Annotated in this window: 38 protein-coding genes (1 of these 38 only partly in view); 16 read left to right on the top strand and 22 right to left on the bottom strand. The window is 61.0% G+C overall.

Annotated elements, in window-relative coordinates; all coding sequences use genetic code 11:
- Nucleotides 1–766, bottom strand: a 766-nt coding sequence (locus F3H98_RS22835) for a helix-turn-helix transcriptional regulator (RefSeq protein ID WP_188130524.1), incomplete at its 3' end; no start/stop codon positions are given.
- Between the two features lie 570 nt (nt 767–1,336).
- On the opposite strand from F3H98_RS22835, the gene F3H98_RS31230 reads away from it, so the two are divergent.
- The 5 genes from F3H98_RS31230 to F3H98_RS22810 all read left to right on the top strand — a co-directional run bounded on the left by F3H98_RS31230 (nt 1,337) and on the right by F3H98_RS22810 (nt 10,417).
- Nucleotides 1,337–3,136 carry a hypothetical protein gene (locus F3H98_RS31230; RefSeq protein ID WP_188130523.1) on the top strand — a complete coding sequence of 600 codons (1,800 nt, stop codon included), beginning with the start codon at nt 1,337–1,339 and terminating at the stop codon, nt 3,134–3,136.
- Nucleotides 3,137–3,226: 90 nt separating this feature from the next.
- On the top strand, nt 3,227–5,224 hold the full coding sequence (locus F3H98_RS22825) for a type I secretion protein (protein WP_149762634.1): 1,998 nt from the start codon (nt 3,227–3,229) through the stop codon (nt 5,222–5,224).
- A gap of 62 nt (nt 5,225–5,286) precedes the next feature.
- Nucleotides 5,287–7,371, top strand: a complete 2,085-nt coding sequence (locus F3H98_RS22820) for a type I secretion system permease/ATPase (protein ID WP_244621852.1) — start codon at nt 5,287–5,289, stop codon at nt 7,369–7,371.
- A gap of 12 nt (nt 7,372–7,383) precedes the next feature.
- Nucleotides 7,384–8,721, top strand: coding sequence for an HlyD family type I secretion periplasmic adaptor subunit (locus F3H98_RS22815; RefSeq protein WP_149762633.1), 1,338 nt, complete (start codon nt 7,384–7,386; stop codon nt 8,719–8,721).
- Between the two features lie 34 nt (nt 8,722–8,755).
- Nucleotides 8,756–10,417 carry a GNAT family N-acetyltransferase gene (locus tag F3H98_RS22810; protein WP_149762632.1) on the top strand — a complete coding sequence of 554 codons (1,662 nt, stop codon included), beginning with the start codon at nt 8,756–8,758 and terminating at the stop codon, nt 10,415–10,417.
- Nucleotides 10,418–10,464: 47 nt separating this feature from the next.
- Here the strand turns inward: F3H98_RS22810 and F3H98_RS22805 are convergent, their stop codons facing one another.
- From F3H98_RS22805 to F3H98_RS22795, 3 genes are all read right to left on the bottom strand, one after another.
- Nucleotides 10,465–11,454 carry an ABC transporter permease gene (locus tag F3H98_RS22805; RefSeq protein WP_149762631.1) on the bottom strand — a complete coding sequence of 330 codons (990 nt, stop codon included), beginning with the start codon at nt 11,452–11,454 and terminating at the stop codon, nt 10,465–10,467.
- The gene (locus F3H98_RS22800) at nt 11,451–13,010 is read right to left on the bottom strand and encodes a sugar ABC transporter ATP-binding protein (RefSeq protein WP_149762630.1); all 1,560 of its coding nucleotides are present in this window, start codon (nt 13,008–13,010) and stop codon (nt 11,451–11,453) included. The genes F3H98_RS22805 and F3H98_RS22800 overlap by 4 nt, the downstream gene beginning before the upstream one ends.
- 201 nt (nt 13,011–13,211) lie before the next feature.
- Nucleotides 13,212–14,168, bottom strand: coding sequence for a sugar-binding protein (locus F3H98_RS22795; RefSeq protein WP_149762629.1), 957 nt, complete (start codon nt 14,166–14,168; stop codon nt 13,212–13,214).
- A gap of 561 nt (nt 14,169–14,729) precedes the next feature.
- On the opposite strand from F3H98_RS22795, the gene F3H98_RS22790 reads away from it, so the two are divergent.
- From F3H98_RS22790 to F3H98_RS22755, 8 genes are all read left to right on the top strand, one after another.
- Nucleotides 14,730–15,626: a helix-turn-helix domain-containing protein gene (locus F3H98_RS22790; protein ID WP_244621851.1), complete on the top strand. Its 897-nt coding sequence runs from the start codon at nt 14,730–14,732 to the stop codon at nt 15,624–15,626.
- Between the two features lie 158 nt (nt 15,627–15,784).
- Entirely contained in the window at nt 15,785–17,962 is a 2,178-nt protein-coding gene (locus F3H98_RS22785) for a TonB-dependent siderophore receptor (protein ID WP_149762627.1), read from the top strand.
- Between the two features lie 69 nt (nt 17,963–18,031).
- Nucleotides 18,032–18,202 carry an ATP-binding cassette domain-containing protein gene (locus tag F3H98_RS31225; protein WP_188130522.1) on the top strand — a complete coding sequence of 57 codons (171 nt, stop codon included), beginning with the start codon at nt 18,032–18,034 and terminating at the stop codon, nt 18,200–18,202.
- Nucleotides 18,203–18,206: 4 nt separating this feature from the next.
- Nucleotides 18,207–19,088 (top strand): iron-siderophore ABC transporter substrate-binding protein, encoded by an 882-nt coding sequence (locus tag F3H98_RS22780; protein ID WP_149762626.1) that lies wholly within the window; start codon nt 18,207–18,209, stop codon nt 19,086–19,088.
- The gene (gene fhuB, locus F3H98_RS22775; RefSeq protein ID WP_149762625.1) at nt 19,081–21,060 is read left to right on the top strand and encodes a Fe(3+)-hydroxamate ABC transporter permease FhuB; all 1,980 of its coding nucleotides are present in this window, start codon (nt 19,081–19,083) and stop codon (nt 21,058–21,060) included. The genes F3H98_RS22780 and fhuB overlap by 8 nt, the downstream gene beginning before the upstream one ends.
- Entirely contained in the window at nt 21,053–22,156 is a 1,104-nt protein-coding gene (locus tag F3H98_RS22770) for a siderophore-interacting protein (RefSeq protein ID WP_149762624.1), read from the top strand. Before fhuB ends, F3H98_RS22770 begins: the two co-directional genes overlap by 8 nt.
- Before the next feature lie 207 nt (nt 22,157–22,363).
- Nucleotides 22,364–22,867 (top strand): hypothetical protein, encoded by a 504-nt coding sequence (locus F3H98_RS22765; RefSeq protein ID WP_149762623.1) that lies wholly within the window; start codon nt 22,364–22,366, stop codon nt 22,865–22,867.
- Between the two features lie 947 nt (nt 22,868–23,814).
- A complete protein-coding gene (locus F3H98_RS22755) occupies nt 23,815–24,444 on the top strand; it encodes a hypothetical protein (protein ID WP_149762621.1) in 630 nt (209 codons plus the stop codon).
- 204 nt (nt 24,445–24,648) lie between these two features.
- Here the strand turns inward: F3H98_RS22755 and F3H98_RS22750 are convergent, their stop codons facing one another.
- From F3H98_RS22750 to F3H98_RS22725, 6 genes are all read right to left on the bottom strand, one after another.
- Nucleotides 24,649–25,386, bottom strand: coding sequence for a 2-oxo acid dehydrogenase subunit E2 (locus F3H98_RS22750; RefSeq protein ID WP_149762620.1), 738 nt, complete (start codon nt 25,384–25,386; stop codon nt 24,649–24,651).
- A 10-nt stretch (nt 25,387–25,396) separates the two neighbouring features.
- Nucleotides 25,397–25,984, bottom strand: a complete 588-nt coding sequence (locus F3H98_RS22745; protein ID WP_149762643.1) for a protein-S-isoprenylcysteine O-methyltransferase — start codon at nt 25,982–25,984, stop codon at nt 25,397–25,399.
- A gap of 79 nt (nt 25,985–26,063) precedes the next feature.
- A complete protein-coding gene (locus F3H98_RS22740) occupies nt 26,064–26,666 on the bottom strand; it encodes a hypothetical protein (protein ID WP_149762619.1) in 603 nt (200 codons plus the stop codon).
- A 129-nt stretch (nt 26,667–26,795) separates the two neighbouring features.
- Nucleotides 26,796–26,930, bottom strand: coding sequence for an ABC transporter (locus tag F3H98_RS31885; RefSeq protein ID WP_149762618.1), 135 nt, complete (start codon nt 26,928–26,930; stop codon nt 26,796–26,798).
- A 262-nt stretch (nt 26,931–27,192) separates the two neighbouring features.
- Nucleotides 27,193–27,783: a L,D-transpeptidase gene (locus F3H98_RS22730; RefSeq protein ID WP_149762642.1), complete on the bottom strand. Its 591-nt coding sequence runs from the start codon at nt 27,781–27,783 to the stop codon at nt 27,193–27,195.
- Nucleotides 27,784–28,087: 304 nt separating this feature from the next.
- Nucleotides 28,088–28,504 (bottom strand): nuclear transport factor 2 family protein, encoded by a 417-nt coding sequence (locus F3H98_RS22725; protein ID WP_149762617.1) that lies wholly within the window; start codon nt 28,502–28,504, stop codon nt 28,088–28,090.
- Nucleotides 28,505–28,986: 482 nt separating this feature from the next.
- On the opposite strand from F3H98_RS22725, the gene F3H98_RS22720 reads away from it, so the two are divergent.
- Nucleotides 28,987–30,192: a M14 family metallopeptidase gene (locus F3H98_RS22720; protein WP_149762616.1), complete on the top strand. Its 1,206-nt coding sequence runs from the start codon at nt 28,987–28,989 to the stop codon at nt 30,190–30,192.
- 62 nt (nt 30,193–30,254) lie between these two features.
- Here the strand turns inward: F3H98_RS22720 and F3H98_RS22715 are convergent, their stop codons facing one another.
- The 6 genes from F3H98_RS22715 to F3H98_RS22690 form a co-directional block, all read right to left on the bottom strand.
- Nucleotides 30,255–31,328 carry a helix-turn-helix domain-containing protein gene (locus F3H98_RS22715; RefSeq protein ID WP_149762615.1) on the bottom strand — a complete coding sequence of 358 codons (1,074 nt, stop codon included), beginning with the start codon at nt 31,326–31,328 and terminating at the stop codon, nt 30,255–30,257.
- 158 nt (nt 31,329–31,486) lie between these two features.
- The gene (locus F3H98_RS22710) at nt 31,487–32,533 is read right to left on the bottom strand and encodes an AI-2E family transporter (protein ID WP_149762614.1); all 1,047 of its coding nucleotides are present in this window, start codon (nt 32,531–32,533) and stop codon (nt 31,487–31,489) included.
- A gap of 110 nt (nt 32,534–32,643) precedes the next feature.
- Nucleotides 32,644–34,479 carry an SLC13 family permease gene (locus F3H98_RS22705; RefSeq protein WP_149762613.1) on the bottom strand — a complete coding sequence of 612 codons (1,836 nt, stop codon included), beginning with the start codon at nt 34,477–34,479 and terminating at the stop codon, nt 32,644–32,646.
- A 116-nt stretch (nt 34,480–34,595) separates the two neighbouring features.
- Nucleotides 34,596–35,795 carry a M20/M25/M40 family metallo-hydrolase gene (locus F3H98_RS22700; protein WP_425294866.1) on the bottom strand — a complete coding sequence of 400 codons (1,200 nt, stop codon included), beginning with the start codon at nt 35,793–35,795 and terminating at the stop codon, nt 34,596–34,598.
- 54 nt (nt 35,796–35,849) lie between these two features.
- Nucleotides 35,850–37,400 carry an AbgT family transporter gene (locus F3H98_RS22695; RefSeq protein ID WP_149762611.1) on the bottom strand — a complete coding sequence of 517 codons (1,551 nt, stop codon included), beginning with the start codon at nt 37,398–37,400 and terminating at the stop codon, nt 35,850–35,852.
- A gap of 367 nt (nt 37,401–37,767) precedes the next feature.
- On the bottom strand, nt 37,768–38,637 hold the full coding sequence (locus F3H98_RS22690; protein WP_149762610.1) for a helix-turn-helix domain-containing protein: 870 nt from the start codon (nt 38,635–38,637) through the stop codon (nt 37,768–37,770).
- Nucleotides 38,638–38,765: 128 nt separating this feature from the next.
- On the opposite strand from F3H98_RS22690, the gene F3H98_RS22685 reads away from it, so the two are divergent.
- Entirely contained in the window at nt 38,766–39,710 is a 945-nt protein-coding gene (locus F3H98_RS22685; protein WP_149762609.1) for a phytanoyl-CoA dioxygenase family protein, read from the top strand.
- Between the two features lie 169 nt (nt 39,711–39,879).
- On the opposite strand, the gene F3H98_RS22680 is transcribed toward F3H98_RS22685, so the two are convergent.
- The 6 genes from F3H98_RS22680 to F3H98_RS22655 form a co-directional block, all read right to left on the bottom strand.
- Complete coding sequence (locus F3H98_RS22680; protein ID WP_149762608.1) at nt 39,880–40,569, bottom strand: D-lyxose/D-mannose family sugar isomerase; 690 nt, start codon at nt 40,567–40,569, stop codon at nt 39,880–39,882.
- Nucleotides 40,566–41,597, bottom strand: a complete 1,032-nt coding sequence (locus F3H98_RS22675; RefSeq protein WP_149762607.1) for an aldose epimerase family protein — start codon at nt 41,595–41,597, stop codon at nt 40,566–40,568. Before F3H98_RS22675 ends, F3H98_RS22680 begins: the two co-directional genes overlap by 4 nt.
- An 8-nt stretch (nt 41,598–41,605) precedes the next feature.
- Nucleotides 41,606–42,721 (bottom strand): ABC transporter ATP-binding protein, encoded by a 1,116-nt coding sequence (locus F3H98_RS22670; RefSeq protein WP_149762606.1) that lies wholly within the window; start codon nt 42,719–42,721, stop codon nt 41,606–41,608.
- Between the two features lie 2 nt (nt 42,722–42,723).
- The gene (locus F3H98_RS22665) at nt 42,724–43,605 is read right to left on the bottom strand and encodes a carbohydrate ABC transporter permease (RefSeq protein ID WP_149762605.1); all 882 of its coding nucleotides are present in this window, start codon (nt 43,603–43,605) and stop codon (nt 42,724–42,726) included.
- Complete coding sequence (locus F3H98_RS22660; RefSeq protein WP_149762604.1) at nt 43,602–44,483, bottom strand: carbohydrate ABC transporter permease; 882 nt, start codon at nt 44,481–44,483, stop codon at nt 43,602–43,604. The genes F3H98_RS22665 and F3H98_RS22660 overlap by 4 nt, the downstream gene beginning before the upstream one ends.
- A 118-nt stretch (nt 44,484–44,601) precedes the next feature.
- Nucleotides 44,602–45,855, bottom strand: coding sequence for an ABC transporter substrate-binding protein (locus F3H98_RS22655; protein ID WP_149762603.1), 1,254 nt, complete (start codon nt 45,853–45,855; stop codon nt 44,602–44,604).
- A 240-nt stretch (nt 45,856–46,095) separates the two neighbouring features.
- Here F3H98_RS22655 and F3H98_RS22650 point away from each other — a divergent pair, with 240 nt between their 5' ends.
- A protein-coding gene (locus F3H98_RS22650; protein WP_149762602.1) for a LacI family transcriptional regulator crosses the window boundary here: on the top strand, nt 46,096–46,283 show its beginning. It continues 862 nt past the right edge of the window; 188 of the gene's 1,050 nt are visible here — the first part of the coding sequence; the start codon lies at nt 46,096–46,098; its stop codon lies off the right edge, out of view.

Below are 46,283 nucleotides of genomic sequence, written 5' to 3'. Positions count from 1 at the left end.
ACGCCAGGTATGATGGCTGGGCCAAAACCCGCCCGAACGAGGGCGACGCTTTGCGCTGTGCATGGAAGAGAGCCGCAGCCTGCGTGCGGTTGTGGGTGCCGAGTTTGGTGTTGATGTTGTGGAGATGAATCTTCACCGTGAACTCCGACAGTCCCAGCGAAGCCGCGATAGCCTTGTTCTGCAGCCCATTGGCCACAAGGGCAAGCACCTGGAACTCGCGCTCGGTAAGCTCGCTCATCTGCTCATCCTGATTGGTGACGCTATAGTCGATGACGCGCTCGGAATGCTGAGGCTCGGGATGGGTGCGCGAGCGGTCGCCGTCGAACAACGCGAGAGGATAATATTCGCCGCCCACCAGGAGCAGGCGAAGCGCGGCGAGCCAGACGTCGAGCTTCAGTTGCATCGGCAGCACACCGCGAACACGTTCCGCAAAGAGTGCCTTCGGGGAATAGACGGTATCAGCGTCGTTCTGCAGGAGTGCCACGGGACCGTTCAGATTGAAAAGTTTCGATCTCAGCTGTCGCAGCTGAGGGAACAGCGCCGCGTCCAGCAAAACGAGGCATACGGCTTCTCGTTGAATGTGTTCCGGCACGCTTTGCTGCCAGATGCGCTCGACGGCGCAGGCGGGAAACTCTCTTTCAACGGCGTAGATCATGCACTCCGAGACGACGTGTGGCGGAGCAACAATCAGGATGATGCGCTTCTTGGACTGATCTGACTCAGCATCCTTTGCCAAGCCGACATGCGATTGGGTGACAGCGAGCATGGAAGCCCCCCTTTTGTCGTACCCCTCAGCGAAAGATCCCAAAAGCCCCGCGGTTGTTGTCTGCTTTTTGAAGGGGGGCGAGCCAGCCATGCCTGGATCGAAAGTACTATACACTGCCATCAGTTTTATTCAAATAGCACGGACGGACTACGCATTATCGTATTCCGGGAAATTCCTCAGTAACCAAGCTCACATACAAAATAAACTGCGTTTCCAGCACAATTACCACAGCATGGCGACCAGAAATACCCTTGGCACAAAGGAACTAGCCTGAATTTTTATCTATGATTTCGCCGCGGTCGCAAGCACACTGAACACGTCCCGAAGAATCGGGCCCACCTATACAACCGAGACTTTGCAGCGTCGACACACATTGTGTCGCCCGGCTGGTCGCGGTTGCCTGCAACACAGGAGGTGCCGATCGAGCAAGATGGAAATGCGACCCCCGCCTGACGGCGTCCCGGGTCGAAGCGAAGCAGTGATCCATCAACGCAACTCCGCACACAGCCGCAAAGCCGCATCAGAGAAGAATTCGGTTCGGCCGTGTCGGATCAACCCAAGGATACGACAATGAGTGACAGAACCAACGGTATTGGCGCATTCGGAATGGATTCTGGCCGCAAGTGGGATCCCGAAGCTGAAGCCGATGCGGATGCCGATGCGAAGGCCGACGCGAAGGCCGATGCAGACGCAGACGCTGATGCAGACGCTGATGCGGATGCCGACGCAGACGCGAAGTCCGACTCCGAGTCCGATGCGAAGAGTGAAGCCGATTCGGAAAGCGATTCGGATTCGTACAGCGACGCTGACTCCAAGAGCGATAGCGACTCGAAGAGTGACTCCAAGAGTGAGTCAAACAGCGAATCCAAGAGCGACAACAAGAACGTAAACATCAACGAGAACAAGGTTGATGTCGACGTTGATGTCGATCTCGACCTGAAGGGCCGTCTCGGCGACTACAAGGAAGACAACGATTTCGCTGACTTCGACGTCAACGGAGATGTTTCCGACGTGATCGTCAATCACGACGGCAAGGTCACCTACGACCCAGGCGATGACGTGACGTTCAAGGACGTCCTGAACGACTCGCTCAATGGCGAAGGAAACGACACCGGCATGGCGATCAATCAGATCGCCACGATGACCGACAATGACGTACTCCACAGTGCCAACCTCCAGAATACCGGCACGTTCCAACAGAACGGCGATGCCAACGCGGGCGATGCATCCGCTGGCGACGGCATTGATGCTGGCGGCGGCGGCGGCGGCGGCGGCGGTGAAGCCAAGGCCAATGGTGGCGACGGCGGCAACGGCGGCGACGCCAAGAACGAAGACCTCGAAGCCGGCGACGGCAAGGGCGGCCTCGCGCTGAGCGCCGCACTTGGTGGCGACGCCAAGAACGATTCCGATTCTGACGGCGGCGACGGCGACGGCGGCGACGCCAAGAACGATGCCGACGGCGGCGATGGCAATGGCGGCGGCGGCGGCCGCGGCGGCGACGGCTTCGGCCTTGGCCTGGGCGCTGGTCTGGGTCTCGGTGCAGCCAGTGCTGAAGCTGGCGATGCCAAGTCTGACGGCGGCGACGCGAAGGCCGACGGCGGCGACGCGAAGGCCGACAGCGGCGACAGCGGCAATGGCGGCGACGCCAAGTCCGAAGGCGGCGACGGCGGTGACGCGAAGTCCGAAGGCGGTGACGGCATTGATGGCTACATCCCGATCATTGCGTACGGTGAAGGCGGAGACGCCAAGTCCGAAGGTGGCGATGGCGGCGATGCTGACTCCGACGGCGGCAGGTCCGGTTCGACGGGCGACGCCGATTCCGACGGTGGTGACGCCGATTCCGACGGTGGTGACGCGAAGTCCGACGCTGGCGACGCCTATGGCGCAGGCATCGGTCTGGGTCTCGGCGTTGGTGTTGGCCTCGGAGCCGGCGGCGACGGCGGCAACGGCGGCAACGGGACCGGCGGAAACGCCTCGACTGGTCCGGCAACCGGTGGATCCGGGACCGGCGGCGCATCGGGATCGTGGGCATCTGGCGACGGCGGCAGCGCGCTGAGCGGCGCCTGGGCTGACGGTTACGGTGGCCACGCCATCGGAGTCGCTGCTGGCGGTGCTGGCGGTGCTGGCGGCAATGGCGGCATTGCCTCGACCGGCGCTGGCGGTGCTGGCGGTGAAGGCGGCATGTGGGGTTCGCAAAATGGCGATGACGGCTTCGTCACCGGCACGAGCGAAGCCTCCGCTGACGCGATCATCGATATCAGCGCATTCAACCAGCAGATCGTGATGGGCGCCAACCTGCAAGGCAATACCGTCGACACGACGGTTGTCGGTGGCGACTTCAACAACACGGTCACCGGTGAAGATGCGTAGTACCTACGCGTTCTGAAAGAAGACTGCGCGAAGCAATTCGCGCAGTCTTCACGCGCCCGATAATCAGTATTCCGATGGCGGAGGCCGACCATGTACATGGACAAGGTTACGCAGATCATTTCCCACTTTATCGGTGAATTCGAGGCAGTAACCGAACAGGCACGCCTGAAGAAGGCTTACGAGGAGTTTGCGGCCAGCCGAAAGGCGGCCGAACTGGAACAACCTCTTCCCGATGCCGACGTCGACGTTCAGGCTCCATACCCGCTGATCGACTACCAGCCCGACATCCCCTACATGCCAAAGCCCCCCGAACTCCATCGCATCAATGCGCCGTCGGATTTTGTCTTCAATCCACCGACATTGGATTTGGGTGGCGAATTGTCGGCAAATATCCAGGACGCCGTGCAGAACGTGCTGGGCGGCCGGATAGTGAACCACAGTCCATCGCTAAGCGAGATATTTGAACCGCCGCCGCCAGGCAGCATCGGCATTGTCGTCAAGCAGACCATCCGGCTCGACGACAACGACTATGTCAGTGCGGGCGGCCATGGCCTGGTCTTCAACCCAGGGCCGGCGGACCAGTCGATGCTCGGCGTCATGCAGGAAGCTGCGGCCGACCTTTCGCCGATCGACGATCTGACACTGGACAGCACAGACGGAGACATAGGCGAGTTCATCTTGACCGCCGCCGAACTGCTGGACGGCATGATCGATGTTGCGGGCGACGATGTTACGATCATCAAGGCGGATCAGATTGACGGCATCTACGTCAACGGCCAATCTGTCGAAGAAGCGCCCGACCTTGCCGACTACGCCGATTTTCTCAAGGACGAGGAAGAGACAGACGGCCCGCTTCCCGAACTGGAAGTCAACGCGCATTTCAATGCTGAAGGCGAACTCGAAATAGACGTGTCTGTCGAGCTGCAAGCCGGCGGCAACACCCTGGTGAACTCCGCCGTCGTGACCAACAGCTGGGCTACTTCGACGGTCCTTGCCGTGGCGGGTGATTCGGTCGAACTCAACGCAATTGTCCAGATCAACGCAGTCAGCGACGTCGATTCGCTCGGTCAAACGCTCAACGGGTGGGTACGCGATGAGCAGGGCGCCGAGGGGCTGTTCAACATTGCGATGTTCAAACACATCGCGCCCGAAGCCGCGCAGGCGGCAGCAGACGCAGTCGAGGATTTTCCCAAAAACTGGGTGGTCACCAAAATCGAGGGCGATCTGACAATTCTGAACTGGATCGAGCAGTACTCGTTCGTCAGCGACAACGATATCGCCGTGCTATCCTCATCGGGCGTCACCTCCAAGATTGGGACAGGCGAGAACACCGCCGTCAACGACGTGTCGCTGGAAGAGCTTGGCCGCCACTACGACCTGATCGTGGTGGGCGGCAGCCTCTACGACGCCAACCTGATCCAGCAGCTCAACGTGCTTCTGGACAACGACCTGATCGGAGCCGTCGACGGGTTTGAGACAAACGGCGAAGCATCGGTCGCCGCTGGAAACAATCTCCTCTGGAACCAGGCTGCTATCGCCGAGATAGACGGCGGCTCCGGACCGTTGGTGATGCCCTCGGAGTATCTTGCGGCGGCGCAAGGGCTGGCAGCAGGCGACGATACGGCACTGAAGGGGCTTCTTGGCGATTCCGCTTTTGCCGGCCTCGATTCACTGCGCGTGCTCTACATCTCCGGCGACATGCTGAACCTCAACTACGTGAAGCAGACGAACATCCTCGGCGACAGCGACCAGGTGGCGCTGGCGATGAATGAGCTGTTTCCCCATCCCGAGGCCGAGTGGACGCTGACGACCGGCAACAATGAACTGGTGAACTTTGCCGCGATTGTCGACGTCGATGCAACGGACAAGACCTATGTCGGCGGCGGTCAATACTCCGACGAGGTGCTGATCCAGGCAAACCTCATCGAGGACGACAGGGGTCTCGCGGCTCAGGATCCCGACCAGCTCGTCAATGAGGCGGTCGCTTTCCTCGACGATGGCTTGACGGACGAAGCCGGTGACGGCGATCCGCTGATTCAGCCGATGCCAGCCGCTGATCATGCACCGAGCGAGATTATGTTGGGCTAGCCGGGCGCTTGCCGCCGCCTCCGGGCGGCCTTCGGTACAATCGACGAACCTCAGGGGAAACCATGCTGCAGGAACGCGATCCATCCATCGACGATTTCAGAAACGAACTAGAAACGAAGACGGGCATACGCGACCCGGCCGCGCAGCCATCCAAACCCAGCCAGCCGGTGGACGAAGCAACCGCCGCAACTGTGAACCCGACCGCAGATCGCAGCGACAAGATACAAGAAACTGAAGCGCGGCTCGATCCACCGGCAACCCTTGAAATGAAGAAATCGTCAGCGCCAATTGGCATGGTCACAATCGATGCCGACACCGGCCCGGTTGTCGCAAGAAGCGGCCCGCCGAACACTCCAGCCCCGCCTGCGGATCGCGGCGGCGGTGGTGGGGGTGGTGGCGGCAATGGCCCGGTATTTCACAAGCGGCTGGGTCCGATCGATTTCGGTGCATCGCTGAAGACCGGACTGGCTGTCGTCAGGAAGAATTTGGCGATCGTGATGCTTTTCACGATCGCGACCAACGTCCTCGTACTGGCCATACCGGTCTATCTCTTCCAGATATCCGACCGCGTTCTCACCAGCCGCTCGACTGATACCCTGATCATGCTGACGGTGGTGATCATTGGGGCCGTCGTGCTTCAAGCGATGTTCGACGCAATCCGGCGCTTCATCCTGATGCGCACCGCGGTGGAGGTTGCCGCCCAGCTCGGCGCGCCAATCCTGAGCGCGGCCGCCAGGGCGTCGCTGCACAGCAACGGACGCGAATATCAAACGCTCGGCGATCTGCAGCAGCTGCGCTCGTTTCTGGTTTCCGGCACGCTACTCTCCTTTCTCGATGCACCCTTGGCGCCGCTGTTCCTGTTAGTCGTGCTGCTGATCCACTTCCACCTGGGCGCCATCGTCGTTTGCTCCGCATTTCTGCTGCTGGTCATCGCGTTGATGAACCAGCGCGCGACCGAAAAATCGTTCGGCGAAGCCAATACGCATCTGAGCAAGGCAAACCTCCACCTCGATTCGATGTCGCGCAACTCGCAGATCATCAACGCGCTGGCGATGATCCCCGAGGCGGTTCGAATCTGGGGCAAGGACACCGCAAACTCGCTCAGGGCACAGGTCATTGCCCAAGACCGGAACATCGCCTTCGCTTCGTTGTCGAAGATGGTTCGCATGCTGACGCAGGTCACCATGCTCGGCTGGGGCGCCCACTTGGCGATCGCGGGTGAACTGACCGGCGGTATGGTCATCGGCGCCTCGATTATCGCCGGCCGGGCTCTTGCCCCTATCGAAGGCGCGATCGAGGGATGGAACCAGTTTGTCCAGTCGCGTGCAGCCTACGGCCGGATCGCGGCGCTCCTGCAGGCCTCTCCACTTAATTTCGAGAGACTTAACCTGCCGAGGCCGGAAGGCAGGCTCGATGTCGAGCGGCTGCTGTTTGTGCCTCAGGGCACGAAGCGCGTTGTGCTCAATGGCATTGGCTTCACGCTGGAGCCGGGCGAATCACTCGCCATCATCGGCAATTCCGGCGCAGGCAAGACAACGCTGGGCAAGATGCTCGTCGGCTCGATCCTGCCAACGTCTGGCAATGTCCGCCTCGATCTCATGGACCTGCGCAACTGGGACCAGCGGCAATTCGGCGAGAACATCGGCTATCTGCCGCAGGATGTTCAACTGTTCCCCGCATCCATCAAGGCCAACATCGCCCGCATGCGCGACGATGCGACCGACGCTCAGATCTATGAGGCGGCGAGCCTGGCTGACGTGCATGAAATGATCGCAACGCTGCCGCACGGCTACGAAACATTTGTCGCCGCGGACGGCGCGCCGCTCTCGGGAGGCCAGAAGCAGCGCATCGCGCTGGCCCGCGCTTTCTTCGGCAATCCGCGCATGGTGGTGCTCGACGAGCCGAACTCCAACCTCGATGCGGCCGGCGACGTGGCGCTTGAACGCGCGCTTACGCACGCCAAGAAAAACAAGATCACGGTCGTCACGATCACCCAACGACCAGCGTTGCTGAAGCATGTCGACAAGATCCTGTTGTTGGTGAACGGCACGGTCGCGCTGTTCGGGGCACGGGAAGATGTTCTGAAGGCGCTCGCGCAGCGCGGCCTGTCCATCGAAGGCGGCGCGTTCGGTCATCAGATTACGTAAGCGAGGCAAGCAATGTCCGACATAGCAGCCGTCCATGACATCGAATGGTATTCGCAAGTGCCGCGATCGATCTGGCGGCAGACCGCGATCGGTCTCGCGCTGATTGCCATGACGTTCGGCGGATTTGGTGTTTGGGCGGCAACCGCGCCGTTGGCCGCCGCGGTGATCGCCCAGGGCAGCTTCGTCGCAACCGGTCAGAACAAGATCATCCAGCATCTGGAAGGTGGCGTTATCAAGGACCTGCTGGTCAACGAGGGCGATCGCGTCACCGCCGGGCAGCCGCTGGTCATGATGGATGAAACCGCGGCGCTTGCCAGGGAGCGGCAACTGTTCCTGCGTCAGATGCGGCTGGAAGCGATCGTCGCGCGGCTGACGGCGCAGCAGACCGGCGCATCCGCCGTGATCTATCCCCGGGCCGTCGACGAGAATCGCGATGATCCGGACCTTGCCCCGATCATCGAGAACCAGGAACTCAATTTCCATGCGACGCTGGCGAAGATGCGGAGCGAAATTGGCCTGCTCGAGCAGAACGTCCAAGCGATGAAACATCGCCGCGAAGGTTTTCAGCAGCAGCTCGACTCCGTGGAACGGCAGCGCGCGTTCCTGGAAGAGGAACTAAGCGGCAAGCAGGTGCTGTTCAAGCAGGGCCTCATGCGCAAGCCGGAGCTGAATGCGCTCCAGCGAGCCATTGCGGACGCGCAAGGGCAGGCCGGGCGCCTCATCTCGGAAGTCCAGGAATCGACATCGCAGGTCGCACGATTTGAGCAGCAGATCGGGCAGACGAAGGATGCCTACCGGCAGGCGGCGCTTGACGAGTTGCAGGGCATCGAGGCGGAACTCGATACCGTTCGTCAGCAATCCGAGGAAGCCAAGAATGTGCTGCAACGGGTGACCATCCACGCGCCAGTCAGCGGCACGATCGTGCGCATGTATTACCACACCGATGGCGGTGTCATCGAAAGCGGCAAGAGCATCATGGAGATTCTCCCCGCCGATGTGCCGCTGATGATCGAGGCGCAGATCTCGCGAACCGATATCGACGATGTTGACGTGGGTCAGAATGCAACTGTAAGACTGGTCGGCCTGAACCAGCGGATCACGCCGGTGCTTGACGGCGAAGTGTTTTACGTATCGGCGGACTCTCTGCCGGACGCATCGCCGACTGAACCAAGAGAAATCTACCTTGCGCGCATCAGCCTCCCGCTGTCGGAAATACAGCGCGTTCCGGGATTCGTCCCGACGCCTGGCATGCCCGCGGAAGTCATGGTGCAGACGGAGGAACGGACATTTCTTTCCTATCTGGTCAAGCCGATCACCGACACGATGGCTCGCGCGTTCAGCGAGCGCTGACCTTGGGCGGGGATTGCAAATCGAGGGGACTGACATGCATGTCGATGTGATTACCGATCTGGGAGACCTCGCCAAGCTGCGTGAGAACTGGGATGCGATTTATGCGCGCGATCCCGAAGCGCATTACTTTCTGTCGCATGGGTTCCTGTCGAGCTACTGCCGGCGTTTCAGCGGCGCCTGCCTCATTCTCGCGGCGCGTGTCGGCGATGCCGGCTCGCGCTACGTCGCGTTCTTTCCGCTCCGCCTGCGGCTTCGGATGAACAAGCACGACGCTGTCTTTCACAATGAGCTCAACATGGCAGGCAACTATGCGGCCGATTACACCGGAATGGTCGCCGAGCCCGAGTATGGCGACCGTGCGCTGATTGCTTTCTGCCGCAAGCTCAAGACATTGAACTGGCGCAGGTTGCATCTTGAGAACCTGCGCATGTCCGACGCGCGCATCAAGCTTATCGTCAAACATCTTTCCGATGACAGGATCGAACTACGGTCGCTGCGGCGCGTCAACGAGAGCGACAATATCGACAATGCCATTTGTCCGATCGTGACGCTCCCGACATCGTTCGACGCCTACCTGGACAATCAGGTGGGAACGAATACGCGCCAGAAGATCCGCCGCTTTCTACGCAAGGTCGACCGGGCAGATCAGTTCCGAATCCGGCACACCGACGCCACGACGCTAGCGGCTGACACCGACCGCCTTTTGGAACTGTGGCGAATAAGATGGCAGCCACGCAAGGGTGATCGGACGCTGGGCCTTGTCAGGAGCTTCCGCACCCTGATCATGGACGCGTTCAAGGACGGCGCACTCTATTTCCCATCGCTGTGGCATGGCGAGCGGATGCTGGGCGGCCTCATCATCCTGACGGACCCGGTCAAGAAGGCCATGCTGTTCCTCATGACCGGCCGCGATGAGACCTTCAGCGAAATTCCCGCAGGTCTTGTGCTGCACGGCCACGCCATCCGGCACGCGATCGGTGAGGGTATCGAGACCTATGATTTCCTGCGCGGCAACGAACCCTACAAATACTCCTTCGGCACCCGCGACGTTCGGCTGACCAGTTTTTTGGCGCAGACACGCGACGGCGCCAATCTCGGCGGAGTGCTCGATCGGCGCTCGCTCAACGGGGTGCTGGAGGAAGCTGGCAGGCTGCATGCGGCCGGCGATCTGACGCTGGCGGAAAAGGTCTACCGGCAGGTTCTGCACACTGATGCCCGGTACCCGCGCGCGCTCTACGGCTTGGGCCAGTTGCTGGCTACACACGGCGACCATCAGGCGGCAGCCAATTGCTACGCCACTCTGATCGGCGTGGCCGCAAACTCGAGGAAGGCTTGGCTGCGCTACGCGATTGAATTGCAGACGCTCGCGCGGCACGCGGAGGCGGTGGCGGCGTTCCGGCGCCTGCTCGAGTTGCAGCCCGGCCTGTCAGGCGCCGAATACGGTCTTGGCCGCAGCCTTGCGGCGTTGCGCCGGGACGAGGAGGCGGCGCGCGTGCTCAGGACCGTCGCAAGCGTTGCTTCTTCAAAGAACAATGCGCTTGTCAGGGCCAAGGCCGAGAAACAGTTGCGGAGGCTGGGCGCCGCGGCGCCCGCACCGCTCTCGCATCCGCTGCCGCTTCGGTTGGCCCGGCTTGAGGGTCAGATCCGATTGCCGAAAGCAATGACCGCGGTCGGGCGGTTCGTTACGCTGAATTGACGACTGTCCGGACAGGTGAAGAGCCTGGCAAAGAGCGCTGCTGCCGATCAACTTTGATGCAGCTTTACCGCCACCCGCGCTGCTTCGCGGATGCGCCGGCGCTCGCGGAACTGGCCCCATTGCTGATCGACCAGCACGCCCACAAGAATGACCGTGCCCATGACCGCGAAGTTGAGCGATGACGGGATGCCAAGCAGATTGACCAGGTTCTGCAAGATCTGCAGCAGGATCGTTCCAAGGACGACGCCGATGATCGACCCTTCCCCGCCACGCAATGAAAACCCGCCCAGCACCGCCGCTGCGATCGCGTAAAGCTCGTAGAAATTGGCGTGGCCGGAGGGCTGCACCGATCGCGTATACATGGCAAAGAAGATCGCGGCGATCGCCGTCAGAGAGGCGCAGATCACATAGGCGGCGATAACCACAAGGTCGGTCCGAATCCCCGAGAATTTCGCCGCCTCCTCGTTCTTGCCAACCGCATAGAGGTAGCGGCCGAAGACGGACCGATGAAGCACAACCCAGGCGATGACGGCGACCACCAGAAGCACGAACACTGAAGTCGGAATACCGAACGGGCGGGCGACGAAAAAATCCAGGCCCGGATAGGTGCTGCCGAAGGGAAAGCCCGCGGTGGCGTCCGCCGTATAGCCCCGCGCCATGCCACGATAGATCAGCAGGCCGCACAGCGTCACCACGAAGGGCTGCATGCGCAGCTTTGTGATCAGCAGGCCGTGGGCGAGCCCCATAATGATGCCAAGCAGCAAGACCGTGGCCGCGGCGATCGGCCAGGGGATGCCCATGCGTCCGACCATATCGACGAACAGCACGCCGAGCAGGGCTATCATCGAGCCGACGGAGAGCTCGATACCGCCAGTGATGATGACAAAACCCTGGGCGATGGAGAACAGGCCGAACAGGCCGACGAGATTGGCGGTGTTGGCGAGGTTGTTGGCCGACAGGAACAGCGGATTGCGCAAATAAACGAAAAGGCCGACCACGAGGATGAGCACCAGAAGCCCGAGGTCTTTCCTGTTCACGCGCTCACTCCCGTTTTGTTGCCCTCGCCGCCAACGGCCAGCATCAGCACGTTTTCCTCACTGAACTGGTCGCGCGTCAGCATGCCAGAGATGCGGCCCTCATGCATGACGGCGATGCGGTCGGACACGCCGATCACCTCCTCCATGTCGGAAGAGATCATCAGCACCGCGACGCCGGCGTCGGCCAGGCCGCGCATCAGCCGGTAGATCTCGAACTTCGCGCCGACGTCAATGCCGCGGGTGGGTTCATCGGCGATGATGACCTGGGGGTTCATCGCCAGCCACTTGGCGAGCACCACTTTCTGCTGGTTGCCGCCCGACAGCGCGCCGGTGCGCACCTTGACGCTCGGCGCCCGGATGTCGAGATCGGCTTTGCTGCGCTCGCCGCGTTTCGATTCGGCCGCCGCCGAGACAATGCCGCCGCGCGAATAGGACCACAGATCAGGCAGCGTGATGTTCTGGGCGATCGACATGTCGAGCAGGATGCCAGCGCCCTTCCGATCCTCGGGAACAAGGAAGATGCCACGCGCCGTTGCGTCGCCCGTCGTCTTGATCGGGAATTCCTTGCCGGCGAAGGCGACCGTGCCGCCAAAAACGGGATCGATGCCGAAGATGGCGCGGGCAAGCTCGCTGCGACCTGAGCCCACCAGGCCGGCAAGTCCCAGAATTTCGCCCCGATGCAGGTCGAGCGTGACAGGTTGCTGCGGATAGGCTGCGGTTCTGATGTCGCGCGCTGAAAGCGCGACTTCACCGCGCGGCGCCGATGGCGGCGTGTAGACGACCTTCAGTTCGCGCCCGATCATCATGCGAACCAGCTTCTGATATGTGACCTCAGCACGGTCGAGCTCGCCCACGAACTTACCGTCTCTCAGCACGACCACCCGGTCGCAGGCGCGCTCGATCTCGTGCAGGCGGTGCGAAATGAAGATGACGGCGATGCCATCGGCCTTGAGCCCGCGGATCACCTCCAGCAACTTTTCGGTCTCGTGCAGCGGCAGACTGGAGGTCGGCTCGTCCAGAATGATAAGCCGCGCGTCGCAGCTCAGCGCCTTGGCGATCTCGACGATCTGCTGCTGCGCGAGCGACAGATTGCGTACAGGTTCTTGCGGGCTGAAATTGGCTCCGAGCCGGCGCAGGATCGGCGCCACGGCGGCACGTTGCCGCTCGGTGTCGACAATGTTGAAAAGGCCGTATTTGCGTGGCTCGCGGCCGATGAAGACATTGGCGGCGACGTCGAGGTTGTCGAAGAGGTTGAGTTCCTGGTGGACGAACGCGATGCCGGCGCGGATCGACTCGGTCACGGTGAAGGACTGGGTGGCCACACCGTCGACCTCGATTGTACCGCCGTCGGGGGTGATCACGCCTCCAAGAACCTTCATCAAGGTGGACTTGCCCGCGCCGTTCTCGCCGACGATGCCGATCACCTCGCCGGGACGCACCTGCAGTTCGAAGCCGGCGAGCGCGACGACACCCGGATAAACCTTGCGTATGTCGCTCAGCCGCAAGAATGGCTGTGCCTCGGTAATTGACTGGGATTTTGGCTGGGGAGCACTCATGCGATGCAAAGGAGCATGGGAGCCTCACCTTAACTCGTCAGCACGAGGCGAAGATGACGATTTTCTGAACCGAAGACCAGTGCCCATAGGCGCACGGAAGCACCGAAAGCGAAAAATCCGACATCTGAAGCCCCCTGCCAAGTTTTGAGTCGACCCCAAGGCGCGGAAAGGAAGCCGCGCCTCAGGTTCACGCTGGTTGGATCAGCCGCCGATCTTGGCCTTCAGATCGGCCGAGAACGCGTCGACATTCTCCTTGTTGATGACGGCGGTCGGCACGATGATGAGACCGTCTGCCGGCACCATGGACTTGTCACCACCGAGGTAGGCTGCCATCAGCTTCATGCCCTGGTAGCCCCACTCGAACGGCTGCTGAACGACGGTCGATACGAAGTTGCCTTCCTTGACTGCTCCCAGTGTCACCGGATCTTCGTCGAAGGCGACCACGGTGATCTGGCCCAGCTTGTTGGCTGCTTGCAAAGCCTCGTAAATCTTGGGCGAGTTGTAGGAATAGAACCCGACCATGCAATTGATCTCGGGGTTGGCCACCAGCACGTCATCGACATTGGTGCGGGCCTTTGTGAAATCGACGTCGTCGCCGCGCACGTCGACGAGTTCGATGCCCTTGCCTTCGATCGCCTGCTTGAAGCCGGTAATGCGCTCGACGGCGTTGTCGGCGCCGAGGAAGCCGACGAAGCCCATGCACTTGCCTTCCTTGCCGGCCATCGCCTTGACCATCTCTTCGCCCGCCTGGACGCCGGCCGCTGTGTTGGATGAGCCGAGATAGGCGATGCGCTTGGACTGCGGCGCGTCGGAGTCGGTTGTGAAAAGCGGAACCTGCGCCGCCACCTTGTTGAATGCGTCGATCGAATTCTTCGGATCGGCCGACGAGATCATGATCGCGTCAGTGCCGGCGGCCACCAGGTCGTCCATCAGTGCGTTCTGGAGTGCCGCTGTGCCTTGGGCCGGATAACGGAATTGAAGTTCGTAGCCATCGCCCAATTCGGCCTGTGCCTTGTTGACGCCAGCCTCGGCAAGCTTCCAGAAATCCGACGAAGCGTTGACGACGAAGGCAAGCTGTTTCTTTTCCTGCGCGAGGGTGGAACCGCCAAGCAGAAGAACAGAGGCTGCGGCCGCTGCGAACAGTAGTTTGTAGTTCATGTACGTCTCCTCCTTTTTATGTCCGACTGTTGTTTATGACTTGTGCCTGTCGCTTTGCGGCAATGCCTACGCCGTCACCGCGCAAAGTGCTTCATGCCAACGCCCATCCCGGCGCCCGCGCTAAAACCGTTGAAATCGTCCCCGGCCGCTGGCGAACCTGCGCCATCCGAGCAAGCGCGGCCAAGCCCATGATCCTCCCTGTCGCGAGCCGGCTTTCCTTGGAAGGAGCTTTCCAAGCGTGCAACTTGCGCGTGATCAAGCTTAATCGGGAGCGCCAGTCTTATCTTGGGAAAAGCTTTTCTTCTTCGCGATCTAGGCATAAATCCCGATAAATTGCAATTTACTACGACTTATTCATTACTCCCTTTGCGCTGTGGCCGATGCGGTGCTTTCATCCCTGCCTCAGGGATTTTCACCAGGCCGGAACATCGATGAGATCACCCGTAGCGCGGGTCGAATCCTCGCGCTGTTGCGGCCTATAACTTGAGTGTTATAATCATAATTACCTGATCAACACTTAGGCAAAGGATTACTGGTGCCGAAAGTCACGATATTCCGGGCATGGGAATGAACTTCAGCCCGAAAATGCGCAGTGTAACGCATGGCTTCTCAGTGGTCGGCGGGTTGAAATGGCGGCTGTGGAAGGGTGTCGTTGCCGATGTCTGGGACGTCGATTGTGCGCATGATGCAAGCGGAGACTATGTGTCTCCCGATCCGCGCCTGTTCGTGGCGCTGGAACTTGGCGCCAATGGTTCGTTCATCGTTGACCAACCGGACGCACGCAAGGTAGAGCGGCATGATGTGCCGCTCTCCATGAGCTTCGTACCCGCCGGGATGCCGATCCGCGGCAGAGTCCAGGGCCTGACGCGGATGAAGCACCTCGACCTGCACTTTTCCGAAACCGCGCTTCTGCAGCGCTTTGGGCGAGCGATCGACCGCCAGCATCTTTTGGAGCCAAGGCTGAGTTTTCGTGAGCCGCGTATCGCTGGTCTCGCGGTAGCGATCGCGGCGGAGTGTGACAATGCCGACCCGTTGCACGATCTCTACGGAGAAGGCCTGATCAACGCGTTGCTCGCCCTCCTGTTCGATATCAGAACCGAAACGGGACGCCGAAGGCCTGCTCTTTCACGACATCAAGTGCGCCTTGTTACCGGGTTCATCGAGGAGCATTGCCTCGAAACCATCCGACTGTCCGACCTTGCCGCTCTGGTTGGCCTCTCCGAGAGCTATTTCAGTCATGCGTTCAAGGCAGCGACGGGAGTTCCACCTCACCGATGGCACACGCAGGCACGGATAAGACATGTGCAGCGCATGCTCTCCTCCCCCGGCGCAGTGCTGACCGAAGTTGCTGCGGCGGCAGGTTTCTCGGACCAGGCACACCTCTCGCGGGTGTTCAAGGCGACGGTGGGTGTGACGCCATCCACCTGGATGCGGGCGACATCCCGGTCAAAGCAGTGACATTTCTGCATCAGAACCACCATCCGATCGTCGGATGCGCCAAAAACCGGCAAGTTCGACAGGAACGTCCAAGCCTTCGGCATTAAGTGGAGTTATCTGGTCTACTTATTCCCGATGGCATGTTGTGGCGTTCGGGGCGTGCTTTCAGGGGGCGATCGATGCATCGGTTTCAAAATTTTCTGGCTTATGGCGTGGCCGCCATCACGTGTCTTTCTCCTGCCTTTGCCCAGGAGAATGGCTCGACCGTGCTGGAGGAGATCGTCGTCGAAGGCCAGACACCCGGGGGTCAGGACGACGGCGTCGGCGCCGTGAATGGCGTCGTCGCAAAGAAAACGCTCACCGGCTCAAAGACAGCGGTCGACATCAAGGATATCCCGCAATCTGTATCGGTAATCGGCCGCGAGGAGATCGACGACCAGGGTGCGCAGAAGGCCGACGAGGCGCTGCGCTACACCGCCGGTGTCTTTGCCCAGCCCTTCGGCGCCGACAGCGACACCAACTGGATATTCATCCGAGGCTTTCAGGCGACCGCCACCGGCACCTACATGGACGGGCTGCAACTGCTCAGCTATGCCTTCGGCGGCTTTTACGTCGACACGTTCGGGCTGGAGCGCATCGAGGTGCTAAAGGGGCCGGCCTCGGTTCTCTATGGCGGCAGCAATCCCGGCGGCATGATCAACTACGTCAGCAAGCGCCCGACTGGCGAGCGGCTTCGCTATGTCGAGACTGGCGTCAACGATGCCGGCAATGTCTATCTGGGCTTCGATGTCGGAGACACCGCCAATGAAACCGTCAGCTATCGGTTCAACGGGCGCATCGCCGGCGGCGACACCTACAGCGACTTCCAGGACGGAATCCGCGGCTTCCTGTCGCCCAGCATCACCTGGCAGCCCGACGAACAGACGAAGTTGACGCTGCTCGCCAACTACACGGGCATTGATGAGAAGCACAATGGCGGCAGCTTCCTCCCTTACGAAGGCACCGTGGTCGATCGCGTATTCGGCGGCGTCAACTACGGGCGCATCCGCCGCGACGCCAACTTCACCGAACCCAGTGTCGACGTCTACAACCGGCAGCAGGGGTCTCTTGGGTATGAATTCGAACACACTTTCGACAATGACTGGACCGTGAGGTCAAATGCGCGCTTCGGCGCCGCCGACATCAGCGAGGTCAGCGTCTACCCCAACGGTTGGGCGAGCGCGACGGAACTCAACCGCATCAATTTCGGCCATGACTCGGACGTGAGGACATTCCTGTCCGACCAGCAGATCGAAGGAAAGTTCAACACGGGACCGGTCGAGCACACGCTGCTCGCCGGCATCGAGTCCAAATATTACAACATCGACCAGGTTCAGAGCTCGGCCCTGTTCGGGACGACACCGCCCATCGATGCCTTCCATCCGGTCTACGGCTCGCCCCTGACTCCTCGGGTCAGCTACCTCAACCAGGATCTGACACAGAACCAGCTCGGCGCCTATTTCCAGGACCAGCTACGCTTCAACGAAGGCTGGCTAGTCACGCTAAACGGGCGCTACGACCACGTCTGGACCAAATCGCATGACCGGCCGACCTTTTATGCACCGACACAGAACAACACCAACGAGAATGATGCCGGTGAATTGTCGGGACGCGCCGGCGTTGCCTACGAGTTCGCAAACGGTGTGACACCCTATGCGAGCGTGGCGACATTCTTCAATCCGGTTATCGGCACCGACAGCACCGGCGATCTCTTCGTACCCGAGACGGGCGTCCAGTACGAAGTCGGCGTCAAATACACGCCGACCTTCGTCGACGGCATATTCACCGTCTCACTGTTCGATCTGACACGCGAGAACGTACCCGTCGCCGATCCGGCAAACATATTTGCCCAGGTGCAGACAGGCGAGATGCGCTCCCGCGGCGTCGAGTTGGAAGCCAAGGTCAACGTCACCGAGAACTTCAGGGTGACTGGCGCCTTCACCGGTTACGATCTCAAGATCACCAGGGATACCGACCCGACCGTTATCGGCAAGACGCCGTTCATCGTTCCGGAGGTCATGGCGTCCGCCTCCGCCGATTACACTTTCAAGAATACCGACGCATGGTATGACGGCGTTTCGCTGGGAGGCGGCGTCCGCTACGTCGGTTCCTCCTGGGCGGACAACCAGAACACGCTGAAGGTTCCGGCCGCGACGCTTGTCGACCTGAAGCTCGGCTACGAACGCGAAAACTGGGGCGTCGACCTGAACGTGACCAATCTCTTCGACAAGACCTACGTGTCCAGCTGCCAGACTGCGCTGACCTGCAGCTATGGCGAAGGCCGCTCGTTCAAGCTCAGGGCGTACGCCACATGGTAACGGAACGCAGATCTCGGTCGTGGCGCCAGGGCTTGCCTCATTGCAGGCGTTGCCGAGCACGATATCAACATGGCGGCCGGCTGCCGCGACCGGATCATCGTGTTGACTGAGGGGCGCATCTCGGCCAGGGGTGTGCCCGCCGAAATCGTTCAACCCGACCTGCTCGCCCGGGTCTACGGCGTTGCCATGGGCACGATCGCACATCCGCTAACCGGCGAGCCTGTTACATACCTCATCTGAACCAATGACCAAGGGCATCACCAGACGCAGCCTGCTGGCTTCGACGCTCATTGCCGGGATGATGCCGGGCCGGCTGCGCGCGGCGACGCCTCGCCTCGCGGTGATCGACTGGGGCATGCTGGAGACATCGATCGCAATTGGCGCACAGCCTGCGGCCGGGACCGAACTGATCCAGTTCAGGCAGGTCGTGGTCGAGCCGGAGCTCCCCGCGGGGATCGCTGACCTCGGTCTGCGGGGCACGCCCAATTACGAGCTGCTGCGTCTGGTCGCTCCCGATCTCATCCTTATCTCCAACTTCTACGAATATCAGCGCGCCGCACTCGAACGGGTCGCGCCTGTCCTGTCGCTGCCCGTGTACGAAGCCGGCAAGCCGCCCTACCCGCTCGCCGAACAAGCGGCGATCACGCTCGGCGCGACGCTCGGCCGGCGTGGTCCGGCTGAAGCGCTTGTCGCGGATACGGCGACGTTCCTCGCGCACTGCCGCAACAAGCTGCAGCCTCTGGCCGCGCGGCCGGTATTCGTGATCAGTCTTGGGGATCACCGGCATTTTCGGGCCTTCGGCGCCGACTCCATGATCGGCGACGTGCTGACCCGTCTTGGCCTCACCAACGCATGGACCGATCCGACAAGCTACAGCGCCGCTGCTCCCGTAGGGTTGGAAGCGCTTGCCCGCAAGCCGGGCGCTGCCATCGTCATTGTCTCGCCCACCCCTCCGAACGTGGCGCGCACGTTGGCGGAAAACGCGCTTTGGAACGCCTTGCCTGCAGTCAGGAATGGCCGGGTCGCTGTCCTCGCGCCAATCAATCATTTCGGCGGCCTTCCCTCCGCCCAGCGCTTCGCGCGCCTCATCTTGGAAGCCGCAGCCGCATGGGGCGGCCATGGCTGAGCGACACACGATCCCCTCGATGCTGTGGGGCCTGATGGCCGCCGCGGCGCTGGCACTCTTTGCCTGGCAGGTGGCAGACGCCTGGCCGGACTCGACAGCCACCGGCATCGACGCCGATCTCCAGCAGATCATTCTCGACTATACGATCCTGCCACGCGCCGCGGTCGCAATCCTCGGTGGGGCGGCTCTCGGCCTGGCCGGGTTGTTGCTGCAGCGCGTGCTTCGCAATCCGTTGGCCGAGCCCTCCACCCTCGGCATTTCGGCCGGTGCGCAACTCGCTATGGCAGCAGCTACGATCTACGCGCCATCGACGATGGCATGGTCGCAAGGCGCGGTCGCCTTTGCCGGCGGCGTGCTCGTCGTGACGATCGTGCTGGCGTTGACGTGGCGAAGGGGCCTGGAGCCGGTGTCCGTGGTGCTTGCCGGCATGATGCTTGCACTGACATGCAATGCCGCAAGCGCCGCCCTCATCCTCGCCAATGGCGAGTATCTCTTCTCGTTGTTCATCTGGGGCGGCGGTTCGCTTCTGCAGCAAAGCTGGGGACCCGCGACCGCGATCACGCTGCCGTTGTGCCTCGGCCTCGGCGCCGCCATGCTGATGCTACGGCCGTTGTCGATCCTCGGGCTCGACGATTCTTCGGCGCGAAACCTTGGCGTTGCGCCGAACGTCACTCGCCTGCTGGTGGTAGCGCTAGCCGTGTGGATAGCGACCACCGTCACTGCCGAAGTCGGCGTCATCGGTTTCGTCGGCCTGGCGGCGCCGGCGCTGGCGACTCTTTCGGGCGCACGCACCCTGCAACAGCGGCTTGTCTGGGCGCCGATCATCGGCGCGATCCTGCTGTGGCTTACTGACGGCCTCGTCCAACTGGCCGCCGGACAGGGCGGGCAACGCGTGCCGACGGGAGCCGCCACCGCGCTGCTGGGCGGACCGCTGCTTCTATGGCTGTTGCCACGCCTCAGAATGTTCGAATGGCCCTCGCTGAGCACGTCAGCCGCCACAATACAACGCGCCAAGGCACCTCCATTTGTGCTGATACTGTCAGCGGTTGGTGTGTTGGCGGCAGCGGCCTGCGCGCTGATCGTCGGACGGGGACCGGATGGCTGGTCCGTCGCGACTGGGTCGCTGCTGGCTGATCTGTGGGGATTGCGGGCGCCACGGGTGGGGGTAGCGGCGGTGGCGGGCGCCATGCTGGGCGCTGCCGGAGTTGTTATCCAGCGCATGACCGGAAATCCGCTGGCAAGTCCGGAAGTCCTTGGCGTCGGTGGCGGCGCCGGCGCCGGCCTGACGGCGGTTATCATTTTTGACATTACGGCCGGGCTGGGCTGGCAGCTTTTTGGCTCGGCAATCGGCGCCTCCTTGGCGCTGGTCGCCATATTGGCGACCGGGGCACGCGGCAATTTCGGCCCGGAGCGGCTTCTGCTGGCCGGTGTCGCGATGAGTGCGCTGTGCAGCGCGATGCTGACAGCGGTAATTTCGCTCGGCAACGCTCAATCCTACGTCCTCTTGCGCTGGCTCAGCGGCTCCACCAGCGACGCGACCATGCTGCAGGTTTGGACAGCGCTTGTCCTGCTCTGCGCCTCATGCCTGCCCTTGCTCTTTCTTTCGCGCTGGCTCGACATACTTCCGCTCGGTTCGACCGCCGCACGCAGCCTTGGCATGCCATTGCGCGCCGCGCGGCTCGTCCTCGTATTGCTGACAGCCATCATTACGGCTTGCGCCACCATGTTCATTGGCCCGTTGAGCTTCATCGGTCTCATCGCGCCCCATGTGGCACGACTGTGCGGCCTCACCCACGCGCGTCATCACCTTATCGGCTCAACCCTGATCGGCGCGTTGGTGATGGTGCTTTCCGATTGGCTGGCCCGCATGGTGGCCTTCCCCTATCAGCTGCCGGTTGGCCTTTTCGCGTCTTTGATCAGCGGACCATACCTGGTCTACCTGCTCGGCAAAGGAGTTAAGCGTCATGGCTGAGATGCCGCGTTTTCTGAGAGCCTCAACGGAGATCGCGCTGGTCTCGCCCGAGGATGTCATGAAGCGCCTGTGCGCGCATTTCGCGGAACATGGCAGCGCGCAGGTCGAAGGCAGATGCGCGCGGATCGACACCGGCTTCGGCGTTACCGACCTGGAGGCATGCGAACGCTGTCTGAAGGTCTTCGCCGAGGGCAAGGACGACACATCCCTCGCCTACGTCAAGCTGGCGATTGCCGAACACATCCTTCGTTTGGCTGCCGCCGAACACCCGCGCATCATCTGGCGGGGCGACGGCGCCGCCGGGTCCGCACTGCCTTACTTCCGCGAGATGCGTGTCGCCAGGGTTGCCGATATCGGTCCGCATATGCGCAGACTGACTCTGTCGGGAGACGATCTCGGTCGTTTCGCCAGCGGCGGGCTGCATGTGCGCCTGCTCATCCCGCGGGACCCCGACGCAAAGCCCGTCTGGCCTGTCACTGGCGAGGACGGCCGGCCCAGCTGGCCAAGCGACGATGCCCGGCCGGACGTGCGGATCTACACGATCCGCCGCATCGACGTCGAACGGGGCGAGGTCGATATCGATTTCGTGATGCATGGCGGCTCCGACATGCCGGGCGCCTGCTTCGCCGACCGCGCTCGGCCGGGCGATTGTGTCGGGATGACGGGGCCTGGCGGCGGCTCGATCGGCGATGCGGACTGGTATCTGCTGGCCGGGGACGAGACGGCGCTGCCCGCCATCGCCCGTATTCTTGAGGAACTGCCAGCAGGAAAGCAGGCGACGGTGCGCGTCGAGGTCGCGGACGCGCGCGACGAGCAGCCGCTGCTCTCCAGCGCAACGCTCGACGTCAAATGGCTGCATCGTGGCGCAGCGGAGCCAGGGACGTCCCGCTTGCTGGAAAACGCCGTGCGCGCCATCGACTGGCCGGACAGCCAAGTTCGCATCTTCGCCTGGGCAGGTTGCGAGTACCGGAGCTTTCGTGCGATCCGAACCTATCTCAGGCGTGAACGCGATCTGTCCCGAGACGAACATCTCGTTGTCGCCTATTGGCGCCGCGGTTCCAGCGGCGACGACGCCCGAAAAGAGAATGGGGATTGAGCCAAACCTCAAAAAGCACGGAGCGATGTCAGCTATTGCTTGGTGGGGGGCAGGCGCTTAATGACAACGGTGAGTTGACGACTTCACAAATTGCACGCTGGTCGTTGTTGCTCGAGGCGCGCCCCGGTCAGCGCAATTTGTTCTTGCTGCCGACCCGGGAACGGCGCGAGGATTATCTTTGGGGCCCAACCGTGGAGGTCATCCGAGATGCCACCCGATTCTCCCACCGACAACCACTCCGAGGCATTGAAGCTTTTCAAGGACTGGAACGACAAACTGCTGATTACCGCTGTAGCCGCTCTGGGCTGGGTGGTTGGTAACAGTTTGCCGGGCATATACAGCCTGAAGTTCGCAAGCGCTGCCTGCCTGGCGCTATCCATAGCGTTTGGAATTTTGACGCTGGCCTTGATCCCGCTGATTCGTGAGCAATGGGACGAAAAACATCTCGATTACCAATTGAAAGAAGAGGGACGAGCAAAATCCATATACAATGTACGTCCATTCTTTTGGAGCGCAAAATACTTGGGAATAAAGCCGAGGCTAACCAATGTCTGCATGCCAAGCCATGCGCTATTTTACCTTGGGATTGTTCTGTATGTAGCCAGCGTTGCTTCTGGTGAGAAAGCAACACTTGATGCGGCAATCGGCGGCAAGACAGCGATGTTTTGGACGCGTCCAGAAATTGGCGTTTACCCTCCGTTGGGGAACTAAGGTTTAGCCCCGTCGGGTCGCGCACGATTTGTCTACACGACACCAGCACCAATGCGGTCATGTAAGGACCGAAGGCGACCTGCTGCGACATTGCGTAATCGCGGGCATGTCATTTTTAAAAGACGAACATGTGCGAGACTGCTAATGCGCATCGCGTAAGTGCCAACTCGGCTCGGCCCGGTCATGCCCCGTTCGGGTCGAGCCATTTTTGCGCTGGATCAGCAAAAAACCGCTGCCGGCATGTCTGGTTTAGACGCGCTCGGGCACCGGCGTAGGTGCCTTGTTTTAGAAGGAAAACTCGAGCGTGACACCCGGGCGCTCTCGCCTCCAGTAACGATGGGGTCGAATGTCATGGCGCCGATAGTAGTAGGAATCGTCATAGTATCGTCGCTCCTGCCAACCGTGCCTTCTCCAGTTACGCTCGTTTCGCCAGTGGCGGCGCTCTGCTCGCCAATGACGGTGCCCGCGATGCCACTTCCGGTGCTTGACCATGTCGACGTTGCCGCTTGCTTCAACGGACTTCGGAACGAAGACCGGGGCTGCATTCAGCGGCAGCGCAGGCGCTATCACGAATGATGACGCCAGAGCGGTGGCCATGAGGCTATATAGAAGCCGGTTCATTTTTCTAACTCCTGATCGGACGGTTTTCGTCCCTATCAGCCAATGGGCTGATCGCCATTGGGTTCCAACAATCCGTCTCACAGTTTGTTGCTGGCGACGGTGAAAACGGGATCAACAACGCTCGTTCAGTGCCCACCGTTCGTGCGTCTGCGGTCCACATGCATCGTGGATCGTCCCGTGAGTCTGAGTAATTCGATCAGTTCGTCATATTTCGCGCGCAGCGATGATGGATACTGACGTAATAGCCCTTCGCGCAGCCCGAGCCACGCACGCTGGCCTGGCTAGCGCCGTCAACAAGCCAAATCGAGGAATGAGGGCTCATTCGCTTGGATGCTGACGAAAACAAGGCTTATGATGTTATTGTGATGCCAGTTGCCGACTGGAGCGTGAAGATGCCGCACAGACGAAAGTCCATGCTCGATTTCGTCCAACAGGGTCTGGGAATTCCCGCGCTGACCGGAGTAAGCCAGTCGAACGGGGAGAATGACGAGCTTGCAGCGATACCGCCCGACGTTGCTGCGGAACTCCAGCGCAGGATTGACGAGGCGTCGACTGGCAACGCTTTCACCTCCGACGAAGCGAGCAAGCGGATATCCAGCCTGAACGGTTTGCAGATTGTTGTGCAGCCTCATGTTGTTGCGCAAGCACCGCAGGTTCTGTTTGCTGAAAGCGCCGTGCGCGATCTTGCGCGGACGGCCGTCAATGTCCCACAGCGGGTGGATGGGCGAAAAGTTATAGAAACTCTCTTCGAGACAGCTCAAGGTTTGAGCTATTCAAGCCGAACCAAGCCGTTTGGAGTTGGGTGGCATTTCAGAAATGCCGATGGCTTCTCCATTTTTTACCTGAAAAACAGCACGGACCAGCTGGTCGTCTATGCAATCCTGGATGAGCGAAAAGGTTGGCAGGCGTTGATTCCGGATCAAGAACCGGTATCTCGTTCGGAAAGCAGGGTTTGACGAACCGGGATCCGGCCCGCTTGACGATCCCAAAGCATTTTGCAGCCAAATGGAATCATTTGGCGTCCGCATAAATGCGGCAAAACAAGCACTTTGAGCGAGTTATCGGTTCTGAAAGAACCGGAACCGCTCTGAAGTCAGCGCACGCCATCCCTGCGACCTCGTTGACCGAGGTGCTCCGGCTATTCACCGACCGGACGCGTTTCAGCCGGAATCGGTCAATTCTTGCGCTATGACGCCATTCAGTATTTCGTCGAACTTCCCCAGCGCTCGGGCCACGGTGGCGCCGTCCATTACCCGGTGATCATAGTGGATGCGCACGGTCACGAAACCGTCCTCGATCGGACCGTAGTTGAGCAGAGTGGTGAGCGGTGTCAGCGGATTGAGCGATTCCGCCCCTAGTCCGGAATAGACAGACAGTTGGAACGTGCCGAAATAGTTGGCCTTCTGGCGCGCGATGTTCAGACCCAGCCACATGAGCAAACGCCTGACAACAGCCGGCGCGCGGGCAAATTTCAGGGACTGCCTGAAGTCTTTGACCTCATGGACCGGAAGCGTTCTTGCTCGATGGAGGAATTCCTCGAGTTCATGAATTGCATCGCGCTCCGGGCATTTGATGCGGGTCAGAAGCACTGCCTTTTCGCCATCAAGGTCCCGCTCATGGGCAACCGATGCGACGCTCACGGGATATTCGTAGAGATGCGGCCAGGGCAATTTTACGTAGGTACGCCGAAGTTCCGGCGTTTCCCTTGCCAGCAATGCATATGCCTTGAGGAAGATCGCGGTCCAGGAGCGCTTTTTCCCGTTTGCCGTCCTCGCTCTGACGAGACCACTCACATCGATGCGACGCTGGACAGTGACGCGCGGCACGCCCAGTGAAAAGTGCATCAGGTCTCCAACCAAACGCCGAGACGCCGAAAGCTTGATGGCTCGACCGCGCATCCTCGCAACCCTAATACAGATAAGGAATAATTCGCTTGGTAGTTTCCATGTAAGCCCGATATTGCGGGCCGAAATTATCAAGCATCATACGCTCTTCCTTGTCGACACGTCCAAAAAAGAGGATCGAAAACCCGATCAGGCCCGCAATTCCCGCGACCCAATTGGAAAGCAGGAAAAACTGCCCCAGCGCCATCAACAGAAACGAAGTGTACATGGGATGGCGAACGAGCGCGTAAGGACCGGAGCGGATGAGTTCATGTCGCTCGCGAATTTCGAGGCTGATCGACCAGTTGCGTCCAAGCTCCTTGTGAGCGCGGCGAAAGACCCAGAGCGCTGCCACGTAGGATATCGTTCCCACCCCGACCGACCAGATGTTGCTGGGATAATCGGCGGCGCGGGGAAAATTCGTGACAATGCAAAAGGCTGGGAGGATGGCCATCCCAAAGACCGCGGCCGCCAGACCGACATTGTCTGATGGCGAGCGTTGAGTGCCGACAACCCGCACGCGCTTTGCACGCCGCTCAAAAGGGTATCGGATGACGTACCAGGCAATGAGCCCCAGGACCCAGACGAACTCGCCAACCGAATCGATACTTATCACGTCCAACCGCCACGCTGCTTGAGACTTGAACGGTCTGCAGTATTTTTCGTCCGGAGAAAAGCCGGTTTGGCTCCATTTAGGAACGCGTATTCATCTGTCTCAATTCGGTCACGAACTGCTGCGGTCTCAGTTGGATCGACGGGGTTTTGTACCCCATGGAACGCGCGATGTCCGCGACGAAGGCATTACAATTATAGAGTGCTGCATGCCAAACGGGCGAACTGGCCTGGAGCTTGCGTATGTTGGAAACCACGGAGTTGTATTGGGATTGGCTCAGCATCACCCTCCAGCTCGCGGACCTGTAACCCTCTTCGAGGTCACCATCACTCCATCCGGTTTCAGCAGGGACCGGAATGAAATGGCCCATTACGTAGGGGACCTCGCTGTCGGAGGAAGGGTGCAGACCCGCCACCTCGGGATTGATCATCTTCCCGTTCTGGGCGCGGCCGAAGATAACATAGGTATGGCCGTAGCTAAGCGCATACCGCGAGCGGAATTCGATGAAATAGCCGCTTGCGTTGGCATGTGATGCGGTTTTGGGAGCATATGCAGATGTAACCGCATTTCCCGTTTCGGATGCATCCGAAACGAAACGCGGTTGGGGCCGCTTGTCCTCGGTCTGACAGGCCGAGACAACAAACACCAAGGCCAGGCAAAATAGCCGGCTGCGAACTAACATCGTTCCGCCTTCCCTTTTCCAACCCGACAGAATCCCGACCGGAGCCAGCGGCAGCCCGCAACCAATCAGCTATGTCGCGTTTTCAGGAAGGGCCGTCCGGCCCTTCCTACTCAGGAAACCAGCGTATCGTCACTTATAGACGGGAGCAGCTCCGGTATCTTCGACCGGGGGCGGGGCTTTACCCTTGCCTTTACCAATCGTGCCGCAGCCACTTAGGCTACTGACAGCTAGAGCTGCTACCAATGCGATTATCAATTTGCTCATAAGGCAATCCTTTCCCCGGATGTGGAACAGATTATCTAAGGCACTGCCACCACAGAAGATTCGTGGTTTGAATAAGATAGGGTAAGCGGGGACAACGTCTAGTGCACAAAAGACACAGTTTGTGTCAGCTTCTTCCAGGGCCGGAAAATCGATCGAGTATGGTTAACCGGAATACTGAGGCAGCTACCTGTCTCCAGCACGGTTGCCTTCATCTCTGATTTGAAGATAGCGTGCTGAGCGCAGTTCTGAAGCGCCGCGAGGGCTAGATCACCAATACTGGCGTACCTTCCGGCGTACGCTCGTAGAGATCGATAATGTCCTCGTTCGTCAACCGAACACATCCGCTGGAGACGGCAGTTCCGATTGTCCAGGGCTCGTTTGTGCCATGCAAGCGGAACATCGTGTCGCGACCGCCCTGGTAAAGATAGAGAGCGCGCGCGCCAAGGGGATTGTTTTTGCCGCCTGGCACCCCGCCGGCATATTGAAGCAGCCGTGGTTTGCGCCGCATCATGTTGGCGGTAGGCGTCCAGGATGGCCATTCGGCCTTGCGTCCGATCTTGGCCCTGCCTTTCAATGAGAGGCCCTCTTCACCCACCCCGACACCATAGCGAGTGGCCCACCCGCCTTCTTCCACGGCGTAAAGAAACCGTTCGTTTGTGTCTACAACGATCGACCCTGGAGGTTCGCTGCCGTCGTAGCGCACATGCCTGCGTCGAAAAGCGGGATTTAGGCCCTTCGGGGCGCCGAAGGAGGCCGTCAGGGGCTCGACCGCTTGTTGCACCGATGTGCATCCGGCCGCCAGGACCGTCAGGCTACCCAATACAAGAAAGCGGCGCGATATCTCACAGCTCATATCAGTCCGATCAAAAAACTGCCGACATGGTCCTGCATAACACTTGAAGAGCTTCCGGGCCAAGTTAGGGATGTTGCCGGGAGTGGGCAGGCCAAAAAGAACAGCATTTACTGTTGCATAGTTGCCACGTACCGACGGGATCTTCGATTCAACGGCAGTCTTGCGACTCGACTATTCGTGGATTGCCTGAAACTCAGCGTGAGCGCAGCTTGTCAGCCCGGGATTCCCCCCATAACCGCGATTCGGCGCTGCCGCGTTCGCGGCAACGCCGAATGGAAGCACAGGTGGGTGGCGACTGTGTTTTTTACGCCGCCTTGCGATCGCGGCCAAAGGGATCGCCCAGCACCGATTCCGTATGCAGGGCAGCAAGCCACTCGCCGTCCTGACGGATCCAGGTGGTGGCGTCGGCGGCCTTCAACGTCAGCGGCTTGCCTTCAACCTCCATCTCTTCTGTCACCGTGTAGGCGATGACGGCCACGTCATCGGAAGGAAACATCACCTTAAGATCGTCGAGTTGGAAGGATTTCAGCTGCCAGAGGCTATCACCCTGCTTGGCCATGCCACGATAGTCGTCATGCGTGAGCCGTGCCGTCCCTTGCGCGCCCGCGACAATAGACTCTCCAGCCAGCATCGCCACTGACCCTTCGATGTCCTTATCCACCATCGTCCGCCAGAATTTTTTCTCCAGGTCGATGATCTTCTGTTCGTCGGTATGAGCCATCGTTCGTCTCCTCGAATTGAACTAGAAGAACTCGGGGAAGATGAGAAAAGTTCCGGACATCGGCAGGGTTGAACCCTTGCCGTGGGTTACGGTTAAGGGTGAGCGCACAGGACCATCAGATCGGTCGGTAGACGCGCTGAGTGGTGTTCCAGAGGATGTTTGCCTGATCATCGGCGCTGTGCTTCGCCACCGCTTCGCGATAAGCGCGGATGAGGTCCGCATGACTCGTCCACAGCTCATTAGTGCCGTTGGCCCATCCGACGCGATACTGCAGCTAAAAAGCTGACGTTTGCCGGTCCGCGTTCGTCGGAGAATATCCTCTGAATAGGACGGGCAGCACAGCTTTGGAATTTTGAGCCAATGGCAAGAGAGTTCAGGGACGTTATCGTCCGCTATAAGGATAGCGTTCCAAAGTAGGCCGCTAATTCGGGTGCAAAAGTTCACCGGTCTTCGGCCCTTGCTTGCGAAAGGACACGATCACCATGTCGGACAAACGTAAAAACGGCCTCGATCGTCGCGATCTGATTATTGCGTCCATCGCCACGGTCGGTGCGGCGGCCACATTTGCAGCCACTGCCGGTTCCGCAAACGCTCAGGATCCAGCGGCTTCCCCTGCCGCCCCGGCAAGCGATGCGTCATCGGGAACGGTCTACACCGGCGAGGTGATCCAGGGGAAAAAAGTCGTCAGCGCGCTCGACGTCAACGACCTGGAACCCGGGCAGAAGCACCTCCTGTATTTTCAGGGCGTGCAGATGCCGACCGGACAACACTGGTACGTGTCCGTGACGGTTGCCAAGGGAGCAAAGCCGGGCAAGCGAGGCGTCCTGACCAGCGGTGTGCATGGCGACGAAATGAGTAACATTCACACGGTCCAGACCGTGATGAACCAGCTCGATCCGACGCAGATGTCGGGAACGGTGGTGGCGGTCACCGACGTGGCGCGCCCGGCCCTCGAAAGCATGCAGCGCCGATGGCCCAATCAGGGCAGAGGCATCGATCTGATCGACATGAACCGGGAATGGCCCGGCAACGAGAACGGCGTCACCGCGCCCAGCCGCCACGCCGGGCTCCTTTTCAACCGGCTGCTGCGGCCGAACGCCGACTTCGCCATCGACTTTCACACCGGCACGACGGGATTCGAAGTCACCGCATTCAATATCGGCGGCATGGACGTGCCCGAGGTCAAGGCGATGCTGGAGCTCTATCCCGTCGGCCAGATCTTCGACAACCATGTCTATCCCGGTGTCCTGCATAATGCGTTCATGGACGCGGGCATCCCCTCTTTCACGCCGGAGATCGGCGCCGCGCGCGTGCTGGACCTCGAGATGATCCCGCTGTTCGTGGAAGGCACGATGAACGTCCTCAAGCATTACGGCATCGTTGCCGGGCCGATGGGTCGCACGGGCAAGGACGTGACGGTCTTTGTCGGCAACAGTGCTTTCCCGATCATCGCCACCGCGGGCGGTATCGTCGAGCATTTGGTCAAGCTCAACGACAAGGTCCAGGCCGGACAGAAGGTCGCCATCCAGCGCAACAGCTTTGGTGAAGTGGTTGCGGAATACACAAGCGGCGTGGACGGAGAGATAACGGGCCTGCGCAGCGACGCCATGTCCGAGCCCGGCAACCCCTTGGTATTCATCCTTTTCAAAAAACCGGGGCCGGAGGGCGTTGAGACTTATCAGGAGTGACTTTAATCGGTCTCGGCAAGCCAACGTCGCCAGATCGACGCAACGCGCCGGTACGACCCGTATCAGGCGCCATCAATGGTGCGCAGCAGTTGATACAGCGTTTGCTCCCCTTCGTGTCGAACCTGGCCTTGCTGCGCTACGACGAAGCCGTCGCTCGCCCAACCAATATCCCGCGCTTCCTTCGGTGAAATGCCGAATTCATGTTTGAACGTTCGACTGTAGGCGGACGGATCTACGAAACCCCACTGCTCGGCAATGCGGGATATGGACCGCGTATCTGCTATGTCGGAGAGCGCGTCGCGTGTGCGCAGCAGCCGTTGCTTTCGAATGTAGGAGGCAACGCCGCCAAGAGGTTCGAAGATCCTGTAGAGGCGGGAGCGGGACACGCCCAGCGCAGTGCACAGCATCTCCGAAGTCAGATTGCGATCCATAAGTCGGCCGTCGATCACCCGACGCGCCCGGCCCAGTAATGTCGCGTCGATCGGGGTCTGGGCCTCTATCAAGCGATCCTGGGACGGGGCGAGACATACGGCGACAAGGCTGCGTGTCGCCTCGACAATGTAGGGTATCTCCGGCGACTTCAGATCCTCCAGCGATCGGTCGAGGAGAAACAGATAGTCTGCCAGAAGCTTGCCAAGTCCCCCCTCGAACTTCACGTCCAGCATTCGATGCAGCCCGGCCTTCGAGGCAAACAGATCATGCGGGATGAAGAGTGTGAGTATCCCGTCGTGATCGATTTCTCGATCGAACGACGTGGCCAGGCAATGCAGCTCGGCGACAGCGATTTCGGTTCCATTCCAATTGCCGGACTTTGGAGACCGAAACGGCAGATCGACGTACCAATGATCAAGCACGCACCTCTTCAGGTGCTTCCGGCGATGGGCATGTTTTTCACCGGGAAGCCTGGTTCGCATGAACGCCAGCCTTTCCAGGTTCCAAACCGTTTGACGGGCTGGAAACGATCGAGGGCCATCCAACCCAATCGACACATCAATCACGCCTTGATAGGCGGAACGGAAAGCCGGAAATTGATCGCTCGGAGGAAGGTTAAAGTTTGAAAAATTCAGGGAGTGCGTAAATTGCGCGTTCTCCCTTTTGTGTTCTTCGAAGGATTGGAGCGCGGATTCCTGGTACATTGGGGTGGTTCCAAACAATTATGACTTTCAGTTTGGATCCCAGCACCCCCCAGCGCATAAGCATCGTAGCTAAAATTGACACAGCCTGTGAGGAATTTCCATACGCTGGCTGATGGCTTGGCGCATGCTGTGCCAGCCAGAGCGTCCCCGGCGTCCACTTACACTGCTGACGGGTCCTTCGCTTCGCCGTCGTCCGGCGCGCCCAGCAAGTGCGAAAGCCATTCGGCCGAAGGCGATTGCGCACAGAAGGTAACTGCCGCGATTGTGATTGGAACTCCGATGAATGCGCCGAAAAGGCCCCACAGGAACATCCAGAGGAAAACCGAAAACAGCGCGAGGAAGGGCGACAGCGCGAGCGCCTTGCCCGCCATGCGCGGCTCCACGTAGCTACCGATCACGAACTGGATGAGATTGAGGCAGGCAAAGACGAACAGCGCGGAATAAAGGGATTCGAACTGCGCCAGTGCATAGAAGGTCGGCAGCAGCGTTGCGATGAACGGGCCGATGAAGGGGATGAAATTCAAGGTGAAGGCGATGACGCCCCACTCCGCGGCAAGCTGCAGGCCGAGCGCCAGCGCGAACACGTAGACCATAGCGCCCGTTGCAATGCTCATGATCGTCCGGATCATAAGATACCGGCGCAGCTTGGCGGCGGTGCGGTTGCTGCCCATGATCAGGACGCGGGCAGCCTCGCTGCTGACGATGCCGGGAATTCTGCGCGCTACCGGGCCGACCTCGAGCAGGCCGAGCAGCACGTAGATCAAAACCACGATCCAGAACGAGATCATCGTATTCAGCCTGACCGACAGGCCCTGGACCGCCCCCACCACCCAGCGCATGTTGAAGTGCTCGGCCCACAGGCCGGCGACGGCGATCCCATGCGTCTCAAGCCAGGCGGTCGCCTGTTCGTAGAGCCCCTGAAGCCGGGGCGTCTCCGCAATGAGCGAGCGGCCCACCCGACCGAAACCCCAGGCCACGACCGACGCGAAAACGATGAAGACCAGCATGATCAGCGTCACCACAATGGCGAGCGCAAGAAGCTGCGGCAGCCGTGCCTGAAGTCGCTCCTGGAGCGGCCAGGCAATCGCGATGATGAAGAGAGCGCAGGCAACGGGCGCAAATATCTCGTCCGCGAAATAGAACCCGGCCAGCAGCAGAATTGTGGAGATGATGCCGAGCAGCACCGGAACCATGCGGGCATTCATTGGTATGGTCGCCGTTGCAATGTTGCCTCTGGCCGATAAATCTCATTTACAAAAGCCGAACTACTGTCCGGGCGTTACCCGCCAATTCGACAGAAGCGTATCGTGGCAGCTCAGAACCGCCAGATCATCGGCACTATGAACACAGCCACGACAAAGAACCAGAGCAGCAACGGTAGCCCGAGTTTCCAATAGTCGCCGAAAGCATACCCGCCGGGTCCCATGACCATGAGATTTGTGGGGGTTGCGATCGGTGTCAGAAATGCCGCTGCCGCCGCCACGGCGGTGCTCATAAGCACAGGACGGGGCGAGACACCCATGGTTGCGGCAGCCGCCACGCCGATCGGTATGACGATGAGAGCGGTCGCGGTATTGCTGATGAGTTGCCCCATGATGGCAGTCAGCACGAACAGGCCGGCGAGCAGGGCAATAGGGCCGGCGTCGCCGACGAGCGACACCAGATATTCCGCCATCAGTTTCGCGGCGCCCGTCTCGACCATGGCGGTGGACAGCGGCATCATCGCCCCGACAAGGACCACCGTCGTCCAATCGATGGCGCGGTAGGATTGCTCGACGCTCATGATCCCTGACAGGACGACGGCGCCGGCGGCGAGCAGGCCGGCTATCGCCGGCGGGGTGATGCCGGTGGCGAGAAGCAGGACCATCGCGACCAGAATGGCAACGGCCTGACGGGCGCCCGGTCCCATCGGCACCGCCTGGCGGCGCACCAGTTCGGGCGAATTGACGACCAGGACATCCGGATCCTTGAGCCGGAGGTCGAGCGCTTTCCACGTTCCCTGCAAGAGCATGGTGTCGCCGGCCTGCAGCACGATGCCTCCGGCATCCCGTGTCGCGTTGGTGGCGGCAACCTCGGAACCCGCACGCTGTACTGCAAGGACGATGAGGTCGCCGCTCTCGGTTACCATGCCCGGGAAGACGTTTTGGCCGATAAGGCCGGAGCGCGGCGGGATCACCACCTCCGCCAGACCTGAACTGCGATTGAAAAGCGTTCCTTCCCCCTGCCCGGGAGCGGCCGACTCGCTGAAGGCGAGATGGCTATCGACAGCGAATGCGGCGGCCGACTCGGCGTCGCCCCGCAGCAACAGGTGATCACCCTCTGCGATGACAGCTCTGCGCAGCGGGCTGGCGGTTTCCCCCTCGTGAACGGCGACGAGTTGCAGTTCGGGATACGCGGCCAACTCTATCGAAGACGCCGGCTTGCCGATGAAGGGCGAACTTGCGCGCACCCGCATCTGGTAGACGCCGCTGGCAAGGCCATATTGCTCGACGAGGGTCTTCGCATGGCGGCTGAAGTCGGCGGGCATGGTCGCGCCATTGCGTTCAGGCAGCAGCCGTTTTCCGAACAGTATGATGATCGCCATCGTTCCCGCCAGCAGCGGCAAGCCGACAAGCGCGAATTCGAAGAAGCCGAAGCCGCCCACGCCAGCGTCGCTGCCCGCGTCCGAGACCAGGACGTTCACGGGCGAGCCGGTCAGCGCCAGCTTGGAGCCGGCATGTGCCGAAAAAACCAGCGGCAGAAGCAACTGCGCCGAATTCCGCTTCAAGCGGACGGCGATGACGACCACCACCGGCAGGAGCGCGGCAACGGCGCCATTGACGCTGATCAGCGCCGTGAGAAGCGCGACCATGCTCATCGTCAGCAGCAGCAGGCGGGTGCGGCTCTCCTCGCCCGCGCCACGGATCAGAAGCTGCCCGGCCCAGGCAGTGACGCCTGTCACGTCGAGCCCGGCACTGACAATGAAGAGGGAAGCGATAAAGATCACCGCGGGATCGCCAAAGCCGCCGAGGGCCTGATCGATCGTCAGGACGCCGGTTGCCCAAAGCGCCGTCGCCGTCGCCATCGCGACAACGACAACAGGCAGCCTGTTCCAGACGAACAGGACGACGACGACCGCGATGATGGTGGCAGTGTAGGTTATGGGGCTCAATCGCTTGTTTCCTCACCGGCCCTTCCTCAGGCCACCGAAATCCAATCTTCAGCGCTTCCGCCGCAACATACGGGTTCAACGCAACCGGCTCCGTCCCCAGGGCCGCGGTGCGACTGCTACTCTTCCATTGTCGCCATAAGTACGCCGAGGCGGCAGCCCTTCTCGTACTCGGCAAGGTTCACGTATTCCTTGATGGTATGGATCTCGGCCTGGCCTGCACCGATGGTGATGGTGGGAACGCCGTGCTTGTCGAGCCAGTTGGCGTCGAGACCGCCGTTGGAGAACAGATAGACGGGCTCGATGCCGAGCATCGTGAGCGCCTTGGCTGCGCGCTTCACGACAGGACTGTTCTTGCTGAGCTCGAATGGCGGGTAAGCCGCCTTGTGGCTGAACGTCAGCTCGGCCGTGCCTCCCTCATGGTCCCTCACCTCGCCTTGCGCTTTCGCGAACGCCTGCTTGTAGCCGTTGGCGATTTTCGCCGCGAAGGCCGATTCCGGACTGCGCGCCTCGCCCTTGATGAAGACGTAGTCGGTGACGACGTTGGTCGCATCGCCAGCGGCTTTGTCGCCCTTGCCGCCGAATATCCCGACATTGCTGGTTCCCCGGCCGTCTGGCTTGACGACCTTGCCGAACCAGCCCGCCTGCCGCGCCTCTGTCAAGGCGATGGCGCCAACCATCGTGGCCGATATCCCCTTCTCCGGCGCCACGCCGGCGTGGGACGCGCGGCCCTTGATCTCGACTTCCCAGTTCTCCTGCCCGACAGCGCCGATGATTAGCTCCGAAGCGAGTTGCCCGTCGACATTGACGCACATGACCGGTCCGCCGAGTTCGGCTGGGTTCAGCTCGCGCGCTCCATGAAGCCCGCTCTCCTCCCGCACCGTGAAAAGCAGCGTGATCGGCGGATGCGGCAGCTTGTGCTTGATGAGCGTTTCGGCAACCACTACCAGAAGGGCAACCCCGGTACGGGCGTCGCCCCCAAGCGCTGTCGTGCCGTCGGAGACGATGCGATCGCCCTCCCTTCGAGGCTTCGCCCCGGCGCACAGCGGCACCGTGTCCAGGTGGGTGGAAAACAGCAGCCTTGGTCCGCTACGCGTTCCCGGAAGGTCCACGATGAGATTGCCAGTTTCCGTCGGCAGCGGAATGCGCGTATTGGCGTCATCGAAGCGGATTGCCGAAGCCGGCACGCCGGCAGCCTTCAGCGCATCGCTGACGGCCGCCGCGATATTGGCCTCGTATCCGGTCACGCCTTCGACCGAGAGGAACCGCATCAGGTGTTCTTCGGCGCCGGCGATGTCGAGGGGAACAAGATCGGTCATCTGATACATCCCGTGCTTGAGTGGCGCTTTTCGCGTTTCCCTGCGACCCTGCCGCTATAGCCCCCAGGGCAATCCCATTGCTTTCCAGACGGCGAAGAGCGCCGTCCAAAGGACAAACATCCAGGCGACGTAGGGGAGCATCAGCGACACGATTGTGCCAACGCCTGCGGACTTGTCGTACTTCTGGGCAAAACCAACCACCAACGCAAAATAGGCGTTGAGCGGGGTGATCGCATTCATCGGTGAATCGCCGACGCGGTACGCGGCAAGGACCGCTTCCGGCTCGACGCCGAGTTTCATCAAAAGCGGCACGAAGACGGGAGCAAAGATCGCCCATTTCGCGATTGCGCCAGTCAACAGGAGATCAATGATCGCGACCACGACGATAAAGCCAAGCAGGAGAGGCAGAGCCCCGATGTTCGCTGCCTGCAGCGCGCCGGACAGGCTCAAGGCCATGACCGTGCCCATGTTGGTATAGGTGAAGTAAGCGACGAACTGGCTCAGGACAAAGAACAGGAAGATCGTCCCGCCGAGATTCTTGATCGACTTTTCAATTGCCCCAATGACTTCGGTCAAGGTCCGCATCGTACCTGCGCCGATGCCGTACGACCAGCCGGTCACCAGGAATATCAGCATGATCAGCGCGATAAGGCCGTTCATGAAGGGTGAGTTGCCGATGAGTTCGCCGGTCTCGGGATTCCGCAGCGGCGCCCATGCGGGCAAGGTCAGCAGGCAGAAGACGGCGATCAGCCCGATCAGAGCGAACAATGCAAAACGCAATCCGCGGGATTCTTTTTCCGACAGTTCGGCGCTCTGATCGGAAACTGCGCCGTCCCCTGATTGCTCCGGCTTGTATGCTCCGAGCCGCGGTTCGATCATGCGATCGGAGATGAACGCGATGACGATCGTCAGAAACAGCACCGACGCTATGGAGAACCAGACATTCGAGGCCAGGCCGATCGATCTGTTGGGATCGACCAGATGTGCCGCATCGTTGGTGAATTCCACGAGGACTGCATCGAGCGGCTTGATCAGCATGTTGACTGTGAAAGCGCCAGCCACTGCCGCAAAGCCCAGGGCCAGGCCGGCAAGCGGGTGACGCCCGACGGCGAGATAAGCGATACCGGCAAGGGGGATCAGGACCAGATAACCCGCGTCGGCGGCAACGCTGGCGATGATGCCGACAAAGGCAAGGATGTAGGTCAGCGCCCATGGCGGCGACACGATTACAAGCTTTCTGATCAGCGCGGTGACCAGGCCCGATTCCTCCGCCACGCCGGCGCCGATCATCGCCGCAATCATCAGTCCGACCGCGGTGAAGCTCATGAAATTGGGAATGAGCGACGCATACAGGAACCGTATGCCGTCGATGTTCAGCAGGCTGCGGATTTCCGTGGTCGCTGTTTCAATCTCATGCGTTTCCGCGTTGATCCGCTCGAAGCTCACCGCGGCGCCGAACATGCTGAGGATAGCCGACAGAACAATGACGATTGCAATCAGGATCAGGAAGATCACGACCGGATGAGGAACCATGTTCCCCACCCGTTCGACGCCATCGAGAAATCGTTGCATTGCGGTTTTTGGAGCCGCGTTCGCGGTAGACATGTCTGCCTTCTCCGAGTTGGACCAGCTGCGGCAGGTTACGGCTCCGAGCTCGCGCAGCTGGGCAATGCTTTGAGCTTAGCCCTCTGTGACGGCGAGTCATGAGCGCAGAATCCAAAACCTTGGCCGCCTGTCCCGAAAATCGGCGCCGGGTAAGCGGGGCTACGTCGATGGAGAGGTTTGTGATGATGAGCGCCGGCCCCCTCTCCGCCTCGCTTCGCTCGGCACCTCTCCCCCGCTTCGCCGGGGCGAGGAACCACTGCCGCGACGCCGGCACCTTTCCAGCCTGGGTCCTCGCCCCGGGGGAGAGGTGGTTTGCGCAGCAAACCGGCGAGGGGGTCTTTGGTACACGACACGCAGCCCAGGAACGTTACTTGCCGGTCGTCCCAAAACTTTGCCGATAGCCGCGCGGGGTCAGACCCTTCAGCGCCTTGAACTGCCGGTTGAAGTTGGCGAGCGACTGATAACCGACAGCGCCGGCAATATGCGCGATCGGCGTTGTCGTGCCCGACAGCATGGCGCACGCTTCGCCAATCTTCAGCCGCATGATGTAGTCGGAGATCGACACATGCGTATGGCGCCGGAAAAGCCGGTGCAGGCCGGATGGACTGAGAGCGGCGACATCGGCCAGTTCCGACAACGACAATCCCGACGCATAGTGGATATGAATGTGATCGAGGACGCGGTCGATCCGCGTCCGGTCGGTGCCGGTGACGGCCGGCGCGCTTCTGCGGCTGGCCAAGGGCAGCGCGTCCTGGTCATGCGCCAGAATGTTCAGAACCTGCATCAGGCCAAGAAGCCGTTCGTCCGGCGCGCGCGTGAAAAGATCCTCGATCATCGGCCGCACCCGCCTGGCGAAATCGGGCGAGAATTCCAGCCCGGTCACCGCCCGTTCCAGCATCGCCGCGATGGCCTTCAGCTCGACGAACGTCTCGCTCAGCGCGTTCGCCCAGTCGGGCCGAAGCCACATCACCAGCGCGACGTGCGGCGCGCCGGCGTCCACCTTCTCCGTCGAGGACCAGGTGTGTGGAAGGTTCGGTCCGATAAGCACGAGATCGCCGTCCTCATAGGTCCCGATGTGATCGCCGATGAAGCGCTGGCCGCGCGAGTTGAGCGTCAGCGTCAATTCCAGCTCCGGGTGGTGGTGCCACTGAAACGGAATTTCGTCGTCCAGCCGCCGGTTGAGCATGGCCCAGGAGGCGTCGGGCGACGGCTGCACCTTTTCAAGAACCGGCTTCATTGTGACTACTTCGCCAAGAGAACGCCAAGATAGTATCAGAACCGGCACGGCGAGTACAACATTGCGCCGGTCGAGGGGCTAATATTTCTCCGACATCGCAACCGGACAGATCAAAATGGGAGAGGATCATGGCTCACGCGACCGATTTGAAGAAGGACAGCCATCCGACGTCCAAGAAGGTCACCACGCAGCTCAAGGACATCGTCAAGAAATTGCCGCTCCGGGTCTTGAGTCCGGCGGACTGGGAGCACTGGACAACCAAGGGTTATGTGATTGTTCGCGATGCAGTGCCGCAGGATCATGTCCAGCGGCTCGTGGATTTGCTTTGGCGCTTTGACGAAAAGGATCCCAACGACCCGTCGACATGGTACGCGCCGCAGCGGCGCGACCACCAGATGAAGGAGCTGAACGGCGCCGGCATGGTGGAAATCTACAACCACCAGTATCTCTGGGATAACCGCCAGGTACAGCGCGTCTATGACGCCTTCGTCGACATCTGGGACATGGAAGAGCTGTGGGTCGCCATCGACCGCGCCAATCTCAATCCGCCCAAGCAGACGCCGGGCAACGTCAACGGCTTTATCCACTGGGACAGCGACACCTCGCTGCGGCCCTTGCCGATCGGCGTCCAGGGCGTGCTTTCACTGGTCAGGCAGGATGGCGACATCGGCGGCTTCCAGTGCATTCCCGAATTGTTTGCCAATTTCGACGAATGGGAAAAGACCCAGCCGACGGACCGCGACCCGCATCATCCCGACCTCACCGGCCTGACCATCACCAATATCGAGATGAACCCCGGTGACCTCCTGATCTTCAACACGCTTTTGGCGCATGGCGTGCGGCCCAACCGGTCGAAGGACCGCGTCCGCATGGCGCAGTATATTTCGATGTTCCCGGCCGACGAGGACGATCTGGTCGAGCGCACCGAACGCATCAGCTCATGGCGCGACCTGGAAGCGCCGAAGCGGGCTTCCTTCCCGGGCGACCCGCGCGACTGGGAAAAGAAGAATGCGCAAACGGCCAAGCTCTCGCCGCTCGGCGAAAAACTGCTCGGCCTGAAGAACTGGCACTGACCTCAAATCGGAAAGGATCGGCTTGATCAGAGACCGTTTGAAAAATCCGTCAGGGCGTGGCGAAAATGGTGATTTCGAGAACCGGAGCGCAGCGTACATTTGGTACGTGAGCACCGGAAGCGCAGAAATCGCCATTTGCAGCCCGCCATCACGGATTTTCAACGGTCTCTCAGCCTTTGCCGTCTATGTAGCGGTCATAATCGGAGACGAGGAGGTGGAGCGGCGCTTCATCCTCCTCGATGTTCGAGAACCGGCCGATCTTCTGCGCGAAGATGTTGTCGGTCAGGTCGTCGTTCACTGTCGACACTTCGCCGATCAGCACGTCGCCGCCCTCGCCCCAGAATGCATGCCAGACGCCAGGCAACAGGGTCACGCTCTCGCCCGGATCGAGCTTGAGCAGGCTGCCCGCCGGCATGGTGCGGACCACGCCATCGGTCGGCACCGAAACCTCGGCCTGGTCGTCGACGCTGCCGTCCGGACGCGACATGAAGAGCTCGAGCACCAGCTTGCCGCCGCCGCGGTTGATGATGTCTTCGGCCTTCACGATATGCCGGTGCATCGGCGAAAGCTGGTCCTTGCGAGAGATCATGATCTTTTCGGCGTAGAGCATTCCGGTGCCGCGCGTCAGGTCTTCGGCCCTGCCGTTGCGTACCGTGAACAGGAACAGCCCGAGTTCGTCGAATTTCTCCTGGCCATAGTCGGTGATGTCCCAGCCGAGCCGTGCGTCGACGATGCCGGCCGGCCGCCGTTCCTTCAGCACATCCGGCGACCAGTAGGCGAAAGGCGGCATGATGTAGCCGAACGAGCGGATGAAGGCATCGCCCTCGCGGATGATTTCGTTGATACGCGATCGTTTCATCGTGCTTTTCCCTGTGATTGGCCGGCGTCGATGCGCGACGCCGAAATGCGATAATGCGTGGTCCATCGCTCGCCGGCGGAGAACCGTTTGCCCAGCGCCAGCCCTGCCGGCGCATGGCCCGCAAGCGCGGTGCCATCGAAAAATCCGTTGACCGGCTCGATGCCGACGCCACGAAACCGGTTCGACCAGGGCGGCGTGGAGCGGCCGCGGTCGGAAAGCCACATCACCAGCGCCGGGAAATCCCTGCGGTTCCATTCGAGGCGCACGGCAAAGCCATCGTCGGGATAGCCGAGCGCCATCCCGCCATTGGCGCTTTCGATCAGAACGATCTCTTCGCGCAGGTCGGACGGTGGCTGCGAAAGGTCGGCGCTGCCGCCGCCCGCCAGCGGCACCGCGTCCAGCGAACCGAATTCCCTGCCCGCCGCAAGACGCGACACATGGGGTTCGAAAACCCCGGGAAAAGTATGCCCGCGCGAAAACCCGTCCACCGAAAAATGCATGCGCTTGCCGGCGTCCGGCAGCCGGAAAATCGGATGCAGTCCCACCGGCAGCAGGCAGTCCTCGCGGGTGACGACAGTCAGTTCCAGGTCGACCGCGGTTCTTCCGGCGACGCCGCGGATGCGCCGTTCAAGCCGCGCGACCGGGTGGTCTTGCGGATAGTCGATGGCAAGTTCGATCGCGCCCGCCGCTTCGGCGGTGACATGCCAGGGATTGTCGGCGCCAAATCCATGGTGGTCCGGGTCGATATCCGTCGAGCCGAACGGCACGCAGGGCCATTCGCCGCCGAGCGATTTGAGATGGTTCGGGATATGGTCTTGCGTTGTCAGTTCCGGCGCATCGATCCACGGCGCTTCCGCCAGCGGCCGGAAGGAAGAACCGTCATCGAAGGTGAAGACGAGATTATGCAGCGCCGCACCTGTGGCGAAGATTTCGGCATGGCCGCGATCCCAGCCGAGGCGCCAGCGCGGGTCGCGCTTGGCACCAGCGCGAACTTCCGCGGCAACAGCCTGAACGCCAGGCGAAGGCATGGTTCGCCTCACCCGATCCGTTGGCCGCTGGCCGGGTCGAAGAAAACTGCCTTGTCCAGGTTGAAGGCGAGCTTCGCTTTCTGGCCGGCGGCGACGTTGGCGTCGGCGCGCAGCCGCGCGGTGACTTGTTTTCCGCCGAGGCGGGTGACGGCGAAGGTGTCGGAACCGGCCGGCTCCACCACCTCGATCAGGCATTCGCCTTCGGCAATGTTGCGGGCATTGCGGTCGGCGCTGTCGCGGTCGGTCAATGCTTCAGGCCGGACGCCAAAGATCACTTTGCCTCCGTCGTGGCCGGCGAGGCCTGCAGGCGCGTTCGGCACGGTGAGGACCAGGGGTTCGAGGTTGTCGCGCTCGGCCGAGATCGCCACTCCGGATCCGTTCTTGTGAACCGCCACCGGAACCAGGTTCATCGCCGGCGATCCCATGAAGTCGGCGACGAAGGTGTTGGCGGGGTTGTTGTAGATCTCGGCCGGAGTGCCGGACTGCTGCAGGAGCCCGTCCTTCAGTACAGCGATCTTGGTGGCGAGCGTCATCGCCTCGATCTGGTCGTGGGTGACGTAGACGATGGTGGTGCCCATGCGCTGGTGCAGCCGCTTGATCTCGGTGCGCATGTCGACGCGCAGCTTGGCGTCGAGGTTGGACAGCGGTTCGTCGAACAGAAAAAGCTTCGGGTCCCGCACCAGCGCCCGGCCGATGGCGACGCGCTGGCGCTGGCCGCCGGAAAGCTGGCTCGGCCGACGGTCGAGCAGATGACCTATCTGCAGCATGTCCGATACCTGGCCGATCGCCTTATCACGCACGGCCTTGGGCACGCCGCGGATTTCCATGCCGAAGGCGATGTTCTGCGCCACAGTCATGTTGGGATAGAGCGCGTAGGACTGGAATACCATGGCGATATCGCGCTTCGAAGGGTGCAGCCCGTCGATGCCGCGTCCGTCGATGCTGATCGACCCGCCGGTAATCGTCTCCAGCCCGGCGATTGAGTTCAGCAATGTCGACTTGCCGCAGCCTGACGGCCCGACGAGCACCAGGAAGCCGCCCTTGTCGATCTCGAGGTCGATGCCTTTCAGCACCGAGACCTTGCCGAACGACTTTTCGAGATTGCGGATTTCGAGAAACGCCATGTTTATCCCTTCACAGCGCCAGCCATCAGGCCGCGCACGAAATAGCGTCCCGACACGATGTAGACGACCAGCGTCGGCAGCGCCGCCAGTATCGCGCCGGCAAAATGCACGTTGTATTCCTTCACGCCGCTCGACGAACTGACGAGATTGTTGAGAGCGACGGTCATCGGCTGGGAGTCGAAATCGCCGAACGAGGCGCCGAACAGGAAATCGTTCCAGATGTTGGTGAATTGCCAGATCACCGTGACCACGATGATCGGCCCCGACGACGGCAACAGGATCCGCCGGAAAATCTGGAAGAACGTCGCGCCGTCGATCTGCGCGGCCTTCACCAGCTCGGTCGGAAATGCCGCGTAGTAGTTGCGGAAGAACAGCGTGGTGAAACCCAGGCCATAGACGACGTGGATGAGCACCAGGCCTTGCGTCGTGCCGGCGATGCCTAGAAGGCCGAGAATGCGCGCGGCCGGGATGAGAGCGATCTGGAACGGGATGAAGCAGGCAAGCAGCATCAGCCCGAAAATCGTGTTGTCGCCGCGAAACCGCCACTTGGTCAGCACGAAACCGTTGAGCGCGCCGAGCAGCGTCGAGATGGCGACGGCCGGCACCACCATCAGGATCGAGTTCAGGAAGTATGGTTTCAGCCCGGTTGCCTGGACGCCGATCTGTGCCGTCGACCACGCGCTTGACCACGGTTCGAACGTCAACTGCTGCGGCAGCGCCAGCATGTTGCCGCCGCGTATTTCGTCGAGCGGCTTCAGCGAATTGACGACCATCACGTAGAACGGCAGCAGGTAGTAGACCGCAAACAGGATCAGCGCGATGTAGATGGCGACGCGGGCGGGAACGTTCGTGCGCACCGCATTGTCGGGTGAGGCCTGGCTCATTGGCGCGGCCCTCCGCGCAGTTCCGAATAGAGATAGGGGATGATGATGGAGAAGATCATCACCAGCATGATGATCGCCGACGAGGCGCCGATGCCCATCGAGTTGCGGGTGAAGGTGTAGGAGTACATGAAGGTGGCCGGCAATTCGGTCGCCTGCCCCGGCCCGCCGCCGGTCAGCGCCACGACCAGGTCGTACGACTTGATGGCGAGGTGCGCGAGCACCACGAAAGCCGACAGGAACACCGGCCGCATCAGAGGAATGATGATGCGGCGGTAGATCGTCGCCGTCGAGGCGCCATCTATCTGCGCCGCCTTGATGATCTCGTTGTCGACGCCGCGCAGGCCGGCCAGGAACATTGCCATCACGAAACCCGACGATTGCCAGACCGCGGCGATGACCACGGTGTAGATCGCCATCTGGCGGTCCTTGATCCAGGTGAATGAAAAGCTTTCCCAGCCCCAGTGGTGCATGACGCTTTCCAGCCCGATGCCGGGATCGAGGAACCACTTCCAGGCCGTGCCCGTGACGATGAAGGAAAGCGCCATCGGATAGAGGTAGATCGGCCGCAAAAAACCTTCCGCACGGATCTTCTGGTCAAGCAGGATCGCCAGCAGCAGGCCGAGCACCGAACAGATCACGATGTAGAGCGAACCGAAAATGGCAAGGTTGGTCACCGCGCGCCACCAATGCGGCAGCTTCCACAGCTTCTCGTAGTTTTCGAGGCCGACGAAGCCGTAAGACGGCAGCATCTTGGAATCGGTCAGCGACAGGTAACCCGTGTAAAAGATAAATGCGTAGACGAAGACGAGTATCGCCGCGAAGCTCGGTGCAAGCACCAGTTTCGGGATGGCATTCTGCAGCTGTACACGGGTCGGCATGCGGTGGCTCCGCGGGCACCGGCGCGCCGATGCAGGAAAGGCGGGGCGCCCGGAAACCTGTCCCGGATGCCCCGCGATGAATGGCGCAGCGCCTAGGCGCTGCGCCGCGCGTATTTGGCTACTTGGCCGCTTCGACCGCCGCTGCGAATTCGGCCGGAGCAGCGTCCGTGGTGATCTCCCCGTTGAAGTGGCGCGTGATGACGTCATACATCGCGTTCTTGATCGACGCCGGAACCGCATGGCCATGCGCCATGGAACCGAACAGCGTGCCCTTCTCGTTGGCCTCGGCCAGGTCGGCCATGCCCTTCTTGCCGCAATCGTCGAAATCGGTGTTCGGCACGTCGGTGCGTGCCGGGACCGAACCCTTGACCACGTTGAAGGCCGACTGGAACTTAGGGTCCTCGATGGCCGAGGCCATCATCAGTTGCGCCTTCTTCTTGTCGTCTCCGACCTTGAACATCATGAACTGGTCGGAGTTGAACGTGACCGCACCCTGGGTGCCGGGAAAGCGGATGCAAACAAAGTCGGTGCCCGGCTTCTGGCCGGCTTTGAGGAACTCGCCCTTGGCCCAGTCGCCCATCATCTGGGCGCCGCCCTTGCCTTCGATCACCATCGCCGACGCGAGGTTCCAGTCGCGGCCGGAGAAGTTGTCGTCAACGTAGGAACGCAGCTTCTCCATGCGCCCGAAGGCTTCCTTCATCTTGTCGCCACTGAGGGCGGCCGGGTCAAGATCGATCATCGACGCCTTGTAGAAGTCGGTCCCGAGCGACAGCACGACTGCGTCGAACAGCGTCGCATCCTGCCAGGGCTGGCCGCCGTGAGCGAGCGGCGTGATGCCGTTTGCCTTCATCTTGTCGAGCATGGCGATGAACTCGTCCCAGTTCGCCGGCTCTTTGCCGCCCGCCGCATCCAGCGCCTTCTTGGAGATCCAGACCCAGTTGGTCGAGTGCACGTTGACCGGGGCAGCGATCCACTTGCCGTCATATTTGGAGAAGTTCTGCAGCGCGGTCGGGACGACCTTGTCCCAGCCCTCGGCCGTAGCGACTTCCGAAAGGTCGCCGACAACGCCCTGCTTGGCCCAGTCGGTGATGTCGAAGCCGAGCGCCTGCACGGCCGTCGGTGGGTTTTCCGCGGTGACGCGCGCGCGCAGGGCCGTCATCGCGGCTTCGCCGCCGCCGCCGGCAACCGGCATGTCGGCCCAGGTGACGCCCTTCGATTCGAGATCCTTCTTCAGCACGTCAAGCGCGGCTGCTTCGCCGCCCGACGTCCACCAGTGCAGAACCTCGACATTGTCCGCCGCCTTGGCGCTGCCAAGGCTGAGCGCGAGCACGGCCGCGCCTGCGGCAAGCTTCACAACTTTGTTGAATGACATGGAATCCTCCCAAAAGGCCTAGCCTCATGTCGGGCCGGCTGGGAAATTTATAACGATATAATTCCCCCTTGAGTCAAGCCACCCCTGCAGAGTTTCCGCCACCGGTAATCAAATATTTGAAATTTAATTACTATTTCTAGTGAAGAAGTAGCCCATCACCCGCATTTGCAAGCTCTGCATTTCCAATTATAACGATATAAGTCCCATGCGCGATACCGGTCGCCGGAACACGAGAGACGAATGGACGGAACCGAAAGCACGGGAAAGCGCGAAACGGGCGACGACGGCTCCGGCAAGCCGACGCTGCGCACGATCGCCGAACTGACCGGCCTTGCCGTGACCACCGTGTCGCGGGCGCTCGGCGGCGCACCGCAGATCGCATTGGAGACGCGCGAAAAGGTTCAGCGCGTCGCCGCCGAGATCGGCTA

Source organism: Neomesorhizobium albiziae, from assembly GCF_900114255.1.
GTDB lineage: Bacteria > Pseudomonadota > Alphaproteobacteria > Rhizobiales > Rhizobiaceae > Neomesorhizobium > Neomesorhizobium albiziae.
Note: the sequence above shows the minus strand (reverse complement) of the source record. Positions and strands in the feature narration are given on the sequence as shown.

Coding starts and splice junctions, on each gene's coding strand:
- F3H98_RS31230 (WP_188130523.1), top strand. CDS start 1,337: ATGAGTGACAGAACCAACGGTATTGGCGCATTCGGAATGGATTCTGGC.
- F3H98_RS22825 (WP_149762634.1), top strand. CDS start 3,227: ATGTACATGGACAAGGTTACGCAGATCATTTCCCACTTTATCGGTGAA.
- F3H98_RS22820 (WP_244621852.1), top strand. CDS start 5,287: ATGCTGCAGGAACGCGATCCATCCATCGACGATTTCAGAAACGAACTA.
- F3H98_RS22815 (WP_149762633.1), top strand. CDS start 7,384: ATGTCCGACATAGCAGCCGTCCATGACATCGAATGGTATTCGCAAGTG.
- F3H98_RS22810 (WP_149762632.1), top strand. CDS start 8,756: ATGCATGTCGATGTGATTACCGATCTGGGAGACCTCGCCAAGCTGCGT.
- F3H98_RS22800 (WP_149762630.1), bottom strand. CDS start 13,010: ATGAGTGCTCCCCAGCCAAAATCCCAGTCAATTACCGAGGCACAGCCA.
- F3H98_RS22795 (WP_149762629.1), bottom strand. CDS start 14,168: ATGAACTACAAACTACTGTTCGCAGCGGCCGCAGCCTCTGTTCTTCTG.
- F3H98_RS22790 (WP_244621851.1), top strand. CDS start 14,730: ATGGGAATGAACTTCAGCCCGAAAATGCGCAGTGTAACGCATGGCTTC.
- F3H98_RS22785 (WP_149762627.1), top strand. CDS start 15,785: ATGCATCGGTTTCAAAATTTTCTGGCTTATGGCGTGGCCGCCATCACG.
- F3H98_RS31225 (WP_188130522.1), top strand. CDS start 18,032: ATGGCGGCCGGCTGCCGCGACCGGATCATCGTGTTGACTGAGGGGCGC.
- F3H98_RS22780 (WP_149762626.1), top strand. CDS start 18,207: ATGACCAAGGGCATCACCAGACGCAGCCTGCTGGCTTCGACGCTCATT.
- fhuB (WP_149762625.1), top strand. CDS start 19,081: ATGGCTGAGCGACACACGATCCCCTCGATGCTGTGGGGCCTGATGGCC.
- F3H98_RS22770 (WP_149762624.1), top strand. CDS start 21,053: ATGGCTGAGATGCCGCGTTTTCTGAGAGCCTCAACGGAGATCGCGCTG.
- F3H98_RS22765 (WP_149762623.1), top strand. CDS start 22,364: ATGCCACCCGATTCTCCCACCGACAACCACTCCGAGGCATTGAAGCTT.
- F3H98_RS22750 (WP_149762620.1), bottom strand. CDS start 25,386: ATGCGCGGTCGAGCCATCAAGCTTTCGGCGTCTCGGCGTTTGGTTGGA.
- F3H98_RS22740 (WP_149762619.1), bottom strand. CDS start 26,666: ATGTTAGTTCGCAGCCGGCTATTTTGCCTGGCCTTGGTGTTTGTTGTC.
- F3H98_RS31885 (WP_149762618.1), bottom strand. CDS start 26,930: ATGAGCAAATTGATAATCGCATTGGTAGCAGCTCTAGCTGTCAGTAGC.
- F3H98_RS22730 (WP_149762642.1), bottom strand. CDS start 27,783: ATGAGCTGTGAGATATCGCGCCGCTTTCTTGTATTGGGTAGCCTGACG.
- F3H98_RS22725 (WP_149762617.1), bottom strand. CDS start 28,504: ATGGCTCATACCGACGAACAGAAGATCATCGACCTGGAGAAAAAATTC.
- F3H98_RS22720 (WP_149762616.1), top strand. CDS start 28,987: ATGTCGGACAAACGTAAAAACGGCCTCGATCGTCGCGATCTGATTATT.
- F3H98_RS22715 (WP_149762615.1), bottom strand. CDS start 31,328: ATGTACCAGGAATCCGCGCTCCAATCCTTCGAAGAACACAAAAGGGAG.
- F3H98_RS22710 (WP_149762614.1), bottom strand. CDS start 32,533: ATGAATGCCCGCATGGTTCCGGTGCTGCTCGGCATCATCTCCACAATT.
- F3H98_RS22700 (WP_425294866.1), bottom strand. CDS start 35,795: ATGACCGATCTTGTTCCCCTCGACATCGCCGGCGCCGAAGAACACCTG.
- F3H98_RS22695 (WP_149762611.1), bottom strand. CDS start 37,400: ATGTCTACCGCGAACGCGGCTCCAAAAACCGCAATGCAACGATTTCTC.
- F3H98_RS22690 (WP_149762610.1), bottom strand. CDS start 38,637: ATGAAGCCGGTTCTTGAAAAGGTGCAGCCGTCGCCCGACGCCTCCTGG.
- F3H98_RS22685 (WP_149762609.1), top strand. CDS start 38,766: ATGGCTCACGCGACCGATTTGAAGAAGGACAGCCATCCGACGTCCAAG.
- F3H98_RS22680 (WP_149762608.1), bottom strand. CDS start 40,569: ATGAAACGATCGCGTATCAACGAAATCATCCGCGAGGGCGATGCCTTC.
- F3H98_RS22675 (WP_149762607.1), bottom strand. CDS start 41,597: ATGCCTTCGCCTGGCGTTCAGGCTGTTGCCGCGGAAGTTCGCGCTGGT.
- F3H98_RS22670 (WP_149762606.1), bottom strand. CDS start 42,721: ATGGCGTTTCTCGAAATCCGCAATCTCGAAAAGTCGTTCGGCAAGGTC.
- F3H98_RS22665 (WP_149762605.1), bottom strand. CDS start 43,605: ATGAGCCAGGCCTCACCCGACAATGCGGTGCGCACGAACGTTCCCGCC.
- F3H98_RS22660 (WP_149762604.1), bottom strand. CDS start 44,483: ATGCCGACCCGTGTACAGCTGCAGAATGCCATCCCGAAACTGGTGCTT.
- F3H98_RS22655 (WP_149762603.1), bottom strand. CDS start 45,855: ATGTCATTCAACAAAGTTGTGAAGCTTGCCGCAGGCGCGGCCGTGCTC.